Origin of the sequence: Clostridium sp. LS (genome assembly GCF_002760435.1) — a bacterium.
Lineage (GTDB): Bacteria > Bacillota > Clostridia > Clostridiales > Clostridiaceae > Clostridium.
In genome coordinates this window covers 1-57,671 of sequence record NZ_AUUU01000027.1, presented here as the reverse complement: position 1 = coordinate 57,671, position 57,671 = coordinate 1, and the positions used below count along the sequence as shown (strand labels likewise).

The window sequence follows — 57,671 nt, the reverse complement described above, 5'->3', positions numbered from 1 at the left end:
TGCAATCTTTATTCTATCTTTTTTTCCAGGAGAAAAATCTTTATTCTTCATTTATTTTTCCTCCTTTTCTTCTTAACATATTAGACATTTTTCTTTGTTCTTTTTTTCTCTTAGCTTCTATATCACTTGGAGTCATTCGTGTTCCCCAAGTTGATTTCCAAAACGTTACCCATGCTATAGGCATTTGCCAAAGTAATACAGCCTCATAGTAAATACAAAATAACATTCCAAAAATCCAGGTAGTGCTTCTTCTAAAAAACATCTGTGCAAAACTCATCAATAATGCCATCATCAATAACCCAATAAGAAACGTAGTAGGAAATATCCTATGTACAATTGGCACGTAGAATAAATTGTATGTTACTATCACCGGTGCAGCAATAGGTACAAGCACTCCCATATAAAAGAAGCCAGCCATAAAAGGTTCCTTTTTCCACATAAACTTTCCTGCAATAATTGATTCTCTTAGCCATGATCTCTTCCATCTCATTTGCTGTTTAAGGAATACCTTATAATTATTTGGTACGACAGTAGCACAAATTGCTGTATCTTGATAACTGGTCCTATAATTCCTTAATACAAAATTAGTCATAGCTCTATCATCACCAAAGGTTGCCTTTTGACCTAAAAATCTTTGATTTAACCACTCATCCATATGATCAATAACTATCTGCTTTTTATAGCACGATAATGGTCCAGATAAACAAGTAACTGCATCAAAATAAGCTTCTGCCGCTTTCATAATTCTAAAAGCAATATAATACCTAACAGACTGCATTTTAGTTAATGCATTTGTGTAAGTATTGGCAACATCCGTCCTGCCTGCTACTCCCCCCATTTTAGGATCTTTAAAAGGTTGGACCAAATTTCTTATTGCAAAAGGATCCAAAAAACTATCTGAATCAACAAATACAACTAAATCATGCTTTGCTTCCAAAACACCTCTGCAAAGTGCATCTCTTTTACCCGAGTTTTTTTCTTGAACAAAATATTTCACCCGTCTTGGAGCATCGAACCTCTCTGCTTCCTTATTTAATTTATCTATAGTACTTTTAATTTGCTCTACAGAATTATCATTAGAATAATCATCTACAACTATTACTTCCAACTTATCAATGGGATAATCTTGGTTAATACAACTTAAAATTGTGTTCTCTATCCATTCCTCTTCATTAAAACAAGGAATGATGACTGTTACACCTGGAGTATAATCAACGTCTATAGGTATAGGCTTGTATAAAACACCAAATAAATATCTACTTAATAAGAATACAGCTGCAATAATGCTATATGTATATATGGATTTATTAAATTTATAGTATATAACACTTTCGGCACGCATTAATATTACGACTATACTTATAAATAATAATAGTAGACTCGAAGCGGCTAATAAATATCTATCTTTTTTTCTATTAGAGTACTCAGCTAAGCTGTCAATAAACTCTATGCCACATGTTATTTCACCATTTTCAGCTATAGTCTCTCTAACTTTTTTACCACTAATGTTAACATTCATTTCATACCCTTCCGGCATAGAACCAGGCAGTACTCTAAATTTTAATTTAATGTTATCAGCCTTACTTATTATATCTAATTGTTCCTTATCCTTTAATCTTAAAAGGATTCCTGTAGTTGAAACATCAACTGATTCAACGGTAAATGTATCACTATCTTTTTTGTTTTTACATATTACTTTAACATCAGTTTGCATTACATATCTTATTCCGGCCTGTTTACTCTTTATAAATAAATTAGGATCCCCATCGTATTCACCTAATACTCGTTTACCTCTGCGATCAACCGTAGTTCTTATTGATTCTTTATCAGGAACATTTGCTAACAACCTTCTATCTTTACGAGGATTTAAAAGAACATCCTCAACTTTAACTTTATTATTTTTTAATATCCCTTGTTTTACATTCATATATCGCTCCCCTAATATATATCTTATTTTTCTAAGTAATCACTTAATTTCGCAATTTTATATTTTTCTCCATACAGGCCTTTTTCATTTTTAGTTAAGAATATATCTAGCGCTTCTGCAGTATAATAAGCTTGATCATTCATATGCATTACAACTATATTACCTGTATTCTTAACTAATCCATTCTCAATATAATTAACTATTTCCTGTGCAGAAGTCTTTTCATAATCATGAGTTGTTATATTTCCGCTAATAGAATATTTATAGCCGCTTTCAAAAACAGACTCTAACCCTTGCTTACTTAAATATAGGGTAGGTGGTCTAAAATATGGTTTTAAGGAATTTAAATCTCCCACTACACTTTCCATAACATTATAAGATTTAACTAAAGATTCTTGAAGCGCTTGTACATCAGTTCCTAAAAGCTCATGATTATAATTGTGACTTCCAATGTCATTGCCGTTTATAGCAATAGTTCTAAGTAGATTTGGATTTGCATTGGATATGCCACTATTAACATCTGCATATTTTGCTATTACAAAAAAGGTTGCATGCACATTATGTTTATTTAGTACATTAAGTATTTCATTTATTTCAGGATCTCCTCCCCAGTCGTCAAAAGTAAAAAATATAACATTTTCTCCATTTGTATTAATTGTTCCTTTTTTATCAAGATAGTTTTTTTCAGTTGTGTTAAAGTTACCTAAATCTACATCACTATTTCCTATATAATTCTTTTTCATTACTTCTATTGCATCGGCTTCAGTCCTTTTTTTCATAGGAACTAAATTATCTAAAATTTTGTATCTTCCTAACTGTGTTGGTGTTTCAATGGTATTTTGTAAATTATTTAATGTTACTACTGAATATCCTAATGGCTTTAGAGTTAAATTGTAGGATTTTGTTTCCGTATCAATTTTGTTAACATAACCATTTTTAACATAATTCTTAGTTAACAACTCTATTATATTTGCAATCACATCATTGCTCTCAAACAAATTAGAATCTAATCTAAAATAAACTATATCACCCATTCTAAGTGATAGATATGATTCTGTATTAAAGTAATCTGGAACGATCTCTTCAGCAGCCATTCCTTTATATTTATTAATAATAGGGTTCTTTGTATAAGTAAATAACTCATAATTTTTTAAAGATGGTATATTCGTTACCGCGGATAAAGCTTCCCTAATTTTAGGATTTGTATATCCATATCCTGGCATATATGCATTTGTAGTTATTCCTTTATCTTTTAGTAATTTATCTACATCATAAATTTCTTTGCAGATTTCTTCCGTTGATTTATTTAATATAGCTGAACTATTCGTTATTCCTCCATTACCGATTTCATGACCTTTACTTAAGATTTTATTTATTCGCTCTGGATATTTTAGTATTTCTTCCTTTGTTACAAAGAATGTTCCCTTTGCATTCATTTTATCAAGTTTTTCTAACACTTTATCTAAACACGCTTCATTACTTAATCCTCTAAACGTATATGTTAAGGCTTTTTGAGTAGTAAAAAATCGTGAAATAACTGGTGCTTGATTTCCATTATTTTTTTCTATTAACTCTTGAAAGTTTATAGAGTCTGTATTAGACTTATTTTTTTTATTTAATTCTTTATTTGAGGTTATATTATTTTCATTTAATTTACCATTAGAGCTATTTATTTTATTTCTTGTTTTAGTATTTATACTATCTCCATCATTGTTTAGGAAATATAATGATTTATCGTATCCCTCCTCATCACTCCCAAGATCGGATACTTTAACAACAATCCTATTTTGTTCATTTATTGATTTTAAAAGCCATTCTACAATTTGTGTAATATCAATTTTCTTTTCTCCATCAATATTAATATCATTTATACTTGCTTGTTTGTCTATTGCTGGCTTTTCCTCAACTCTTTTTTTCCCATACTCACTGCTATCAAGAACTCCTTCTAATTTTATAGAAATTATTGTTCCATTTTTTAAATTTTTTAAATACTGATATGCTTGATCATAATTTTTAAAACTTTGATAACTTATATAATGATCACTATTAACAACATATTTAGTCCCTGCAGCATATGCGGCTTCTAAAATATTATCATTATAAATAGTTGAATTGCATTTTAATAAGGTTGGATCTTTACCTGTTATTGATTTTAAAATGTTGTTAGTTCTGCAAAAATCAGTTACTAAATCTTCTGACGGCAAATCCTGCATATTCTTTTTCCAGTTTAGAGTCCCGTTCCCTATTTCATGTCCATTTTTTTGAAGCATCTCTACTGTATCAGAATCCTCTGCTGCTTTAATTCCTGGTATAAAAAACGTTGCCTTAATCCCATACTTGTCTAACATTTCGGTTATTTTCTGCATAGTATCACGATCACTAATACCCTCAAAAGACAATGATACTATATTAGATAATGTATTGACATTTGTAATAACCTTTGCCTTATTACTGCTATCAAATGAGTTTAATGCTGCTCCAATTTCTTTTGAGGCATCATATGCACTCTTTTCATTTAAAATTAATTTACCTGAATTTGTCTTTATACTATAGTTTTTATATAAATAACCTCCTGCTAATATGCTTGCAAGCAAAATTATAGTAGCGATAATTTTTCTCTTCATTATTCACCTCAAATTACAAATTTATAATAAAATTCATTTATTGCTTTAATTATCCACTAAGTATTATATATTTTAAGTTTTTAAAATCAAACTTTAATTTATTTAAATTATGGAAATTACCACATATGTAAAAGGTGCCTAAAGTAAAATACTTTGAAACCCTGTGCTATTTATTAAATATTTAAATCCATATTTAAGTCACTATCTTTTGTGGCTTTTACCCCATATTATACCTTATTTTTACTTTTTCTTCAAATAAATAATGAAAATTAAGGTTATTTTAATACTTCCTACCATATACTCTGAATATATAACAATATATTTTAATTACAATGACATAATCAAGATTTTTATAATATTCTTATCCTTTTAAATTAGAAATAAACTTAAATATTTTATATTTGTTTTTATTCATCAATCTTCTCTAATTTGCCATTATATAAAATATGAGGGCATAAACCTTTTGTTTATGCCCTCAACAGTTTCCTTTTCACTATTAAATTTAAACCTATTTGATTGATCTAACAAATAAACAATCTACAAGTGATTAACTTAATTATAAATTACTCACCTAAAAACTAATTATTTTGCCTGGCTTAAGGCACTGGCTACAGCACTTATAATCCCTTTTGAACTAAAAGTAGCTCCTGAAACTGTGTCTACTGATGTTGATTGCTTTGAGATTATACTTTTTGTTATAGTTCCTTCAACTCTTTGATAAAACTTTGGAGTATCTTCATTAGATATAGTTTCTATATTAGTTATTTTTCCATTAGCTATCGTAACAGAAACTTTAGTTGTTCCTCCCCTATAACCTGTTCCAGTACCTGTATATGTTCCATCTTTATAAGTTTGTGAAGGACTATTTTCTGAATTTACACTACTTGAAATTGTATTACTATTTGCTGCTATTCCAGACTTAGTTACTGCATTTCCACCAAAATTAGTAAGACCATATATACCTAAGAATGTAGCCATTGCAACTGATCCTGTTAATTTAGCATCTAGATCTCTGCCAAGAACATTTACATTAGCATTATTTCTATAACATACTTCAGTACATTTTAAGCAATTAATACAATCTCCACCTTTAACACTATCTACCTTATAAAGCTGTAATCCCATTGAACAGTTCATTGTGCAAGCTCTACACTTACCGCAATCTGCTTTAGGTTTATTAATTTTTACTATTCCAATTTTAGATATTATAGCAAATATGGCTCCTAAAGGACATAAGTATCTGCAGAAAAATCTTTCAATAAACGCTGCACCTATTGTAATTAAGACTAAAAGAATTAATCCTATTATTAAACTTGAGAAAATTGTAGATACATCAGTTATTTGTCCAAAAGCATCCCAAGGACTTGTACTTTCTAATATTTTACTTCCCATAGTCCAAGAAATAATTATTATAAATACAAGAATCACATATTTCACATACTTAAGTGCTGAATCAACTTTTTCATCTACTTTAAATTTAGATTTAAATATTTTTTTTGATATGAAATAAACAAAATCATTATAAGCTCCAAAAGCACATAACCAACCACAAAACCATCTACCCATTACTATTGTTAAAAGCATAATCGCTGTAAATTCCACTAAACTTGGAAATGCTGCAATAAAATTAAAATTTCCATTAATAATCATTTGATATACAGTTCTTAATTCACTGAAAACCATAGAATATAGGCCTGGCATTACAAAAAATAAAACTAATTGTACTCCATGTCTTAAAATCTGCGATTTCTTCATTTTCTTAGTCATATTCATTCTCCTTCTGTAAATCTCTATATTTAGCGATAATGAATTTTTTCTGATTAACTTTCAATAGAAAGCTTATTTTCATTTCATTATCTTCTATTTTTTAATTTCTTCATTAATTGAATTATAGCAAGGCAGCCTTAATACTCCCTTAATCTAAACTGAGAATTCGCTGAGAATATGGCCGTGAACGCAAGAATTACTATATCAAGGATATAACAACTTTATTATCCATATAAAGATGTACAAAAGTGGCTGTATCAAAATTGATACAGCCACTTTTCCTGCTTGTATTATGCTGAATTTTAAAAAAATTAATATTTTAATTTTCAAATTACGTTCTTATATTCTTCATAATATTTGTTGTCATATGGTTTACCAAAAACTATTCCATTTCTTTATCTCCAGCACCACCCCGAAACAAACTTACTGTCGCTATTTTCCCCCCTCTTTTAAGAGCAGATGGTTTTATCAAACTTAACATACCTTTGCCCCCTTTTTCAGTATCCCAAACCTTCTATATATATATATTCTTATATCTTAACTCTCCAAATAACTTTTTTTAGCTGTAGTCTCTTTCTAGTTTATTATTTTGCTTGGCTCAAAGCATTTCTTATTGCCTCAATTATACCGTTACTGCTATATGTTGCGCCAGACACGGTATCTACAGAAGCTGATTGCTTTGAAATTACACTGTTTGTTATTGTTCCTATAGCTCTGTTATAATATCTTGAAGTATCTTCATTTGATATAGTACTTATACTTACTATCTTCCCGTTAGATATAGTAACAGAAATTTTAGTTGTGCCTCCAAAGCCTGATCCGCTACCAGTATAAGTTCCATCTTTATATTGGCCCTTGCTAGTTCCACTTGAACTTGTACCTCCTTGACCTGCTGTTGAGCTAGAAGATGTCCCTTTTTGATTTACCACTGGAGGCGGTGTTGCACCTGTTTGTTCTGAAACTGGCGGTGGAGTACTTTTTGAGTTTGCCACTAGCGGTGGTGTTGTTGGTTCGCCCTTAGACGCATTATCACTAGAAGCTGTACTGCTAGCATTGCTGCCTGAATCTAAAACACCTGCTTGATTTAATGCATTTCTAACTGCCCCTATTATTCCCCTTGAACTAAAAGTAGCTCCCGAAACTGTATCCACAGCTGTTGATTGGGTTGAAAGCATTTCATTTATTAGAACACCTGACGCTTTTTGGTAAAACTCTGGAGTATCCCCATAAGATAAAGTTTTAATACTAGTCATTTTTCCATTAGCTATAGTAACAGACATTTTAGTTGTTCCACCTTCAAAGCCTGTTCCAGTGCCTGTATATGTTCCATCTTTAAATTTCGAAGCTGTTACCTTAACACTATCTCCTGCATCTGATGAAGTTTTATCTTTTGAACTTGCTTCTGGAGCTGAAGCTGCTACTTGATCTTTAGTTTCATTGCTATTGTTAGAAGTATCACTGTCTGAATCAGTGTTAGATGCTTGTCTTAATGCATCCTTCACTGCACTTATTATTCCTTTAGAACTATAAGTAGCTCCTGAAACTATATCAACATCGCTTGATTGCTTTGACAGTATTTCTTTAGTTATTATTCCACATGCTCTTTCAAAATATTGATGGTCATCTCCATTTGATAAAATATCTATCTTTGATATTTTTCCATCAGCTATTGTAATAGAAACTTTAGTTGTTCCTCCATTAAAACCTTGACCGCTTCCAGTATATGTTCCATCTTTATACTTTTGTGAAGCATTAGCTGCAGTTAAATCATTTGAAGCTTCACTACTAGAAACTGCACTATCATTAGAAATTATTCCAGCCTTAGTTAATGCGTCAACCCCAAAGTTTGTAAATCCATAAACACCTAACATTGCAGCCATTGCCACAGATCCAGTTAATGCAGCATTTAGATCTTGTCCAAGTATGTTTGCATTAGCATTATTTCTTGGGCAAACTTCTGTACACTTTAAGCAGTTTATACAATCTCCGCCTTTAACTTTATCAACCTTATAAAGTTGTAATCCCATTGAACAATTTATTGTACAAGCTCTGCATTTGCCACAATCAGCTTTTGGTTTATTAATTTTTGTTATTCCAATCTTAGAAATTATTGAAAATACAGCGCCTAAAGGGCATAAATATCTACAGAAAAATCTTTCAACAAAGAATGCTCCTATGGTAATTAAAGCTAATAATACAAGTCCAATAAGAAGATTAGAAATAACAGTCGATATATTAGTTATTTGCCCAAACACATCCCAAGGACTTGTGCTTTCTAAAATATTACTTCCTATTGTCCAGGAAATAATTATTATGAATATCAATACTACATATTTTGCATATTTGAGTATAGAATCAACTTTTTCATTTACTTTAAATTTACTCTTAAATATCTTTTTGGAGATAAAATAGATCAAATCATTATAGGCTCCAAAAGCACACATCCAGCCACAAAACCATCTTCCTGCTATTATGGTTAAAAACATTACTGCTACAAATTCTACTAAACTTGGCAGTGCTTGAAGAAAATTAAAGTTTCCTTTAATAATCATTTCATATACTGTTCTTAATTCACTAAAAGTCATTGCATATAAACCTGGCAATAATAAGAACATTATTACTTGCATGCAATGTCTTAAAATCTGAGACTTTTTTATTTTCTTAGCCATATTTATTACTCCTTTTCTTACGCTATATTCCTTCAAAAAATTCACTATCTGTTAATGTAAAAATACTTTCATTAATTCCTGATGTTTTATATATCTCTTTATCTTCTGTAATAAATATTGCATCAATACCATCTATAGCTTCTATAATCTTCATAGCTTTATCAATACCAATTATGTAAACACCAGTTGATAAGCCATCTCCATCAATTGAATTATCTGATATAATAGTTGCACTTATAATTTTACTTTGTGATGGATATCCTGTTTTAGGATCAATTATATGATGAAATCTCTTTCCATCTTTCATAAAATACCTTTCGTAATTACCTGAGGTTACTATTGATTTATCTTTTACACTTAATATTCCTATGAATTCTCCCCTAGGTTTAAATGGGTTTTGAATTCCAACCTTCCAAGAGGAACCATCTTCCTTACTTCCAAGAGCAAAAATATTTCCACCCAAATCAATTAATGCACTTTTTATACCATGTTGATAAAAAATATCCCTTACTTCATCAGCTGCAAATCCCTTTGCAATTCCTCCAACGTCTAAAGCCTGATTATTATGTTTTAGCATTATTGAATTATTTTCTTCACCCAAAATAACATCATTATAATTTACAAGTTTTAATACCTTCTCTATTTGAGATTTTTCTGGAACTTTTTCTTCTTTTGTACCTATACTCCATAACTTTACTAATGGTCTTATAGTTGGATCAAAAGTACCTTCTAAGATTTCACTGTATTCTATGGCTTTTTTAACTACAAAATAGGTGTCTCTATTTACTTTCTCCCCCTTATTTCCTGCACTTAAATTAATTTTTGATATATCACTACTTTCTTTAAAGGCTGACATTCTATCGTCAATTTCGTTTAACCTTTCTAGAGCTTTGTCTATTGCTATTTGAGCTTTATTTCCACTTGCTCTTAAATTAATCAAAGTTCCAAGAGCGTAGCTGCTCTTAGCCGCTTCATGTTTTTCATATTTACCAGTCACAAATATAAAAAATAAAATAGCTATTATTATTCCAATCATCACTATGAAAATACTTACTGTACTTATAACGCTCACCTACCTAAAATATTTATGAATTTCCTTATTGCTCAGATTATAGCAAAAAAGTCTTAACGTATCCTTAGTGCAAGCTTAGAATTTGCTGAGAATTATATAAGGTTCTTCACCCAGATTCTACTTAGCAATATCTTAAACTAAAGATGCGTTGATATTTTAATCACTGGAATAAAGAAATATACAAAAAAAGATGTTACAAAATAATATAATAAATCTATTTTGTAACATCCTTTTTTTATTTATTTTAATTTTAAATATATTGAGAATGTTGTCCCAACTCCAAGCTCGCTTTCTACACTAATTTCTCCATGATTGCTATCTATTATTGATTTTACTATAGAAAGCCCTAACCCATATCCTCCTTGATCTCTAGATCTATGATAATCACTTCTGAAAAACCTATCATATATTTTATCTAAATGCTCTTTAGGTATGCCAGTTCCATTATCAGATATCTTTAAAACTGCAAAAGCTTTATTTTTGTAATCTTCAATACTTGTAGAAATTGTTATAACACCTTTTTCTTTATCAGTATGAATCACAGCATTTTGAGTTATGTTGAATATTACTTGTTTAATTTGATTTTTATTTATATATACATATATATTATCCTTCAACTTTAAATTTAAAATTCTATTTTTAGAAAGTATCTGAAGTTGAGGGATTATTTCATTTATAACATCACTTAAATTCTCTTTTTTTATTTCAATGGTAGGCTGCTGATCTAACCTAGTTAATATTAAAAGATCATTTACCAATTTTGTAAGTCTTTCGCTTTCCATTAATATACTGTTTAAAGCTAAATCTAATTTTTCCTGATTTTTTGCCGCCCCTCTTAACAATACTTCAACAAAGCCATGAATTGAGGTTAGTGGTGTACGTAATTCATGAGATGCATCAGATACAAAGCGTCTCATTTTTTCCTTGATAAACTGTTCTTTTTCAAATGATGTCTCTATTCTTTCCAGCATAATATTAAAGGATTTTGATAACCTATCAATTTCTAACTGACCATTTTCTTCCTCAAGTCTTGTATGTAGATCATTTACACTTATTCCTTCCACAGTATCAGTTATCTTATATAACGGCTTCAAGGTTCGATTAAAAATAGCGATTCCAAGTATTGTTCCAATTATGAGAATCATAATTGAAAGACTAATATGTACGTACTCTTGCCTGTCTAAAATACTTGTAATATCATCTATAGGTGTGCTCAATTGTATTAATCCTGATGGTGAATTTAAATCCCCAACCTTTATCCATGCAACCATTTGACAATTATTATTTTCATCTCTTACAATTTCATAGGTATGTTCTAAATTCCCTTGTTCATTGCAAATACTCATATACTTCTCTTTAGAAAGTACTGGTACTGGTATTTCTTCTCTTTTTCGTTCATCTGGCTCCTTAGAATCATCATCTCCATCATCATCATCTTTAGGTGTATCTATATTACTTCTTTCACCTAACAGCTTTCCATTTTTATTTATTAGAGCTACACTCATATTTTTATCCCATAAATTCTTTAAGATTTCTTTAGTATCACTTTCAGTTATATCATCCATATTTTCTTCTGACATTTTTTTAAAATCTAAATTATGAAACCTTTCATGAAGTACTTGCACCTTTGTATTATATAAATAATTTTTCATACTTATATACTGAAAAAGCCCCATTATCCCCAATAATAAAATTAATATTATGAGAAAGCGAAATAACAATTGCCATTTCAAACTTTTTACTTTAAATTTATTTCTTAATTTTTTCATTGTGCCACCATTTTATACCCAACACCGCGGACAGTTCTTATTATACTATGGTCCTTATCATCAATTTTATCTCTTAAATACCTTATGTATACCTCAACAATGTTTTCTTCTCCATTAAAATCATATCCCCATACTTTTTCAAGTATTAGTGATTTACTTAAGGCTATTCCATTGTTCATGATTAAATATTTTAGTAAGTTATACTGGGTTGGCGGCAAATCTAATATTTTTCCACAATAGGTTATTTCGTGAGCTTTATCATCTATTGTAAACTCTCCAACATTTGTTATCTGACTTAATTCTGGGAAGCTATTTCTTATCCTTGCATTAATACGAGCTAAAAGTTCTTTAAAACTAAAAGGCTTTGCCATATAATCATCAGCTCCAAGCTCTAATCCCCTTACTTTGTCATCAACATCATCTCTTGCAGTAAGCATAATTATTGATGTCTTAATTGATTTTTTAAGTCTTGAGCACACTTCATATCCGTCCATTCCAGGCAGCATAATATCTAATATTACTATATTAGGATTTATTTTATAAGCTAGTTCAATTGCTTCATTTCCAGTAAAAGCTTCATATACTAAATACCCTTCTGCTTCTAATCCCATCTTAATAAAATCCACAATACTTTTTTCGTCATCGACTATAAGAATAGTAATTTGATCTCTTATTATTAAACTCATATTAACTCCTCTTCTAAAAATAATATATCTTAAAATATATTGTAATAAACTTAATTTTATTGTTATTATATACAACTTCATCTCTCTAAACAATAATTAATGATGTTATATATTTAGACAACGCCAATCACCATATGGATAATTTCACATATTCTGGTAGCAAAAATATTCTATGGATGATATAATTTTAATAAAAATATAAAAAGGGGAATTACTATGATAAAAATAGTAGCAAAAAATACAATTAAAATTGAAGAGAAAGAAACATATATTAAATTAGCAAAAGAATTAATAGAAAAAAGTAGACAAGAAGCTGGTTGCATTTCTTATAGCTTATTTGAAGATTTAAACGATGAATCTGTACTTACCTTTATAGAAGAGTGGCAAGATCAAAAAGCAATAGATTTACATAATAATAGTGATCATTTTAAATTACTATTCCCTTTATTAGTTAATCTAAGTGTTGGAAGTTTTGAAGTAAATCTGTACAAAGAAGTATAGGAAGCAGCAAGCATAATTTTATGCTTGCTGCTTTTTACTTTCCAAAAACTTGTTCCCTAAGTCTTAATCCCTCTTTAGTTACAGCTATTCCACCTAAAGCCGTTTCTCTAAGTGATTCTGGTAAGCTTTTTCCAACCTTATACATTGCACTTACGGTATCGTCAAATGGTATTTTAGATGCAACTCCTGCCATTACCATATCAGCCATGCATAAGGCAGTTATAGCACCTTGAGCATTTCTCTTTGCACAAGGTATTTCAACAAGACCTGCTACTGGATCACATACAAGTCCTAATACATTTTTAATTACTATGGCTGCTGCATTTAAACTCATTTCTGGAGTTCCTCCCATCATTTCAACAACAGCTGCTGCTCCCATTGCAGAAGCTGAACCACATTCTGCTTGACATCCACCTTCTGCTCCTGATAATGTTGCATTCAAGCCAATAATCAGCCCTACTGCTGCAGCTGCAAATAGCCCGTTTAAAAGTCCATTCTCATCTAGATTAAGCTTTTTTCCTGCACTTAAAATTACCGCTGGCAGTATTCCACAAGATCCAGCTGTTGGGCAGGCAACTATCTTTCCCATTGATGCATTAACTTCTGATGAGGAAAGCGCCATCGCCATCGCCATATTTGTTACATCTCCCGTTAAGCTATTCCCACTCTTAACATAATTATTTATTTTAAAAGCATCTCCACCTATTAGACCGCTCACTGAATAAACTTCCTTTTCCATTCCCTCATTGGCTGCTGAAATCATAACCTTTAAATTTTTCTTCATTTTATCTATTACTTCATCTCTAGTTAATCCCCTTTGTTCCATCTCGAACCTTATAGCATATTCACTCAATGAAATATTCTTCTTACTACATATCTCTAATAATTCAACTCCATTTTTTGCAATCATATATAATCACTCTGCCTTTCGTAACTGTTAACTGATTTTAGCTGGACTAATTGAAATCACTTTATGTACTAGTTCTATATTTTTTATCTTTTTAATTAAATTATCACTTACCTTATTATCCATTTCAAAAATCATCATAGCTTCCTCACCTCTTTGATGTCTAAAAACTCTCATAAAAGCTACATTTATATTTTCACTATAAAGCACACTTGTAACTTTATTAATTACTCCTGGAACATCTTTATGTGCTACAACTAACGTTTCGTACATTCCAGTAAAATCAACTTCATTGTCATTAACTTCTAAAATCTTAATATTTCCGCCGCCAATAGATGATCCCATGACCTCGCAATAATTATCACTTATAGTACGCATAATAAATTTTACTGTATTTGGGTGGACCTCTCCTAGGTCAGCTTCTTTAAATAAAAAATTAATTTTCTTTTTCTTTGCAATATCTAGAGAATCTTTAAGCCTTTCATCGCTCGGCTCCATTCCCAAAATCCCTGCAACCAAGGCTCTATCTGTACCATGTCCTTTATATGTTTTCGCAAAAGACCCATGTAGTAGAAATGTCACCTCTGCAATCTCCTCACCTGCTATACTTCTTGCAATTCTTCCAAGCCTTGCTGCACCTGCTGTATGTGAACTTGATGGACCTATCATAATAGGTCCTAAAATATCAAAAACTCCTATACCTTTCATTATAAGAAATCTCCTCTCTAGTTTTTAATATGCATATAATTAACTTTTTCAAAATATATTCACTATTAGTTCTTCTTCATAAATCATAACATAAATTTAATTGCAACTATAATTTATCCATATATTTAATAAAAAAAAACATCACCATTATAAAAACGATGATGCCTTTGATTAAGTTCTACTTTTGATGTATACTTCTTGTCGCAACTATGTCTACGCCTGTTCCAAGTATATTTTTTATTATAACCTGACCAATTTTTATTGGAGCACTTACTATGGCTTTATTTATTTCTTCCATGCATTTAAAATTTAATCCTTTAGATATTGGAGCATTTGTTTTCACAGGAACTACCGGCAATTCTCCATTTTCTACCTTAACAGTAGATGTTATTATTCTAACCGGGTTTGTAACCTCATTTATTCCATACTCTTCACCTCGACCACAGCCATTGCCTTGAACATTATTCATTTGAGCATCCACTTTCAAATGACACCCCTTAGGGCAGCATATACAAATCAATTCTTTTTCCATTTTACTCACCATCCTCTAATGATATTGTTATATCACCTTTAACCTTACCTAATAGAACTTTACCTAAAACCACTTTTTCCATTTCCGATGGTGCTAGATGAGCTCTTTTAAATTTAGCAATAATTTCATTATTACTTCTTACAACCAATACTTTATTTTCATATATATTATTTACTCTCATAAATATAGTTAATTTATCATCAACAGCATCTACATTTAGTCTTTGAGGAACTGTATAGTTAACATTTGAACCGTTTATTATATTTACATATTTATCTTTTTTAAGCTCCCCTTTAATATATTTAGCAGCTGAAAATCCTGTATGTTTTGATTCTTGAGTTACAAAATCAACTAAATCATGAACATGAACTACATTACCACAGGCAAATATTCCATCTACTGAAGTTTCCATGCTTTCTGTAACAATTAAACCATTGGTTCTTCTATCTCCATCAATTCCAGCATTAAAAGATAATTCATTTTCTGGAATCAATCCAACTGATAACAATAGAGTATCTACACTAAATTCCTTTTCAGTTCCTTTAATAGGTCTTTTGTTTTCATCTACCTCTGCTATTACTACCTTTTCTAGCCTTTCTTTTCCTATTATATCTACTACTGTGTGGGATAAGTATAATGGAATATCGTAGTCATTTAAACATTGAACTATATTTCTATTTAGGCCATTTGAATATGGACATAATTCAACAACAGCTTTAACTTTCGCTCCTTCAAGAGTCATTCTTCTTGCCATTATGAGCCCAATATCTCCTGACCCTAAAATAAGCACTTCTTTTCCAGGCATATATCCTTCTACATTAATATATCTTTGAGCAGCACCTGCGCTAAATACTCCTGCTGGTCTATCCCCAGGTATATTAATAGCACCTCTTGTTCTCTCCCTACATCCCATTGCTAAAATTATAGCTTTAGCTTTAAGCTCCATATATCCTTCTTCTGTATTTATTGCATAAACTGTCTTATCCTTTCCTATTTCTAAAACCATAGTATCAAGCTTAACTTCCACCTTTATATCCTTGATCATTTCAATAAATCTTCCAGCATATTCTGGGCCTGTAAGTTCTTCTTTAAAGGTATGAAGTCCAAAACCATTATGGATACATTGATTTAATATTCCTCCAAGTTCTTTATCTCTTTCTATAATTAGTATCTTTTTTATCCCATTATTATATGCTTCATATGCTGCGGCAAGGCCTGCTGGTCCTCCACCTACTACAATTAATTCATAACTCATAAATTTACCTCGCCTTTCTACTTTGTTTTCCCTACCAGGATATAGGAATTATCTTTTTCTAAAACAACACTTTCTAGTGGAATGTTGTATTCCCTAGCTATTATTTCTTGGACTCTTGGTCCGCAGAATCCACCTTGACATCTTCCCATTCCAGGCCTGCATCTCCTCTTAACTCCATCTAATGAAAGCACCCCAAAGCTCCTCTTTATTGCATCTACTATTTCACCTTCTGTTATACTTTCACATCTACATACTATTCTTCCATACAACGGATTCTCTTTTATTAGTTGAGCCTTTTCTTTAGATGATAACTCCATGAAACGAACTTGCTCTCTTCTTGCTATGAAATTCTCTTTCTTTTCTAATACACATCCTGCTTTACTTAATATGTCTACCACACCCAAGGCAATAGCAGGTGCTGCTGATAATCCTGGCGACTTCATTCCTGCTACATCAATGAAGCCCTTGATTTCATCATTTTCCTCTACGATAAAATCTCCTGAATCCGCATTAGCTCTAAGGCCTGCAAAATTCCTTATACTTTCTCTAAAATTAACTTTTTTAGTTGAATTCATTGAAGCTCCCCTTATAGCCTCTAACCCTTCTGCAATTGTTCCTAAATCTTCTTTATCATCTATATCTCTAGCATCAGGACCAATCATTAAATTCCCATGGACAGTTGGAGTTACTAAAACTCCTTTTCCAAGTTTAGATGGACATTGAAATATTGTATGGCTAACTACGTTCCCTTGACTTTTATCCATTATTAAATATTCACCACTTCTTGGAATTATCTTAAAGCTTTCTTTGCAGATTAAATTGTGAATTTTATCAGCATAAAGCCCTGCTGCATTTATAACAAATTTAGCTTCTATAGTTTCGCCATCATTGGTGGAAATTCTAAATATATCCTTCTTTTCTATTGAAATAACCTCTTTTTTTAGTCTAATCTCCCCACCATTTTGAACTGCATTTTCAGCTAGTGCAATGGTATATTCAAAAGGCCCTACTATACCCCCGGTTGGTGCATATAATGCCCCTTTAATATCCTTATTAAGATTAGGTTCCATTTCTAATACCTGCTCTTTATTTAATATTCTCAAGCCTTTTACACCTATTTTACATCCGTTTTCAAAAAGTTTTTTTACTGTGATCAAATCTTCTTCGTTCAGAGCTAGAATAAGTGATCCGTTTCTTTTAAAAGGAACGCTAAGTTCCCTACATAAATCCTCAAACATTTCATTTCCTAGCACATTATACTTTGCCATTAAGGTTCCCTCTTCAGGATCATATCCGGCGTGAACAATTGCTGAATTCGCCTTACTTGTCCCCATTGAAACATCCTTTTCTTTTTCTAAGGCAACCACTTTTAAATTATATTTAGTAAGTTCCCTAAAAATAGACGCTCCAATGACTCCTGCCCCAATTATTGCTACATCATACATAATATATCCTCCTTTAATTCAGTTAACAGTTAACAATTTACAGTTTTGGATTATATTCCTCCGAAATATCTTTAATTTTATTTTTTTCCATCAAAAAAAGCCAAGCTAAAAACAGGTGTAAAATCACCTTTGTTTTTATGCTTGACTCTAAATTCTCTCAGCATTAATTTTTAATTATATTTACATTATACCTTGCAATTACATGTTTGTCCAGTCCCAAACTCGTAACCTTAGCTTAATTAATCTTCTTCCCAGGCTTCTGCTCTTTTAACAGCTTTTTTCCACCCTTTATATAACTTTTCCTTTTTATCTTCAGATAGGTTTGGAAAATAAGATTGACTTACAGCCCATTTATTAGCAATTTCTTCCTTTGACTCCCAGAAGCCTACTGCTAACCCTGCTAAATATGCTGCACCAAGAGCTGTTGTTTCAGTTATGATAGGTCTTACAACTTCTGATCCTGTTATATCAGCTTGAAACTGCATTAACAAGTTATTTCTACTTGCCCCACCATCAACTTTAAGCCTTGTAAGTGTACATCCAGCATCTTCTTGCATTGCGTCTATAAGGTCTTTTGATTGATATGCAATAGACTCAAGAGCCGCTCTAATTATATGATTTCTATTAGCACCTCTTGTGAGACCGAATATGGCTCCTCTTGCATACATGTCCCAGTATGGAGCACCAAGTCCAGTAAATGCAGGAACAACATATACACCACCATTATCCTCAACCTTACTCGCAAAATATTCTGTATCTGCGGCATCATTGACTAATTTTAGCTCGTCTCTAATCCATTGAATAACAGCACCACCTACAAACACTGAGCCTTCTAGTGCATATTGAACCTTTCCATCTATACCTATAGCAATAGTTGTTACCAATCCATTTTTACTGAGAATCATTTTTTCTCCTGTATTCATAAGTAAAAAGCATCCTGTTCCATAAGTATTTTTAACGCTTCCTTCTTCAAAACAAGTTTGTCCAAATAATGCACATTGCTGATCTCCGGCCATACCTGCTATTGGAACTCTAACGCCCCCTGTACCTCCAAGATTTGTATATCCATAAACCTCTGATGAATTTTTAACTTCTGGCAGCATCAATTTTGGAATATTAAGTTTTTCTAAAATTCTTTCATCCCATTTTAATTCTTTAATATTATAGAGCATTGTTCTAGAAGCATTAGTGTAATCAGTTACATGAACTCTTCCATTAGTCAGCTTCCACACTAACCAAGTATCAACTGTACCAAATAATAATTCACCCTTCTCCGCTCTCTCTCGCGCACCCTCTACATTGTCAAGAATCCATTTAACCTTAGTTGCTGAAAAATATGCATCTAAAAGTAATCCTGTATTTTCTTTTACGTATTCTCCAAATTCCTTATCTTTCTTAAGTTCTTCTATTATAGATGCTGTTCTCCTGCACTGCCACACTATTGCATTGTATACAGGTTCCCCAGTATTTTTATCCCAAACTATTGTTGTTTCCCTTTGATTTGTAATTCCAATAGCTGCAACCTCTTCTTGGGTTATGTTTGTCTTTGCAATTACCTCCTGCAAAACTCCGTATTGGCTTGCCCATATTTCTAAAGGATTATGCTCAACCCATCCTTGATTAGGATAAATTTGAGTAAATTCTTTTTGGCTTACTCCGAATATATTTTGCTCCTTATCAAAAACTATAGCCCTTGAACTTGTAGTTCCTTGATCTAATGCTATTATATACTTTTTCATTTAATACACCTGCTTTCAAACATTAATATTTTTTGATGCATAAATCGATAATTATAGCCACATAAAACATTCACTTGTACTCCAGCATGATTCTTTTTATCGCCTCGTATAAGTTTAAAATCTACTTAGTAAAATTAATAACCCTAAGTAAATTTAGTTTTATGTGGCCTTATTCTCTAATTCTCTATAGCCTACATGTCCCAAATTTCTTTTTTTGTTGTAGATACGCATGTTGCTCCTGAATTTAATGCCTGCATTACATCTTCCTTGGTTTCAATTAACCCTCCTGCAACAACTGGCTTGTTAGAATACTTTGAAATAATTCCCAGAACTTTTGGAATTATTCCTGGTAACACCTCTACTGCGTCACACTCAGAGATCATATGATTTTTTACATTGTTTAATGAAAGTGTGTCAAAAATAAAGAATCTTTGAACTCCTATTAAATCATATTTTTTAGCTAGTTTTACTACTTGAGGTTTTGTGCTAATTATACCACTAAATTTCGTTTCATCTTTTATAAATCTTATAACAACTTCTTTGCTAGTAAAACCTTCAACTAAATCAATGTGGATTATTCCTATTTTATTCTTTGATGATATAATTTCACTAATATTTTTGATATTCATCACATCTCCAAATAAAACAAATATAATTTGAGCATCTGAATTTAATGCTAAATCTAATTGCTCTTCATTTTTTACTGCTGCTATGATTGGATTCTCTTCTAATAATTGTTTAATATTCATCTATACTCCCATGTAATTTTTTTCCTTTTATTCTAAGTATCACATAATTATACTTTGGTGTCAAATCTAGTTATAGCACAATAATAGAACGATTCTGTAAAGTATATAGATATTTTCTCTTGCACCTTTAATCTTTGTTACTAATATTATTTCAAACTATCTTAATGATATTTATTATATTTGTACTCAACAAACTAATCAATACGTTTACAAGAATTTAATTATTAATTATAAAAATATCGTGTAAAATAATGATCCTAAAATAGCTCCTATTATTGGAGCAATAACTGGAATCCAGGCATACTCCCAATCTGAATCTCCCTTGTTAGGTATAGGCAATACTGCATGAGCAATTCTTGGTGCTAAATCTCTAGCTGGATTTATTGCATACCCTGTTGTCCCACCCAAACTTAATCCAATTGCCCAAATTAAGAATCCGACAAATAAAGTTCCTATTCCATTTGTTAAATTTTGTGCTCCTATTCCCAAAATTCCGAAAACTAACACAAATGTTCCTATAACTTCACAGGTGAAATTTATGACATTATTTCTTACAGCTGGCCCTGTACAGAATACCGCAAGCTTGTCTGCCTTATTGTCACTCGATTTAAATTGATCATAATTATAAACAAATACCAAAACCGCTCCTAAGAAAGCACCAATAAATTGTCCTGCTAAATAAATTGGAACTTCCCCCCACGCCACTTTACCTATAGCTGCTAGAGCAATTGTTAATGCAGGATTAAAGTGCGCTCCGCTATAACTTCCAAAAATAAGTGCTGGAATTGCTACTGCAAATGCCCAGCCTGTTGTTATTACCATCCATCCAGATCCAAAACCTTTTGAATTCTTTAGTACAACATTCGCAACAACTCCATCGCCTAAAAGAATAAGTAACAATGTTCCTACCAATTCTGCTAAAAAAATAGTCATGATGTTCACTCCTTTTTAATTCACTTTTTAATAGCCTAATAATCTTTCAAGCTCACCCTCTCTCTAAATCAATACACAAATTCAAATTATCGGAAAACTATACATTAATATTTGGATTCTAAGAATTGCTTTAGTAAAGTAACTAAATATTTTTATGAGTAATTTTGCGCATAATTATAGCCACATAAAACACTATAACATTTTAATCATTAATGCTTTTGATAGCGATTAAAATATTAGTTTAAATTTACTAGCACTAATACTACAGTATTACTAGTAAATTTTGTTTTACGTGGCTCTACTCTCTAACTCTCTACAGCCTAAACTTTAAAGTTTTTAATTTCAATGTAATTATTTTCCTATTGACTTTAGTATCACATATTTATCTATAACTGTCAAGCCTAGTTAATAATATAACAATAATAAATGTTAAATTCTTTTGCGTAAATTACCATTCTCATATGATGTTTTTAAAGTATCTTCATCAACACTTAGCGAACCATCAGATAGGTACTAATTGTCTTAGAATCCATAGTTGAACTGGCTTAATACTCATAAAAAACTGATCCGCCTATAAATTCTCTTAAAAGCGAATTTTTTGGTACCTCATCAACATTAATTTCTTTAAAGAAACTTAAAAAGGATTTTAATCTTATTGCTTCAGAATACACTGGACTCTCTTCACCTATTTTATTTAATTCTTCTAATGCATAAGGTTTTAATACTCCAAGTTCATATACCAATGTTGAGTTAAATGCAACATCCGCTTTTTCCTGATAAACAAATATATTATTTTTCTCTCCTTTTTTTATAGATTTCCACATTTTCAAAGTATCCTCTGCCTTATATCCTCTTGATAAAGAATCTCTAACTATCCTTCTCACTTTCCTAACATCAGTAGTTGAAATTCTATTATGGTTATCTATATTTAACTGAGTTAATGCAGATATATATATTTTAAAAACATTACTATTTAAATTATTTGAAATTAAATTTGGATTTAATCCGTGAATTCCTTCTAGTATTAATACTCCATTTTCAGGTAGCTTAACATTATAATCATTCCATTCTTTTTCCCCAGTTTTAAAATTATAAATTGGAAGACTAACTTCTTCCCCCCTCATTAAACTTCCTAAATTTTCATTTAGTAATTTTAAATCTAAAGCATCAATTGATTCATAATCATAATCACCATTTTCATCCTTAGGTGTATCTACACGGTTAACAAAGTAATTGTCTAGAGATAACGGCATAGGTATTAATCCGTTTACCCTAAGTTGTATGCTAAGTCTATTAGCAAAAGTTGTTTTTCCAGAAGAAGATGGGCCTGCAATAAGTATAATTTTTACGTTTTTTCTATTTAAAATTTCATCAGCTATGTTAGCAATTTTCTTTTCATGAAGACCTTCAGAAACCATAATTATATTTGTTAATTCTTTATTTAGAACTTTTTCATTTAATGCTCCAACAGTTTCTATTCCTAATATATTTAACCACCTTTGTGTTTCTATAAAAATCTTACTTAAACTCTTTTCTTCTCTGAATTCAGCGAGCTCACTTAAATTCTTTTTTTCAGGCATTTGTAAAATAAATCCTGATTCATACTTAAATACATCAAATGTCTTTATTATTCCTGTTGAATAACCCATAGGTCCATAAAAGTAATCATACCTTCCTTCGAGTTCATAAAGATGAACATATTGAATGTCATGATACTTTAACAATTTAACTTTATCATCCATTTGATAGCGTTTAAAAATCTTAATAGCCTCTTCTTTTGAAGTTCTATAACTCTTTATTGGTACATCTTTATTTATAATGTCTTGCATTTTTACTTTAATTTTATCAATATCGCCTTTACTCAAAGGGATTTCTTTATGGACTTCTCCATACACAGCCTTGCTTATAGCATGATCAATAGTTATTTTTGATTCTGGGAACAAATCCAAGGCTACTTTTATAAAGATGAATTGTAATGTTCTAGTATAAATTTTCATTCCTAGTTCTGTATCAAATCCAATAAGTTCTACTTCACCATCATCTTCTATTATTTCAGTTAATTCATGATATTTACCGTTAAGCTTGCATATAGCTATACCTTTAACCATATCTTTGCATTTATCAATAATCAACTCATAAAATGTTAATCCCTTTTTTGCTTCAATAGTCTTATTTTTCAACTCAATCCCTTTATCAATCATATCGTCTAAACCTTTCCTTTCAACAAATTAATTTTATGAGTACCTAATTAATTTAGTTTTTCTCCTTAAAAATACCTATTACGCTAATTCAATTTACTAATTTTAGAACTTTTTATAAATTTTGCACACCAAATTAAAGGTTCAAATATATTATATACACTTTTTATAAAAAGGATAAATTATTTTATTAAGCCAATGAAATAAAATTCAAATTTAACATGAGGCATTTTTATTTGTAGCATGGCTGCTCTTTTTATAGGTGGAATGATCTTAATTGCAGCATAGCTGCTTTTTTCTAAGGTGTATATATTTTTATTTTTTGCAGATATTATTTTTGAGGTGATTTTTTAATGTTTGTAGTATCAATGAGAACAGCTATTTTATATTTACTAGTTGTAGTAACAATGCGTTTAATGGGAAAGAGACAAATAGGAGAGCTTCAACCTTATGAATTTGTAATTACAATTATGATTTCAGACTTAGCATCTTTGCCTATGCAGGATACAAGGCTTCCATTATTACTAGGAATTATACCTATTATAACTTTATTATTCCTAAAAACTATTTTAACCCAATTAGGATTAAAATTTCAATGTACAAGAAAACTTGTTGATGGGGAACCATGTATATTGGTAAACAAGGGAAAAATAAATTATCAAACTTTAAAGAAGCAGCAATTAAACGTAGATGAGTTATTAGAAGAGTTGCGTCTTTTAGACTATTTTAATCTTGATGAAATTCAATATGCAATATTGGAGAACGATGGGCAAATATCGATACTTCCTATGGATTATAATTCTTCTAAAAAATCTAACTCAAACTCCGGAAACAACTCTCAAAATTCTGAAGCTAAATTACCTAAGATATTAATTTCTGATGGGAAGATACATAAAAATTCCATTACTTCGATGAATAAGGATGAAAAATGGATAAATGATTTACTAAAAAAACATAATATTTCTTCGATTAAACAGGTACTTATTGCCTTATATGATACTGAAGGGAATTTTAAATATCAACTTTTTGACGAATATGAGAAGGGGGCTAAAAAATGAGAAATGCATTATTATCAGTACTTATATTTATCATAACTATGATATGTGTATTTTTTTTAAATAATTCTATTCTTAAATTATGTGATAATATTACCTCTCAAACTGAAGATATAGAAGATAAAATTAATAGTGGTCAAATGGAAGAGGCTTATTCAAAATCTCTAGATTTACTAAATTGTATTGAAGAAAATAACGTTTTAACTTCCGTCTATCTTAGCCATCAAGAATTTGATACCGTATTAAACGAAGCTATAAAATTATCTACATATTTAGTCCACGATGACGCAACAGAAGCCCATACATCTTTACATTTAGTTAAACATAATACACAGCATGTTAAAAAATTACAAATGCCAAGTGTAGAAAATGTATTATAATAACGAAATATATATTTTTTTGATAAGCTGAAAGTTTTTTTCCTAAACTTAATCATTTATATCTATATAGCCTTTTGTTAAATTAACAATTTTGGCTTATAAATTATTTTAATAAATATACAACACATATATACTTATACACAATATAATTTTATGCATAAAAATTGATTTTTTATGCATAAAATTTGTATTTTTATAAGTTTATTATATTTTATTATGTATATTTTTAATATTTTTATGAATATTTTTTCTTTTTATACTTGATTATTTTTTTATTGAATTGTATAATTATAAATAGTACAAAAAGATTAGAAAATTATATTAATTTTTTTTATATTTTCCATGATATTAAAGGAGGGCTTTTAAATGACAAAATATAACAAAGTAGTTTTAGCTTATTCAGGGGGCTTAGATACATCAATTATTATTCCATGGCTTAAAGAGAATTACGGATGCGAAGTTATAGCAGTATGCGCTAATGTTGGTCAAAAAGATGAACTAGATGGTTTAGAAGAGAAGGCAATAAAAACAGGTGCTTCAAAATTATATATAGAAGATTTAACTCAAGAGTTCGTTGATGATTATATCTTCCCTACTATTCAAGCAGGAGCTATATATGAAGGAAAATACTTACTTGGAACTTCATTTGCTAGACCAATAATCGGAAAAAGATTAGTTGAAATTGCTAAGGCTGAAGGAGCAGATGCAATTTGTCACGGATGTACAGGTAAAGGAAATGACCAAGTAAGATTTGAAATGGCTGTTAAAGCATTTGCACCAGAAATGCCAATAATCGCTCCTTGGAGAATTTGGGACATTAAATCAAGAGAAGATGAAATAGATTATGCAGAAGCTAAAAATGTTCCATTAAAAATCAACCGCGAGACAAACTACAGTAAAGATAAAAATATTTGGCATTTAAGCCATGAAGGTTTAGATTTAGAATTCCCTGAAAATGAACCTCAATATGATAAAATCTTAGAACTTTGTAAAACATTAGAAGCAGCTCCAAATGAAGCAACTTATATTACATTATCTTTCGAAAAAGGAATTGCAGTTGCCTTAAATGGTAAGAAAATGAATAGTGTTGAATTATTAGATGAATTAAACAAGATTGGTGGAGAAAATGCTATTGGTATTACTGACATGGTTGAAAACAGACTTGTTGGTATGAAATCAAGAGGTGTTTATGAAACACCAGGTGGAACTATTCTATACAAAGCTCACAAAGATTTAGAAGAACTTTGCTTGGATAGAGAAACAGCTCATTATAAAGAACAAATCGCTTTAAAATTTGCTGATATAGTTTATAACGGACAATGGTTTACTCCACTTAGAGAAGCTTTATATGAATTCGTTAAGAAAACTCAAGAAACAGTTACAGGAGAAGTTAAATATAAATTATACAAAGGAAATATTGTCAATGCCGGAATGACTAGTCCATACTCATTATATAGTGAAGAATATGCAACTTTTGGAGAAGATGGAGTATATGATCAAAAGGATTCAGCAGGATTTATAAATCTATTTGGTCTTCCAACAGTTGTAAAAGCTAAAATGAACGAAAAAATTAAGAAAGAGGAAATGTAATGAAGCTTTGGGGCGGACGATTCAAAAAAGGCACTGACAAATTAGTTAATGATTTTAATTCTTCTATAAATGTTGATAGCAGGATGTATAAAGAAGATATTGAAGGAAGTCTTGCTCATGCTTCTATGCTTGGACACCAAAATATAATCTCCAAAGAAGCTAGTGATAGGATTACTTCTGGTCTTCTAGAAATATTAAAAAGAATGGATAATGGAGTTATAGAAGTTGATGAAACTTCTGAAGATATTCACAGTTTTGTTGAAGGAACTTTAACATATTATATTGGTGAATACGGAAAAATGCTTCACACTGGAAGAAGCAGAAATGACCAAGTAACTTTAGATTTAAGATTATACTTAAAGAAAGCAATAACTTCATTAAAACAATATATTATAGCTTTAGAAGAAGTTCTTTTAGAAAAAGCTAATGAAAACATAGATACAATAATGCCTGGGTATACTCATATGCAAAAAGCTCAACCAATTACCTTTGCCCATCATATTTTAGCCTACGCTGAAATGTTTAAAAGAGATATTGGAAGACTTTCGGATTGTTATAAACGAGTTGATGAAATGCCTCTTGGCTCAGGTGCTTTAGCTACTTCTACTTATCCTATAGATAGAGAAGCTGTTGCACGCGACCTTGGGTTCTCAAAGGTTACCTTAAACAGTTTAGATTCTGTATCTGATAGAGATTATGCAATTGAAACACTTTCCTGTCTTTCAATGATCATGATGCATTTATCAAGATTTTCAGAAGAAATAATTCTTTGGTGCACAAATGAATTCAGCTTTATTGAACTTGATGACGGCTACAGTACTGGAAGCAGTATTATGCCTCAAAAGAAAAATCCTGATGTTGCAGAGTTAGTTAGAGGCAAAACAGGAAGAGTTTATGGGGATTTAATGACATTACTTACTGTAATGAAAGGAATTCCTCTTGCTTATAATAAAGATATGCAGGAAGATAAAGAAGCTCTTTTCGATGGCTTAGATACAGTTGTACTTTCACTTAAAACTTTCTGCGGAATGATTAAGACGATGAAAGTAAAAAAAGATAACATGAGAAAAGGCGCTGCTCTCGGATTTACTAATGCTACTGATGTAGCTGATTACTTAGTTAAAAAAGGCATGGCATTCAGAAACGCTCATGAAGTAGTTGGAGAAATAGTTTTACAATGTATTAAAGATAATAAAATGATTGAAGAACTAACTCTTGAAGAATTTAAAAACTTCTCCCCTATTTTTGAAGAAGATATTTATCATGCTATAGATTTATTAACTTGCGTTGAAGAACGTAAAGTAATTGGCGGTCCTTCTACAGAATCAGTTAAAATGCAAATAAAAGCATTAGAAAATTTTATAGCAGAATATAAAGAAATATAATCAATATAAAATTTTAAAGAAGAAATTTTTTAAATTTCTTCTTTAAAATTTAAACTTTAAATTTTCAATTGTCTATGAAATTTATACAATGAAATTTTATAGACAATTGAAACTAGTATAAAAAAATATAACAATTCATTACTTATCACTAAGTAAGCAAGGAGGCAATTGAAGTGACTAAAGTTGGAATAATTGGTGCTACAGGATATGTTGGTGCTGAACTTTTAAGACTATTACTATCTCACCCAAAAGTTGAAGTTGTTGCATTAAGCTCAGTTTCTTTTGAAGGTCAAGAGATTAGCAATATATACAAAAATTTTCTAAGTAAAACAAATTTAATTTGTCAAACTGCAGATGATGTTATTGAGAAATCTGATGTAATATTCACTGCCCTACCTCATGGATTAAGTGAGGACATTGCTAAAAAAGCAATTGATAATAAAAAAATCTGTATTGACATGGGTGCTGATTTCAGATTATCTAATGAAGAAGAATATGAACAATGGTACGGCAAAAAATTTGCTCAACCTGAAATACACTCAAAAAGTGTTTATGGGCTTCCAGAATTAAATAGAGAAAAAATAAAAGAATGTTCCTTAATAGCTAATCCTGGCTGTTACCCAACAACTATTGAACTCGGTTTAATGCCATTACTTAAAAATTCTTTGATTAAATTAGATAACATAATTTGCGATTCAAAATCTGGAACTACAGGTGCAGGAAGAGGTTTAACATTAAATACTCATTTCCCTGAAGAAAATGAAACCTTTGCACCTTACAAAGTAGGTGCTCATAGGCATACACCTGAAATTGAAGAAACATTATCTACTATGGCAGAAGAGAAAGTATATGTAACTTTTACACCTCATTTACTTCCTATTAACAGAGGTATAGTTTCAACAATTTACTGTACTCCAAAAACTAAAATAAATCTTGAGGAAATCCATAAATTATATACCGATTTATATAAGGATGAACCTTTTGTTAATGTTTTACCACTTGGAGATACAGCTTCAATTAAAAATGTAAGATTTACAAATGATTGTCATATTTCCTTACATTTAAATCATAGAGAAGATCAAATTATTGTTGTTAGTACAATAGACAACATGGTTAAAGGTGCTTCCGGACAAGCAATTCAAAATATGAATATAATTTTAGGTTTTGATGAAGCAGAAGGGTTAAATTTAATTGCACCAGCATTTTAATCAGTTAACAGTTAAAAGTTAACAATTAACAGTTTGTTATGAAGTTATTAATTAACATTTATTAATATGTTTTCATTGCATTTTGAATATTGTATGAGTATTTTGTCCATTAATTATTTTATAAGAACAATTAATGGAGTGATGTTACTTTGTCAAATAGTATAATAAAAGATAAATCTTTTGAATTTTCACTTGAGGTCATTAAACTATATGTTTACCTCAACTCAATTAAAAATGAGTTTGTTTTGTCAAAACAATTACTGCGTTCTGGAACAAGTATTGGTGCTAATGTTAGGGAGGGCCTAAAAGGACAATCCAGACGAGACTTTCTTTCAAAAATGAGTATCGCTCTAAAAGAAGCAGAAGAAACAGAGTATTGGTTAGAGCTACTAATTTTAAGCAATTATTTGGAACATGAACAAGAAAAGCAGTTATTGGAAAACTGTAGAGAATTATGTAAAATCCTAAGCTCTATAGTAAAAACAACAAAAAGCAATAAACTATCGCAGTAACTAATTTATAGTTAACATCTTAATTTCAAATAAATACTTCGGAATTTGTTACCTAAACTGTTAACTGTTCATTGTTAACTGCCAACTGAATTAAAGGGGGTTATAAATTTGAATATAAAATATATTGACGGTGGAGTTACAGCTCCTAATGGTTTCTTAGCTTCTGGCGTACACTGCGGATTAAAGCCAGGAAGTTTAAAAAAAGATTTAGCTTTAATTTATTCAGAGGTACCTGCTGCTGCTGCTGGTATGTACACTAAGAATAAGGTTAAAGGTGCTCCAATTTATGTTACAAAGGAGCATTTAGCTAATAAGAAAGCACAAGCAATAATAATAAATAGTGGTAATGCAAATACTTGTAATGGTGATGACGGATTACATAAAGCTGAAAAAATGACTTCATTACAAGCTAAAGAATTAAATTTAAAAGCAGATGATGTTTTAGTTGCATCTACAGGAGTAATTGGGGTTCCTTTAAATATAGATGCTATAAAAGATGGCATTCCACTCCTTACTGAAAAGCTATCAAAGGATGGTGCAAATGATGCATCTTTAGCTATTATGACAACTGATACATTCCAAAAGCAATTGGCACTTGAGTTTTATATCGATGATAAGAAAGTTACTATTGGCTCAATGGCAAAAGGTTCTGGTATGATTGAACCAAATATGGGAACAATGCTTTCTTTCATTACAACTGATATTTCTATTTCTCCAGAATTGCTTCACGAAGCCTTACAAGCAAGCGTCAGCTTAACTTATAATAGAGTTAGTGTTGATGGTGATACAAGTACTAATGATATGGTATTAATATTAGCTAACGGTTTGGCTGAGAACCCTACTATAACTAAAAAAGATGAAAATTATAATATATTCCTTAAAGCTCTTACTGATTTAAATACTATTATGGCTAAAAATATTGCTAAAGATGGAGAAGGCGCAACTAAATTATTAGAATGCCAAATAATCGGTGCTAAAAGCGAAAAGGATGCTGTTATTTTAGGGAAAAGTGTTATAAATTCTAGCCTAGTGAAAACAGCTATGTTTGGTAGCGATGCGAACTGGGGAAGAATTTTATGTGCACTTGGATACGCAAATATCGATTTTGATCCTGAAAAAGTTGATGTTATCTTTGAAAGCTCCGCTGGTTCTCTAAAAGTATGTGAAGCTGGTAGTTCTTTGCCTTTTGATGAAGATATAGCTAAAAAGGTTCTAAGTGAAAATGAAATTATAATTAAAGTTAATTTATTATTAGGTGATTACAGCGCTTACGTTTGGGGCTGCGATCTAAGTTATGAATATGTAAAAATAAATGGTGATTACAGAAGCTAGAATTCAGTTAAGAGTTAACAATGAACAGTTAATAGTTTAGGATGAAAGCTCCAAGGAGAAAGTTCGAGAAACCAAATACAAGATTTGGACTCTCACTTTTTCAACGAAATTTCTAAAATAAATTTTTTTCAAACTCCTATGGAGTTTGTTCCTTAACTCTTAACTCTTAACTCTTAACTGTTAACTGAATTAAAGGGGGATTTAAATTGGATCATACTGAAAGAGCCGAGGTATTGGTTCACGCGCTGCCTTACATACAACGCTACCGTGGAAAAATAATCGTAGTAAAATACGGTGGAAATGCAATGATAAGCGAAGAACTGCGTGAAACAGTAATAAATGATATTATCTTAATGAAATGTGTTGGAATTGAGCCTATTGTTGTACATGGTGGCGGACCTGATATTTCAGATTTATTAAATAGATTAAATCACAAAAGTGAATTTATTAATGGCTTAAGATATACTGATGATATTACCATTGAAGTAGTTCAAATGGTTTTAGGCGGAAAGGTAAATAAAAACTTAGTTTCTTTAATAGAGAAGTTTGGTGGCAAAGCTATTGGCCTATGCGGAATGGATGGCTCTCTTTTAAAAGCTAAAAAAATAGAATCTGATAATGATTTAGGTTATGTAGGTGAAATAACTAAAGTCAATACAGAAATACTAAAAACTACTATAAGTTCAGGATATATCCCTGTTGTTGGTAGTGTAGCTTTAGGAGAAGATGATAATAAAGCATATAATATAAACGCTGATACTTGCGCAGCAAAAATTGCATCTGCGTTAAAAGCTGAAAGATTGATACTGCTTACTGATGTACCAGGAGTTATGAAAGATCCAAAAGATATTTCCACATTAATTAGTACATTACGATTACATCAAATACCTAAATTATGCCTTGAAGGTGTAATCACAGGTGGAATGATTCCTAAAATTGATTGTTGTGTTGAAGCCATTAGAATGGGTGTTGAAAAAGCAACCATCCTTGATGGCCGTGTACCTCATTCTATTCTTTTAGAGCTATTCTCTAATGAAGGAATAGGAACAATGATCTATTAAATTCAATTAATTTTGAATTTAATAATATATTTATTATAATTTATAATAAACAGTTAACTGTAAACTGTGCACTGTTAACTGTAAACTGAATAAAGGGGTGGTTTTATGTCATATGATTTTAACGAAGCAAAAGAACACGTTGTAAACAGTTATGGTCGATTAGATCTTATACTTACTCATGGAGAAGGTGTTTATCTTTATGACCAAGATGAAAATAAGTATTTAGATTTTACAAGTGGTATTGGTGTTAGCAGCCTAGGATATGGACATGAAAAATGGGTCAAAGCTACTAGTAAGCAATTAAAAACAATTGCTCATGCCTCAAACATATTTCATACTGAACCAAGCTTAAAATTAGCTAAGGAATTAACTGAAAAAGCAAACATGAGTAAAGTATTCTTTGCTAATTCAGGTGCTGAAGCTAATGAGGGTTCAATTAAGCTAGCAAGAAAATATAGTTACGATAAATATGGTGCTGATAGAAATAAAATTCTTACATTAATAGATTCTTTTCACGGAAGAACTATTACTACTTTAAAAGCAACTGGGCAGGAAAAATTTCATAAATACTTCTTCCCTTTTACTGAAGGTTTTGATTATGTTAAAGCAAATAATTTAGAAGATTTTAAGGCAAAACTTACTGATGATGTTTGTGCTATTATGCTTGAAGCAATCCAAGGTGAAGGTGGAGTTATTCCTTTAAATAAAGAATTTGTTCAAGAAGTAGTTAAAATATGTAATGAAAAAGATGTACTTGTAATCTTTGATGAAGTTCAATGTGGAATAGGTCGAACTGGAAAAATGTTTGGATATAACAATTTTGATGTAGAAGCTGATATAGTTTCTGTAGCCAAGGGACTTGGTGCTGGACTTCCAATAGGCGGAATACTTTGTTCATCAAAAGTTGCAGATGTATTTCAGCCTGGTGATCATGGTTCAACTTTTGGAGCAAATCCTGTTTCATGTTCTGGCGCTTTAGTTGTTCTTGAAGAAATTTGTACTGAAAAATATTTTGAAAAGATAGCCAAAAGAGGTGCTTATGTAAAAGAACTTATTGATGAAGCGAAAAACCCTCAAGTCGTAGATGTACGTGGAATTGGATTAATGATTGGAATAAAAGTAAAATGCAGTCCAGCATTAGTTCAAAAAGAAGCTATCAAGAAAGGATTATTAGTATTAACAGCTGGTAAAGATGTTGTAAGGCTTCTCCCACCACTTGTAATAACTAAGAAAGAATTGAAAGTTGGTATAGATATTATCCTTGATATTTTATCTAATATTGAGGAATAGATTTTATTTATGAACAATGAGCACTTATTGAGTGAATATTTAGGTACTATCAAATGTTTCTTTTTAATCATCTCCTTATTTGCCATTGTTTATTTTTATTGTTTGGAGGCATATATATGAAAAAAGATTTATTGAAAATGGATGATCTTTCTAAAGAAGAAATTTTAGATATCTTAAATTTAGCAGATCAATTGAAATATGAGCAAAAACACGGCATAGAACATCCTCACTTAAAAGGAAAGAGTTTAGGAATGATATTTGAAAAATCATCAACTAGAACTAGAGTATCTTTTGAAACTGGTATGTATCAATTAGGTGGAAATTCATTATTTTTAACTGATAGGGATTTGCAAATTGGTCGTGGTGAACCAGTTGAAGATACCGCAAGAGTCCTTTCTAGATTTATACAAGGAATTATGATAAGAACCTTCTCTCAAGAAGAAGCTGAAAAACTAGCTAAATATGCATCAATTCCAGTTATAAATGGTTTAACAGATGATGAACATCCATGCCAAGTATTAGCCGATTTGATGACAATAAGGGAAAATAAAAATATACTTGAAGGATTAAAAGTTGCTTTCATTGGCGATGGTCATAATATGGCTAATTCATTAATGATTGGCTGCTTGAAAGTTGGAATGAACTTTGCAATAGCATCTCCAGAAAAATATACAGCCTCTGAAAAATATTTAAACAGAGCAAGAGAAATTGCAGAAAAAGAAGGAGTTCAATTTACAGTAACTACTTCTCCATTTGAAGCCGCAAAAGATGCTGATGTAGTAATCACTGATGTTTGGGCTAGCATGGGACGTGAAGATGAAGCTGATGAAAGAATTAAAGCTTTTGAAGGCTTCCAAGTAAATAAAGAATTAATGGCAGCTGCTGATAAAAATGCAATGGTACTTCACTGCCTTCCAGCTCATAGAGGTGAAGAGATCTCAGCTGAAGTTTTAGAGGAACATGCAGATTCAATTTTCGATGAATCTGAAAATAGATTACATGCACAAAAAGCTGTATTAGTTAAGCTTATGAAATAGAAACTTATATGTATAATTATCAAAACCCGAATAATGTTTTATTCGGGTTTTTAAAAATTTTATTTGACAGTTCCAAAATCCTTTATTGGCGAAAATCTAAATTGTATTTTCCCTTCAATATCTGAACCATCTATATATGGGTTTTTCCAGCGTCTTGAATCAGCAGAATCTGGTCTATTATCTCCTAGAAAAAAGTATTTTCCCTGAGGCACCTCATATGTACCATTAAAGTCATCTTTATTTTTCACATAATCTTCATTAATCTTTTGCCCATTTCGAAAAACAACTCCATTTTTTATCTCTATCTTATCTCCAGGAAGGCCTATTAATCTCTTTACTAATCTTTCATTATATTCTTCTGAAAAAAATACTACAATATCGCCTTCTTTAAGATTTTCCTTATTATATACTCTTGTAACCACCAATTTATCATTTATATTTAAAGTTGGAATCATTGAACCGGATGGTATATATACGTTAAAATATATAAATTTATTTATTAATAATGCTAGCGCTAATGCCGAAACTATTGGTATTATCCACTCTTTAAAGAAATTACTATTCTTATTATTGATTTCTTTATATTTTTTTTCTTTTTTCGAATTATTGATTGCTAATTGACTAAAACTTGTTGATTTATTATTCATATTCATTTTAATAACTCTCACTCCTATACATTAATGATATCTTATTAGACGCACAATTAAAAATAAAATAATTCTTCAAATTTTTTATCTAATGCTATGCAAAGCAATAACGCTAACTTAGCACTGGGACAAAATTGTCCTGTTTCTATGGAGCTTATTGTCTGTCTAGACACATTTACCATTTCAGCCAACTCTCCTTGAGATAAATTTTTTTCAGCTCTAGCTACCTTTAACCTATTTTGCAATATTAATTTTTCACTCATAAGTACACGCTTCCTATCTGTAAGTTGAAATAATAAATGTAATCAAAGCGCTTATAGAGCCAATGCTAAAAAGAATTCCCGATAATAATAATTTTTTATATCTCAAATAATAATATTTATAAATTGACTCAGTTGCTGCATATGCCATAAATATTCCCCAAACATCTCCTGTTGAAATTCCCTTGTAATGCTTAAATAACACTACAGCTATAATTACTAAGCTAAAAACAATTTTAGCATTTATTCCTGCTTTTCCACTAATATATTGTTCCATTTCATCTTCTTCATCTTTATTAGATATCTTATTTTTTTCTAGTATTTCATCCCTATTCACTACTCTAAACTCCTTATACCAATATTATATTTATATTCTATTTTATTCCATGATAATTGTCAAGTTTACTTGGCAATATTATAACAATACTTGTCATATGGATAAACTTACTTTTCTATCAATACATTACATTGACTAAAGTCAGCTCATCCGTTACCTTTATTGGAATTTTAAGTTATTTGAAGTTTTAACTATTGGCGTGATAATATAAAATAGTATGATAAAATTAACTACTGATGTTCTTTGGAGGAGATTATGTGGAACTAAAAGAAAAAGTTAAAAATTTACCTTCTTGTCCAGGTGTATATCTTATGAAAGATTCTCTAAATAGTATAATTTATGTTGGTAAATCAAAAAATCTTAAAAGTAGAATAGGATCGTATTTTCAAAACTCAAAATCCCATCCCCCTAAAGTCGTAAAACTAGTAAAAAATCTTAAAGACTTTGAATATTTAACTACCGATACGGAATTTGAAGCTTTCTTATTAGAATGTAAATTAATTAAACAAATAAAACCCATATATAATAAGCTAATGAAGAGTCCAAAATCTTACACTTACATTAAAGTTAATCTTAATATAAGCTATCCTAGTATTGAAATATCTAATGCTGTCGACAAAAATGATGCAAATCTATATTTTGGACCTTACACACAAAAAAATACAGTACAAAGGGCTTTAGACGGAATAAAAGAATCCTGCAAGATACTATGTAATAGCAACTTCCAAAAAACTTCATCGTGTCTAAATTATTCTTTAGGCCTATGTATTGGTATGTGTTTTGATATTTCTGGAAGAGAGCAGTACCTTGCAATATTTGATAAAATAATTAAACTCCTAAACGGAACAGATAAAAGTATTTTAGATGAAATAGAATACAAAATGGTTATTTCATCACAGAATTTTGATTTTGAAAATGCTGCTAAATACAGAGATTACTTAAAAGCTGTAAATTATTTACTTGATAAGAACAATGTTGTTAAATTTACAAAGGAAAATAAAAATATTATTTTGATAGAATACCTAGATAAGGATGCTTTCAAAGTTTTTCTTATTAAAGGTTATAAAATACTTTTTAAAGAAAAGTATTCTTTAAATAACTTAAGTATAAGCGAAGTGAAAGGTATTCTAAAAAATAAAGTTACTCTTTGCTTTGATAATACAATTAATTATTCGATAGATATAGGAAATGAAGAAATAGATGAATCTCAAATAATTTATGCATATTTAAATAATAAATCTAATAATTGTAAGTATATTATAATTCCAGACCAATGTGTAAATTCTTTAAATAACACAAACATTGATAATATTCTTAATGAATTATTACCCTGAATCTTCCATACACATTAAGTTCATTAAAATTAATTTATATTTTGTATGTATCTTTCTAATTATTAACTATTAATTTATATATTAACTTACCTTTTGGTAAGTTCTATATTTTTTCATCACATTATTGTATATTAATAATAATGATTAATATATATTAAATAAAATGAGGTGTTAAAATGAAGGTATTACTTATCAATGGCAGCCCAAAGGCTAAAGGTTGTACTTATACTGCTTTATGTGAAGTAGCTAAGGAATTAGAGAAGGAAAATATTGAAACAGAAATATTCCACGTTGGAAATAAACCTATTAGTGGATGCATTGGTTGTGGCGGCTGTCACAAAAGTGGAGCAGGAAAATGTGTCTATAGTGATGACATTGTAAATGTTGCTTTAGAAAAAGCTAAAGAAGCTGATGGTTTTATAATTGGTTCGCCAGTGCATTATGCTGCTCCATCTGGCTCAATTACATCTTTTTTAGATAGATTATTCTATTCTGGTGGGAGTAATTTCGCATATAAGCCTGGTGCTGCAATTGTAAGTTGTCGTCGTGGTGGTTCAACAGCTGCTTTTGACCAATTAAATAAATATTTTACTATTGCAAATATGCCTGTTGTATCTTCTCAATATTGGAATATGGTCCATGGAAATACTCCTGAAGAAGTAATTCAAGATTTAGAAGGAATGCAAACAATGAGGACACTTGGAAAGAATATGGCATGGCTTTTAAAATCTATACAAGCTGGAAAAGAAGCAGGAATATCATTACCAGAAAAAGAACCTAGAATAGCTACTAATTTTATACGTTAGCATTATATAAACAACATGTAGACTAGGTTTAAGTGTATATGAACAACCAAAATGAGATACATGTTTGTTTCTCAGGACTATGAAAATATCGCTGAAAGCACTAAAAGGAAGGTTGCATCCAATTTAGCTTGCTCCAACTTCAGTTTGACAAGCTAAATTGTAACAACCTTCCTTTAAGTGCTTTTAGCAGCTCATTTTCAAATGCCTGCTACAACAGACATGTATCTCATTTCTTTGTTTGCATATGCACTTAAACCTAGTGAATTTTGTATATATATTTTCAACTTAAATAATAGTTAAAACAATGTAGGAGTAAAGTAAAAATTAGTGATTTTTCTTCTAACCTCATTATTATATTTGTTAGTTTATAGTTTATAATCTATCTCCATTTGTAGCAATTACGTTTTTGAACCAATTAAAACTCTTTTTCTTGTATCTTTTTAAATCTCTTAAATCTGTTTCATCACGGTTTACGAAAATGAAGCCGTATCTTTTCTTCATTTCACCTTGGGAACTTAGAATATCAGTGCAGCCCCAGGTTAGGTAACCTATAACATCTACGCCTTCTGTCATGGCTAATTTCATTTGATCTATATGTGATTTTAAATATTCTATTCTGTAATCATCTTCTACAGTATTATCTTCATTTAATTCTTCCCTTACACCAATTCCATTTTCAGTTACAAAAATAGGCATTCTATATCTAGCATATATTTCTTTTAGCGCAATTCTAAAACCTATTGGATCAATAGCCCATCCCCATTCATTTTTCTTTAACAGTGGATTTGGTTTAATTCCTTTTATAATATCAGAACCTTCTTCTTCTGAAGAGTCTTTTACTGTTAAGCTTTGATAATAACTAAATGTAAGATAATCAACTGTATTTTCTTTTAATAGTTCTTCATCCCCGGGCTCAAATACAGGTTTTGTATCACTGTTTCTCCACTTGCTCGTTATATATGTTGGATACTCTCCCCTCGCAAATACATCAAAATATAAATCATTAAAAAGTTCTTTTACCTTCAAATTTGCTAAAGCATCTTCCGGTTTACATGTCATTGGATAAGCAGTCATGTATGTAACCATACCACCCATTTTTCCATCTGGAATTATTTCATGTAATAATTTTGTAGCCTTTGCATGAGCAATAAAAACATTATGGCATACCTGGTATGCTAAAACTTCTTTATTAATATTATTATCAGCCGTTACTCCCCATAGCTGCATGTGAGGAAGAACTAAATTTTGTTCATTAAATGTTATCCAATACTTCACCTTATCTTTAAATCTTTCAAGTACTATTTTGGCATACCTTTCGAATAAATCAACAACTTTTCTTGAAGCAAATCCATTATATTTTTCCGCCAGCACTTGTGGTAAATCAAAGTGATACAATGTAATAACTGGTTCTATTCCATTTGCTAATAATTCATCAAATAAGTCATTATAGAATTTCATCCCTTCTTCATTGACTTCACCTTCACCATCTGGAATGATTCTAGTCCATGAAATACTTGTACGATAACTATTTATTCCTAACTCTTTAAAAAGAGCTATATCATCCTTGTATCTATGATAAAAATCAACAGCCGTTTCCCAATTGGAAAAGCCTTCTTTTATTTCTCTTTTGTCTACTATAGATATCCCCTTTCCACCTTCATTCCAAGCACCCTCACTTTGAAATGATGTAACTGCACTTCCCCATAAAAACCCCTCTGGAATTATGTTTATATTTTTTTCTTCCATATATTATCCTCTCCCCATAATTTTAATTTAAAATTCCTACGTCCTTAATTAAATTTTACATTTGCTAAGCGCTAGTTTCATCACCTGTCTATACAACAATTTTTTTACCATGTTATAATATATTTAACTAATTTATAAGCAGTATGAGGTGAGTTAATTTGAAAAGCGATTACATTATAAATGATTTAATTGAAAAAATTACTTCTGGAGAATTTGAAATATCATCTCGTATTCCATCTGATGCTCAGTTAGCAATTAAATATCAATGTAATAGACATACTATAAGAAAGGCAATAGCCCATTTAATTGAAAGATCATATCTAATTAAGTCCCTTGACGGCTCAACTTATGTTAACGATATTAACCATTATAATAACAGCATTCTTTTTGTATCCTCTTTATCGGACTATTATAATTCAGAAAATATAAAATCAGACGTTAATGAGTTTAAACTTATTAATGCATCTGAAAAACTTTGTAAATTACTAAAAATAGAAATCCATTCTCAGGTTTGGCTTATAAAAAGAGTCCGTTACATAGATTCACGTCCTAATCATACAGAAGAAATTTATATGCCTCATTCTTTATTCCCTAATCTTACAATGAGAGATTGTAAATCTAGTCTGCTTTCATATATAGAATCCCAGTATGATTATAAAATAAGTCACGGAATTAGAACTGTGAGTCCAATTAAATTAAATGAGTATGAAATCAATCTGTTAAACTTGCCTAATGAATCTGTTGTTATGCAAATTGAAAATATAGGTTATTTGACTAATGGTAGAATTTATGAATATTCTATAAGTAAATCTCGTGGAAGTAAGTTTCAATATTATTGTAGACGATGAATATTAATACATTTTAATAAAGATATCTAGAAAAGCTTATTTAGATAATTAAGTATTTCTAGATATCTTTATTTGGGAAACCATATATAAGAATAAAATTTAAGTTTTATTATTTTTTATTGCATTTATCACATTCTTTATTACATGCTTGATTATTACCCTGTTTCGGATTTTCATCAGTTAATTCATTTGAAAATTCAGTTAATAGCTTAGATTTATACGGTTTGTTATTTACTCTTATAGGCCTGTTTTTTTCTACACTGCTAAAAGCTTTCATTCCTACGTAGATTAGTGAAAATACTCCTACCATTATTAATCCTACTATAAGCCCTGGCGCTTGGTCTGAAATAAGAGGCATACTTAATATAACAACAATCATACCTATCAATCCAATCCAAGATGTATATGGAAATCCAGGCATTTGACATTTTCCATCTGGAGGGCATCCATTTCTTTTGCGAAAACGTATATGAGTAGCCATAATTACTGCATATGTAAAAAGTAATGAAAATCCACTGGCAGTTACTAAAAATAAATAAATTCTAGGAAATAATAGCCCAAAGCCTAATCCTAAAAGCATAGAAATTCCTGAGAATACTATTGCCTTGTGGGGTACATCTTTTTTATCCTTTAGCCACTTAGGAGCATAACCATCATCTACAAGAGATCGTAACATTCTTGCTATTCCAAACATAGATGCAAGAGATGCTGAAAGTATAGCTGTAATAAGTACCAGATTTATAATACTTCCTGCCCATGTAATTCCCCATCTGTTAAGAGAGGCTACCATTGGACTTACCTGTTCGCTAAGTTCAGCTGTAGGAATTAGTGGAAGAATAGCTACAACAGAAAGTATATAGAAGCCCACAAGGCTTATAACTGTATACGTAATTGCTTTAGGAATTGTTTCTGTAGGATTATCTGCCTCTGAAGCTGCTAATCCAATTATCTCAAAACCAGCGTAGGCAAATACCACTAACAGCATACTTCCTGCAATTCCACCTATTCCAGTAGGTATAAAAGGTTCCCTTGCTAACTCCCCAATCCCAATCGCTGCTCTGCCAGGAATTATCCCGGTAACTAATAAGAATGATATAATTATAAATGAAAGTATGGCTAGTAATTTTATTGCAGAAAGGCCACTTGCAAGATTACTTAATTTATCAGCTCCTAAAAGATTAAGCAAAGTTACGCCAGTTATAATTATACTTCCACCTATGGCTATTGATACATTCGGAAACCATTCATGCAATAAGATTGAGACTGCCGTAGCTTCACTAGACATTGAGAGAATCATTCCAACCCAGTAGACCCACCCCACAACAAATCCAGTTCCCGGACCAAATGATTGTGATGCAAATGTCATAAAAGATCCAGAACTTGGATTTGCTACCGTCATTTCTGATAAAGCATAAAGTATGAAATATACCAAAACTCCTCCTAATATATAAGATATTAAGATACCAGGTCCAGCGGCATTAATAGCTACTCCCGAACCTAGAAAAAATGATCCTCCTATTACGCTTCCTAGAGCCATCATCGCAAGATGCCAAGCAGATAATCCTTTGTTTTTTTTCTTCATAATATTCTCCTCCGTTTTTTACACATCTAAAATGAAACATTTACTAGTACTTTTTCAAAGATGCTTTCGATAACTTCTAGAATATTATTCCTCAAAATTTAAAATCCATTCCTTTGCCTTGCAAAATACAAAAAATATGGCTTTCAGCACTTCACAATGGGCATTTATTAAAAACTAAATAAGCCACTCATTGTAATAATTTCGTTATAAAACGATACACTACAAAGAATGACTTTAAAAATTACTAAATGTTGTTACCTATACATATACTCTCTGGTCCAGTGTAATTCATTATTTACACCTTTGCTAAATATGAATTGATGAATATTAACATTTCCACAATTGAAAGATGCTGCACAAGAATTCAAATATAATCTCCACATTCTTATAAAAGTTTCATCTTTTGTCTTCCTTATCTCTGGCAAGGCATTTTCAAAATTTCTTGCCCAATGCTCTAATGTTCGTCCATAATGCATTCTAAGGTTTTCTACATCAATTACAGCAAATTTTTTGTCTGACATACAGCTAATCAATTCAGTAATTGTTGGGATATATCCACCCGGGAAAATATATTTATCGATCCAAGTGTTATTTCCTCCAACTTCAACAGCTGTTATACAATGAAGTAAAGATAATCCTTTTTCGCTTAAAAGGCTATCAACAGTAGAAAAATACTCTGAAATATGGTCTTTTCCTACATGCTCCAACATGCCAACACTAACTATTTTATCAAATTTCTTATTTCTTATTTCCCTGTAATCAATAAGTTCAACCTCAACTAACTCTTCTAATTTTTCAGCTTTTATTCTTTCCTTTACCTTAGTTAACTGTTCTGAACTTAAGGTTATTCCCATTGCTTTTACTTTATATTCTTTTGCTGCTGCAATTATTAATTCACCCCATCCACAACCTATATCTAATAAAGTTTCACCTTCTCTCAAATCTAGCTTTTTAAGAATATGTTCTACTTTATTTTTTTGTGCCTGTGTTAATGAATCATTTGGAGACTTAAAGTAAGCACAGGAATAAGTCATTGTATCATCTAGCCATAATTTATAAAAATCATTTCCAATATCATAGTGAAATTCAATATTATCTTTGCTGTTCTTAATATTATTTGAAATCTTCTTAAGGAATTTAGAATATTTGTCACTATTACTTAAAAAACTTTCTTTGTTGTTATATAAAGATTCAATGACCTTTTGAACACTTCCATCTATTTCTATTTTCTTAGTCATATAAGCTTCGCCAAAAACGAGTGAAGGATTTTTAATTATATTATTCTTTGGAAGTGGTTCATTAAAAATTATTTTAAATGTTGGTTCATCATCTACATAGTTTGCAGTTTGGTTTTGCACATATTTTTCTGAAGTCCCATCCCAAAATACTAACTCAAATGGATCTGAAAATAGATTCTTTAGTAATGATTTATAAAACATTTTATCTATATCCATATTATGCCCCCTATCAAATATAAAATTAAACAAAAAACTCTCTTCTATAAATAATTATTTATTTAATTTATATTGATTGGCATATTTTTTTATTCTTTAAAGATTATAATTTTATCACCTTTACTGGTTTACTTTTTATATAAATTTAGGCACATGAAAAAAATGACTATACAAAAAATAAGTATTCCTTACTTCTTATATAGCCATTTGTATTAATTAATTTAGGGAACCTACTTCCCTTAAGGAAAGTGACCAGCACCAAATCATAGATTTGGGCTATCTACTTGCCCACAGGGAAAGTGATCTTCACCAAATCACAGATTTGGGAAGCCTACTTTTGCTGTGCGGAAGTGATCTTCACCGAATCATAGATTCGGGAAGCCTACTTCTCTATATAATTTATTACGTTTTTTACTACTAGATTTATTGTTCCATCACCATTTCTTTGTATTTCAAATTTACTTGAATCATGATAAGTATCTTCATTAATATATAAATCAATTTGCTTGTCTATATTAAGTCTAACTCTTTTCATTTTCTTCTCAACCCACGTTTTATCAACTGCTACTTCCGCATCTAGACCTTGTTGCTTTATATAATTTGAAAACTCTTCCTTAACTTGAGGCTGCTCTGTAAATAATTCTGATGAAAAATCATCAATATTTATTGTGTCTTCTTCCTTTAGTTTTGTCTTAATGGCAGTTCTAATTTCTTCTGCCTTTCCAGCATCTTCTGTAATATTTTTTCTAGTCCAATTTTCAGCAGCTTTTACAAAAGTTCTAGTCATATCCCTTTCATTAGTCACTATACTTGCCCCTAAAAAAGTACTAATAAAATAGTTTGCCCCATACTCATCTTCCTTGCTGCTTTTTTGTTTGTCTAAAATCATTAGATTATATTTTTCATTATCCTTAATTGGCTTAATAAATGCAGCTTTTTGGATTTTCTGCCCGCTGCCTGGAAGACCTGCTACCTGTGGCACTATTCCTATTCCAATCTTATCATCTCTAAATTGAACTTCATGGGTAAAATTCTTAACATAATCCATTTTAAGTATCCCAATCATAGGACCTTGATCAGTTGTAACTGAGATTATAATTAAGTCTCCTGATGGTATATTCACATTGCTCTTCATTATTATAAATAGCTGTCTAGCAAGTTCCTTCGATAAACTTACTAAATCTTTATCAACTCCATTCAAGTAATCTTGTGCTATTTCCTTAACTATATTCCTTTCTGCATTAAACTTTCCATACTTTAGCTCATCATCTTTTAGACATTTTTCAAGGTGCTTATATAAAAAAATGTATATGTCTTCATCTAATTCTAAACTATATTCATTTAAAATAGGTTCTTCACCGTTACTATCTAATATATGAATTACTGCTTCATTTATATTAATCTCATTTATGTATTCCATATGTTTTCACCATCCATCTATATTTGTACATTAGATATTATAAACTTTAATTAATGTAAAAAAAAGCCTTAAGACTTGAAAACTAGGGTATATTTTAGTTAGCTGGAAGTGAAGAACTACTTGTACAAGATCTATTTTATTTTTTTCATTGACACCAATAAATTAAGATAATATAATTAATTCATAAATGTGTCACTGTTAAATCAGGCATAAGTTTGCGATATTCGGAAAACTTATGCCTTTTTCTTTTGCAAAAATAAAAATGAAAGGAAAGAAATAGCTATGTTTAATTTTTTTAAAAAGAATAAAATTACAGAAACAAAACTTCTTGCCCCTATAACTGGTAAGACAATAGACTTATCTGACGTACCTGACAAAGTATTTGCTGAAAAATTAGCTGGTGATGGAATTGCTATAGATCCAGTTGGTGATATTGTAGTTGCACCAGCTGACGGAGAATTAACACTAGTCTTTAATACAAAACATGCATTTGCAATAACACTAAATAATGGCGCAGAGTTATTAGTTCACATAGGAATAGATACTGTTTCTTTGGACGGAGAGGGATTTGAGCAGCTAATTGAAGCTGGAACAAGTGTCAAAGCCGGGACACCGATAATAAAGATAAATAGAGAATTCATTCTAAACAAAGGTTTTTCACTAATTACTCCAGTTCTAGTTACTAATATGGATTTAGTAAAAGAACTAAATCCTTCTGTTGGAAAGGAAGTCACTGCAGGACAAGATCAAGTAATAAGTTTTACCTTATAAGAAATGCTTACTAATTGCATTTCAGTATTATAATCATATATTCAATAGTATAATAAAACCATATATACATGGATTTATGTTTCCATGATTATATATGGTTTTAATTATCACCAAAAATATTAGCATTTTTATGCTTCGGTAGCAGCCTTTCTAAGTCTCTCTATATGCATTGCTAAATATGCTATTTCATCATCAGCAATATCTTTTTCTAGCTTCCCACCTAATATTTTTGATACACCTTTAGCTATCTTATAGGAGAGTTTATATTTAGATTTTATTTCCTTAATAAAATCATTTTGTATAGATATATCCGTTGATATTCTCTTTATTGCAAATTTCAAATGCGTTAAGAATCTGGCATAATCTAAAGATGTTTTATCTATATTTAATGACATCTTTTCCTCTATATACTCAATTACCAAATTTATTATATATGTATTCTTTATAGAGTCAGATATTATTCCAGAGTTTCTAGCTGAGTGAATATGTAGAGCTATAAATCCAATTTCTCCTGCTGGTATCTCTATATTTATTTTATTTTGAAGCTTTTTTGCGACTTTTTCAGCTAATAAATATTCTGTTGAATATAAAGCCTTAATCTCAATAAGAAATGGATTTTCTATCTCTTCATTATCAGCAAGCCTCTTAACCGCAAAGTTCAAGTGATCCACTAATGCAATGTGAATCCTCTCATTTAATTTTTCTTGTAGTTGATCTGCAATAAAGGATATCATTCTTTCACATAACTCAAAAAATTCCTCATCAACATTTTCAATAACTTGTTCAAAATTCCTTAGATTATCTTCATTTTCAATAACAAATACCTTTTCAACCTCAGTGCCTTTTTCAATCTTATCTCCAGTTTTCTTTCCAAATCCAATACCTTTTGCAAAAAGTATTCTTTCCCGACCATTCATTTCTACAGAAACTATATTATTATTATAAGACTTTATTACGACTGCTGAATCCATGATTATACTCATATTATCACCTTTTACTCTCATTTAAAATTATATCTCCAAAAGGAACTTCTACTCACTATTTATGAGTCACTTTATCTTATTTGTAGTACATTAATATACTTTATTTGTATTATCCCAATTTATTATATTAATTTTAACTTAATGCATTATTTATTGTAAAGTCTAGATTAAAATAAAAAATAAATCATAACCCATGTAAAAAATGGTAACTTAATATCTCAATAGTTTTTTATAAAAACAAAGAGCGGATTCCTAAGAATCTGCCCCTTTGCATATATTCTTTATATTTATTAATCATTTGATATTTGCTTACCTGCAATAGCTACAAACGGAAGATATATTATTACACTTACAATTAAACATATAAGGGCCGTTACTCCACCCATAATTGAGTTTGTAGATATAATTGCACCCAAGATTGGTGGTGTTGTCCACGCTGCAAGTATTGATACTTTTGGCACAAAGCCTATAACAGTTAATGTATATGCTATTAGCAATGATGCTATTGGTGCTAGTATGAATGGAATGAAATAAATTGGGTTTAAAACTATTGGCATACCAAATATTACTGGTTCATTTATATTAAAGCATCCTGGTGCTATTCCTAAGTTCGCAATTGCCTTTTGCTGAGCACCTGATTTTTTACCTAAAATAAATATTGCAATTAATAAAGCAATTGTAGTTCCTGATCCTCCCATATTTACATATGAATCTAAGAATTGGCTGTTTAAAATATATTCTGGTGCTAGTCCATTTTTTACCGCATCTGTATTAGCTAAAAGTAATGGAAGTAATAATGCATTTATTACTGGTGCTAATATATTTGAACCATGCAAGCCAAAGAACCATAATATTTGTACTAAAAATACTATTACAAGTACTCCTCCTAAACTTCCTGCAATACCTTGTAGTGGTTTTTGTAGTGTAAAGAATAATGCTTGATGTATATCAGGTACGCTTATAAACATAAATAATTCCTTAATGCCAGCTGCTAATGCTAGAACTATAATTGATGGTGCTAAAGCCGCAAAAGATTTTGAAACTGCTGGTGGTACTCCATTAGGCATTTTTATTACAAGCTTAGGATTACCTATTAACTTAACAAAAATTTCTGTAGCTACTAAAGCTACTATTAATGCAATAAATAACCCTTGAGCTCCTAAAAATGTAAATGGTAATGCTCCATCTGGAGTTGTTGAATATAATATCATTGATGCTGCAACTGATACTATACCCGCTGCTAATCCATCCTTGTCATAGGACCTTGCTAAATGATATGAGATTGTAAAAACAACTAATATTGACATAATTGCAAAAGACCCAGTCCAAACAGCGCCACCCCAGCTTTTCCAAGATGCTGGAAGCAGCCAATTCATAAAATTTTGATACCACTCAAAACCTAGATTGTTAAATAAAACTGCAAATGCTCCCGCCATAATAATAGGCATAATTGTAGCAAACCCATCACGAATTGCTACCAAATGTCTTTGTGAACCAATCCTCGATGCGATCGGTACAAAGTGTTCTTCCATCCATTCAAAAAATTTATTCATAGTTAAAATTTCCCCCTTTATTAAAATTTATTAGAATTAAAACCAAAACTCATCCATGGCTCTATATAGTCCAGTAAAAATATTTCTTCATCGACTATCTTGCCTACTACATTTGTTTTACCAGTGTTCTTCATATCTTTTAACGCAACTTGAAGCTCGCCTGCATATCTAGTGTATAAATCTGAATCTATTAAGATATCACCTCTTTTAATATCTGGAGTATTAACTGCTGGAAAACTTTCACCTTTATATTTGACTCTGCTTTGCGTTGACCTAAGCATATACTCTGAAACATCGCCTCTATTGAAGTGAAATTCTTCAAGAATAATTTTCTTATCTAATTCAGTTGCGCTTTCAGCCAATTCCACCTTAAAGGTTATTTTTTCTTTATTCAATTCACTTAATATTTTAAGTTCATTCTCTGATGCAAATTGATTTGCTATTATTATATCGTCAATTAATCCTGTCACTAATAAGTGTTTAGCCTGCACATCTACTGGAAGATTTCTATGCATTTCTAATGTACATAACCCTTCTGAAACTGGCCAAGGACCATATTCTGCACTTTGTGAATTTATAAATGCTGCTGTATTTAATCCAAGTTCCCTAAATTGATTTGAACATTTCATAAAATGATCAAGAGATAAACCTGTATATATATGAGGATAGAAATTGTGACAGCCATATAAATTTTTAATATTGGCTTTATAAGATAAAATATTATTGATGTATTTAGTTCCACTACTCATATTTAACTCTACTTTTAATCCATATTCATTAAAACTCATAACAGCCTCTTCCATGCCACTAAACCCCATATCAAGCCTTATACCATCGAGTCCAATTTCTTTAAATATCTTCAAATCATATATTGATGCATTGAGTTTTTTAAATACTGCAGGGTCTAAATCCGCAATAACTTCCATATTTTCTTCTTTTGCTGCTTCCGTAACTTTTTTAAATTCACGCAATATATTTTCAAGACTTCTATCTCCAGCTGAAATAAGGCATGTGAATATTCTTTTAAATCCATATTGTCCCGCCAAATGTATATATTCAATTACTTCGTTTATATTATTTTCATTTGGATAAACTGAAATCCCTAATCTTTTCATCTTCCTACACCTCATTTTCATCTTTAAATTTGCTGATATAATAGGCTCCCATTGTTGGTGAAATTTCTTCATCGACAATCTCTTTAATAATTATTTTATCTCTGAGATAATCTTCAAACGCCTTTCTAACTATTTTTGCTCTTTTGATTACACTGCCAACTAATGCTATTGAACAGCTTTTAAATCCTAATTTTCTATACACATTACTAACTGTCTTCGCCAACTCTATGCCTTCATCAATCAATATTCTATACGCTACTTCATTGCCTGCTTCCCCTAGTTTTGCAACTATTTCTGCTAAAGATGCAATTTCATCTTTAGTGGATGAGTATACAAATTTTGTTACTTCATTAACTGAATTAATCTGCAATTTATCCATAATTTTTTTGCTTAATTCAGATTGATTTAAGTCATTTTCTTCTTCAAATATCATTCTCCTAATAGCATCTATTGCAATTTTATAACCACTACCTTCATCTCCTAATAGGCTTCCCCAGCCCCCACATCTTGCAGTTAAATTATTATTAACTCCAAAAGCTACTGAACCAGTGCCAGCTATAACTAATATTCCATCCTTTCCTTTAAGCATAGCCTTAAGAGCTATTTCAGAATCATGCATAACTACACTGCTGATTCCCAACCTATTCTTTAGTGTTTCTTTTATTATTTCTGCATTATCTCCAACTTCTGATCCTGCAATTCCAAGGTATGCACCATAAAGTTCATGATTTTCCAATTCATCTATTATCTCTTTTATAGCAGTTACTATATTTTCTAAAGCATTTTCTTTATTATTAAGCAAATTCGCAAAGCCTTTTATTGAAGTCTTTATAACCTTTCCGTCAGAATCATAGGCTGTTGCTTCTGTTTTCGTTCCTCCTCCATCAACACCTATAATGTATTTCATATGCTCACCACCTTCTCCCTAAAATAAGAAATACATAAACTCTACCTTTTACGTAATTCTTCATGTATCTCTATAATTTCAGATGCAAGATATTTTAATGTCATACTAGTCATCAAATGGTCTTGTGCATGTACCATAAGCAATGAAACTTCCGTTTTTTCTCCAGATGCTTCTTTTTGAATTAAAGTTGTTTGGACATTATGTGCTTGTGAAAGTTCTTCTGAAGCTTTTTCTATTAGTTCTTTCGCTTCATCAATTTCTCCTTTTTTAGCACATTGAATTGCCTCCATGGAATAGCTCCTAACTTCCCCACTATGCACTATAAGATTCATTATTATTTCTTCCATTATGTTTTGCTCCTTTTAACTACTTATTTTCCATTAGCTCTAAAGCTCTTTCTAAAACTTTTTCTCCATTCATTGTTCCATAGTGAACTGTATTTATAACTTCTACTTCTATGTTTTTATCTGCTAAGCTCTTTTTAAACTTTGAAAGTAAAAATCTAACTTGTGGCCCTAATAACAGAACATCAGCACTATCTATATAATCTTTTACCTCTGACTCTCCAACAGCCTGTATATTGCACTCTATGCCTTTCTCATCTGCCGCCTGCTGCATCTTTGAAACAAGTAAACTTGTAGACATTCCGGCTGAGCAAACTAATAATACATTTTTCATAAAAAGCCTCCTCTAACATCTTATTTATTTTCTTTACACAAATATTAAAAGCAATTATCATGCCAACATTTATCCATTAAGTAAATAAATTCAACGGCTTTATTTCTACATTTCAAATATATTTTATTGTGCAATTTTATAAAAAAAGTGTGCAAATCATACTGCACACTTTTTTATAATTACACACTAAGATAATATATTCTCTTTAACCATTCTAACTATATATGCTACCTCATCATCTCCAATTCTAATATCATAAGTTTCTTCAAAAGTTATCAATGTTTTTTTTATTTCAATAAACTCTTTATTATGCTCCTGCTTATAACCATTAAGGTTTTTAAATAAGATTTCTTTTCCTCCGTTTTTGAGTCTATCTACAAGAAAACTAACATGAATTAATATTCCTACCTGCGCATCATGTTGAACTTTAATCTCCAAACTTTTTTCGATTTTTTCTATTACATTTCTAATGCACGATACTAATTTTATGCAATTCAAATCTTTTATCTCATTTATGAGTGCTTTCTGTACTTTTAGAAAATCATCTTCATAGTTAATTAACTGTTCTAAATAATCTACACCTCTATTCAAAAATATATCCTGTGCTGATATAAACGGTACTCCTTCAATAAATATATTTACCGTTCCTACAACCGCTAATATTATATACTTTTCTTTTAATTTGCTTACTTTTCCTAGAAAGTCTTCCTTATCCAAGATATCCAGCGGTACAATTTTTACTTTCTCAATATTCTTTAAATTATAGTTTAATCTTGCCTTTATTCTTTCAGCTGCACCTTCTCCTGTAAAGCATGTAGTAATTATAATAAGTTCTTTATCCTCTTGGTAATCTTCTTCAGGAATTTGTATGGATGATCTACCTACATCTCTACATGAGTTATATATTGAATCTAAACTTCTTCCGTTAAGTGCTTTGCTTCCTGCTTCAATAACAGTTAATGTAGTTATCATGTCAATAGTTTTAATTTTAATTCCAACTTCATCGCCAATGATATTTCCAAAATTAATTAATGAGCCCATATCTACTAATAGCAAAATACCTTTTTCATTATTCATCTCTTTAATCTTTTCCTTAGCCTTCTCTAACATATGCTCTGCCTTCATTGTTAAAGGCATGTTCAACGCTTGTACATATTCTTCCCCTATAAGAGAATTAGCTACTTCCGCCATACTTGTAGCTGTACTAGTTCCATGCATCATCACTAATACGCCGACTTTTTCCTCCAATTGCTCATTATTATCATCATCACATGCTGATAGAAACATAGTTATATAACCTATTTCATCTAATGGAACATCTAAATTAAATTCTTTCTCAACCAGCTTAACTACATCCATGGCCACAACAAATTCCTCTCTGAACTTAACCCTTATAACATTAAGCTTTGGATGATATATTTTTTTTCCTACAGTGATTCTTTCAATACTGCCTTGTAAATGAAGAGATAACCCAAAGAAAACTTTTTGATCAAATTCTCTGTGTAATTTATCAGATGCTATAGCTAACATATTTTCAACAACAGTTGCAACTTTAAGGTCAACGACTTTAGAAATCTCATCTTTCTTAAAATTTTTTGATATTGTTTTAATATATTTTCTAAAATATTTTTCTAAATCTATGTTTAAAATGTCATTAATTTTAGCTTGGTCGATTCCCTGATTTTTTAAATCTTCCATTTTATTTTCTATAAGAGAATAGAAACTTTTACTTCTGACAGTATCTTCTTGATTGACTTCAAATTCAAATTTTTTTAATAAGTTATCCTCATTTGAAAATCTTAAAATATCCGTCATTCTTCTAGATAAACTATCTATTTCTTTTCTATAATCACGAATTTTCATTAATCCTTTTTGAACTCTAGGCTGTAAATCACCTTGATCAACTAGAATAAAACTTCCCTTGTTCACTTTGTAATTTAGAAATGCTTTTGCGCAAGAAAGCTGAATATCACTTTTCAATTGACCTATATTATTAGGACAATCATATAGAAGAAAGGATATTAATGCATTTTTACTTACATATATACTCTGACCAAGTCTTAATGATTCTGCTATTATAAATTCATTTAAAAGATAATATCGTTCCTCTAATTTCCTTTCCCGCAAAGGTGGCAAAACTATTGTCATTGGTATTCTTCTTGTGAATGTTTTCAATAAAAACGATTGGGGTTGTTCTGTAGTTGCAGCTATAATTTGTACATCAGCTTTTATTTTCTTTTCAGTATCTCCAAGCAGCCTAAAATACCCTTTATCAATAAAAGTAAATAACATTTCTTGTCCTTGTGGGGATAATCTATGTATTTCATCTAAGAAAAAAATCCCACCATCAGCTTTCTTTAATAATCCTTCTTTATCACTATCTGCTCCAGTAAATGCACCTTTTTTTACACCAAATATCTGTGCTACAACCAATTGCGGATTATCCGCATAATCAGCACAATTAAATCTGACAAAGGGAGCATTATGAGATATCATGTTTGATTCTTTTGCGAAACGATGCATAGCCTCAGCAAATAATGATTTTCCTACACCAGTCTCTCCTAGTATAAGAGTATGTAACCCTCTTGGAGGATAAAGTATAGCAGCTTTTGCTTGTTGTATTGGCAGCTTTAAAGATTGTTCTGAACCTACAAGAATTTCTAAACTATCAGAATTTCTTGTGGTTTCTAGCTCGTTTTCATTTAGATTTCTCTCTTTTTTTTCATCTCCAATACTGCTAAATATAACTGGTCTTCCTTCTTTTCTATTTACCCTATTTTCTTTATACAACTTATTCAAATACCTACTTACATTAGTGCGGTCTAATCCCATAAACGAACCCAATTCTGCAGCTGTTATACCTCTTCTATTTTTCATTTCTAGTTCAATTAGACATTTTATAACTTCCTCTTCCCTCATTGATCCTTCCATAAAATTTTTCCCCCAATCATAAAATGATCTTTATTAAAATTCCTTAAGATCATGAACTCAAGTTACTTTGTAAAGCTTTTCTTCTAACTTTGTACGGAACCGTAACTGGATATTACCAGTTTCTTTTCATTATATACTAATATTATTAATTTCCGCAAGTACATTTCCCTTTCTTTCCATTCCCAAACATAATTTATCTAGCATAACCTTAATTCACTATATTATAATATTATATGAATCTATAGACAGTATTAATGAATACTATCTATAGGTAACTAAAAAAGTGTCATATAATATTAAATACAATTTATAAAAAGGAGATAAGAGTTATGCAAGAATTAGAAACTAGAATTGTTGATATTGATGTTGAAAATATAAGAAAAATTTTACTATTAAACGGTGCACAAAAAGTTAAAGTTGAAGATCAAATAAATGATATATATGATTTTCAAGATGGAAGTCTTTTAGCAAAAAAAGGTTATGCTCGTATAAGAACTGTAAATGATATGCTTAATAATAAAGTAGTTTATTTTATGACTACAAAAAAAATGCTTTCTCAAGAAAGGTTTAAGGTTATGGAGGAAAATGAAGTTATCATTGATAACAAGGAAATGGGTGAAGGCATATTTAAATCCCTTGGTTTAATCCTTAAAGAATCTAATAAAAAATATAGGGAAAGCTATAGACTACATGATTGTTTAATAGAAATAGATATTAATGATAAAAATTTTTGTCCATTTCCTTATCTGGAAATAGAAACTTCATCAGAAGAAAAGCTAAAAGAAATAGTTGAATTACTTGGCTATACTCTAGATGATACTACTTCTCAAACCATTTATGATATTTTATCCGAAAGAGGATTATTAAATAATACTCCTAAAGGAATATAACATACACTTTTATGTTTCATTAATCACATTATTTGTAAAACTTTGATTATAATATAGTATTCTTAATAAATATAATGTAGAATATATATAGAGATAGGATATACTTTTAAAAACAAGAATGTTTAGTTTTTTAAGCTAAACATTTTTATTTATAAAAGGAGGACCTTATGGAGAATTATGAGGAGAATATAAAATATTTAAAATTACTTTCTAGACAATACCCGACGATAGCTGCTGCATCTACTGAAATAATTAATTTAGAAGCAATTTTAAATTTGCCTAAAGGAACAGAACATTTCTTAGCTGACCTTCATGGCGAATACGAACCATTTGTTCATGTACTAAAGAATGGTTCAGGTGCAGTAAAAATAAAAATTCAAGAAGTCTTTGGCAATTCATTAATGGATTGTGAGAAAAAAAGTTTAGCTACCTTAGTATATTATCCGGAACAGAAATTAGAAATTGTTCAGAGGGAAGAAAAAGATATAAATGATTGGTACAAAATCAATTTATATAGATTAATTGAATTATGCAGGCATGCATCTTCTAAATATACGAGATCAAAGGTGAGAAAAGCTCTTCCTAAAGATTTTAGTTATATTATAGAAGAATTATTACACGAAGAACCTGAAAATAATGATAAACAAGGTTATTATGATGGAATAATAAATACTATAATAGAAATTGAAAGAGCACCGGAATTTATAATTGCTTTATCAAATTTGATTCAAAGATTAGTTATAGACAGGCTTCACATAATAGGTGATATATATGATAGGGGGCCAAGACCTGATATTATAATCGATACACTTATTGATTATCACTCTGTAGATATACAATGGGGTAATCATGATATCTTATGGATGGGGGCTGCTGCCGGTAATACCACATGTATAGCAAATGTTTTAAGAATTGCAGCTAGATATTCAAATTTAGATGTAATTGAGGATATTTATGGTATAAACTTATTACCTCTTGCAACTTTTGCTCTAAAGTATTACAAAGATGACAGTTGTAAAGGCTTCATTCCTAAAAGTAATGATGAAACAGGATATGGAACTTCTGAAATAGAATTAATTTCTAAGATGCATAAGGCTATAACCATTATACAATTTAAACTTGAATATGAAATTATAAAAAGACGTCCTGAATTTAAAATGGAACATAGGTTACTTTTAAATAAAATAAATTATGCCGATGGCACAATAACTTTAAATAATATTACTTATGAGCTAAATGATAAAAATTTCCCAACCATAAATGCAAAGAAACCTTTTGACCTTACAAACGATGAGAAAAAATTAATAGATAAACTCCAAAGTTCTTTTATTAATAGTGATAAATTGCAAAAGCATGTTTTATTCTTATTTAATAAAGGAAGAATATATTTGACATATAATTCTAATCTTTTATTTCATGGATGCATTCCTTTAAATAAAGATAAGAGCTTTAAAAGCATGGTTATTCATGGAGAGGAATATAAAGGTAAGAAACTTCTAGATAAGTTTGATTCCTTAGCTAGAGAAGGATATTTTAGCAATCGAGGCAGTAAAGAAAAACTATATGGAATGGATATAATGTGGTATTTATGGACAGGCTCATGTTCTTCCCTTTTTGGAAAAGAAGATATGGCTACCTTTGAACGATATTTTATAAATGATAAGAGTACGCATAAAGAAAAGAAAAACCCATACTATGATTTTAGAGACTCTGAAGAAATGTGTAATATAGTTCTAGAAGAATTCGGCCTCGACCCACTAGAATCAAAAATAATAAATGGACACGTTCCAGTGAAAAACAAACTTGGTGAAAACCCAATAAAATGTAATGGAAAACTAATAGTTATAGATGGTGGTTTTGCAAAAGCCTATAGGATTGAGACTGGACTGGCTGGGTACACCTTAACCTACAATTCTTATGGATTACAGCTTATATCTCATCAACCTTTCAAGTCAATTGAAGATGCATTTAGCAAGGAAACAGATATATTATCTTCAAGACAAATAGTAGAAAAAACAGATAGAAAAAAAGTTGGAGATACTGATATAGGAAAGGAGCTTAAAAATCAAATTAGAGATTTAAAGTTATTACTTAGAGCCTATAGAAAAGGTTTGATAAATGAAGCTCAATAAACATTTTTCTATTTAAATCTTTACAATTTAATCATAAAATTTATTATTGTAATAAATTCTCACAGAATTTATTACAATAATTTTTTATGTAAATTTTATTCTGGCAAAATATCTCTGGTCTAATTTATTCTTAATAACGTTACTTAATACTTACAGTTCTAAATTCCATAGTATCACTTCTATGATGGGCTTTTGAATATTCAAAAGGTTGACCATTATCTAGAAAGCCTACTTGTTCAACTTCTAGTATTGGAAAATTATCTGCAATCTCCAAATATTCTTGTTCCAATTCATTTGGTAGAATTGCACGTACTATTCTATGTCCGCTTTTTATTTTCAAATTAAGCTTCTTTTCAATATAAGTATAAATTGAATTTAACAAAATATCATTTTTGATTCCTGGTATAAGACTTATAGGCATATATGTATATTCAATTACATATGGTGCATCATTTGCATATCTGACTCTTATTATATAATAAACAAAATCGTCACAGGTAATCTTTAGCTTTGTTGCTATCTCCTCACTTGGATGAATAACTTCGAAATTTATAATTTTTGAAGTCACTTTTTTTTCTCTATGTGTTTGAGTAAATCCTTCAAATTGTCTTGCTAAACTTAGTTCTTGAACATCCTCATCATCAAGTGCCTTCACAAAAGTTCCAGAACCTCTTCTCTTTATTACTAATCCTTGAACTACGAGTTCATCAACAGCTTTTTTTATTGTAATTCTACTTACTCCATAGTGCTCACACATTTCCTTTTCTAAAGGCAATTGTTCATTTGAGCTGTACTTTCCATTTAATATTCCATTCCTTATATCTTCAGCAATTTCTTCATATTTTGCCATTATATTGTCTTCCTCCCAATAATATATTTCATCATTCTACTTATTATATCATTTTATTATTTATTATATCATTTTATTATTTATTATATCATTTTA

Annotated in this window: 49 protein-coding genes (1 of these 49 running past the window's edge); 17 read left to right on the top strand and 32 right to left on the bottom strand. The window is 30.4% G+C overall.

All coding sequences use genetic code 11. The features are described from left to right. The 8 genes from COL3_RS06930 to COL3_RS06895 all read right to left on the bottom strand — a co-directional run. Positions 1–51, bottom strand: partial view of a hypothetical protein gene (locus tag COL3_RS06930; protein ID WP_008421898.1) — the beginning only. Its footprint begins 1,641 nt before the window's first position; the window shows 51 of its 1,692 coding nt (coding positions 1–51); the start codon lies at positions 49–51; its stop codon lies beyond the left edge, outside the window. Further along, positions 41–1,927, bottom strand: coding sequence for a glycosyltransferase (locus COL3_RS06925; protein ID WP_008421897.1), 1,887 nt, complete (start codon positions 1,925–1,927; stop codon positions 41–43). Before COL3_RS06925 ends, COL3_RS06930 begins: the two co-directional genes overlap by 11 nt. Positions 1,928–1,950: 23 nt before the next feature. Further along, on the bottom strand, positions 1,951–4,551 hold the full coding sequence (locus tag COL3_RS06920; protein WP_008421896.1) for a polysaccharide deacetylase family protein: 2,601 nt from the start codon (positions 4,549–4,551) through the stop codon (positions 1,951–1,953). Between the two features lie 582 nt (positions 4,552–5,133). Further along, positions 5,134–6,318, bottom strand: coding sequence for a 4Fe-4S binding protein (locus tag COL3_RS06915; protein ID WP_008421895.1), 1,185 nt, complete (start codon positions 6,316–6,318; stop codon positions 5,134–5,136). 584 nt (positions 6,319–6,902) lie between these two features. Beyond that, a complete protein-coding gene (locus COL3_RS06910; RefSeq protein ID WP_008421891.1) occupies positions 6,903–8,987 on the bottom strand; it encodes an FMN-binding protein in 2,085 nt (694 codons plus the stop codon). A 22-nt stretch (positions 8,988–9,009) separates the two neighbouring features. Beyond that, positions 9,010–10,023: an FAD:protein FMN transferase gene (locus COL3_RS06905; protein WP_008421889.1), complete on the bottom strand. Its 1,014-nt coding sequence runs from the start codon at positions 10,021–10,023 to the stop codon at positions 9,010–9,012. A gap of 275 nt (positions 10,024–10,298) precedes the next feature. Next, positions 10,299–11,828, bottom strand: coding sequence for a HAMP domain-containing sensor histidine kinase (locus COL3_RS06900; RefSeq protein WP_008421888.1), 1,530 nt, complete (start codon positions 11,826–11,828; stop codon positions 10,299–10,301). Further along, positions 11,825–12,514, bottom strand: coding sequence for a response regulator transcription factor (locus COL3_RS06895; RefSeq protein ID WP_008421887.1), 690 nt, complete (start codon positions 12,512–12,514; stop codon positions 11,825–11,827). Before COL3_RS06895 ends, COL3_RS06900 begins: the two co-directional genes overlap by 4 nt. Before the next feature lie 216 nt (positions 12,515–12,730). Between COL3_RS06895 and COL3_RS06890 the strand changes: the two genes are divergently transcribed. Next, entirely contained in the window at positions 12,731–13,015 is a 285-nt protein-coding gene (locus tag COL3_RS06890) for a putative quinol monooxygenase (protein ID WP_008421886.1), read from the top strand. Positions 13,016–13,049: 34 nt separating this feature from the next. Here COL3_RS06890 and sdaAA read toward each other — a convergent pair whose 3' ends face one another. The 9 genes from sdaAA to COL3_RS06845 all read right to left on the bottom strand — a co-directional run bounded on the left by sdaAA (position 13,050) and on the right by COL3_RS06845 (position 23,484). After that, positions 13,050–13,925, bottom strand: coding sequence for an L-serine ammonia-lyase, iron-sulfur-dependent, subunit alpha (gene sdaAA / locus COL3_RS06885; protein WP_008421885.1), 876 nt, complete (start codon positions 13,923–13,925; stop codon positions 13,050–13,052). A 27-nt stretch (positions 13,926–13,952) separates the two neighbouring features. After that, the gene (gene sdaAB / locus COL3_RS06880; protein WP_008421883.1) at positions 13,953–14,630 is read right to left on the bottom strand and encodes an L-serine ammonia-lyase, iron-sulfur-dependent subunit beta; all 678 of its coding nucleotides are present in this window, start codon (positions 14,628–14,630) and stop codon (positions 13,953–13,955) included. A 178-nt stretch (positions 14,631–14,808) separates the two neighbouring features. Beyond that, entirely contained in the window at positions 14,809–15,162 is a 354-nt protein-coding gene (locus COL3_RS06875) for a DUF1667 domain-containing protein (protein ID WP_008421881.1), read from the bottom strand. A gap of 1 nt (position 15,163) precedes the next feature. Then, positions 15,164–16,417 carry an FAD-dependent oxidoreductase gene (locus COL3_RS06870; RefSeq protein WP_008421879.1) on the bottom strand — a complete coding sequence of 418 codons (1,254 nt, stop codon included), beginning with the start codon at positions 16,415–16,417 and terminating at the stop codon, positions 15,164–15,166. A gap of 17 nt (positions 16,418–16,434) precedes the next feature. Further along, a complete protein-coding gene (locus COL3_RS06865) occupies positions 16,435–17,862 on the bottom strand; it encodes an NAD(P)/FAD-dependent oxidoreductase (protein WP_008421877.1) in 1,428 nt (475 codons plus the stop codon). Positions 17,863–18,101: 239 nt separating this feature from the next. Then, positions 18,102–19,601 (bottom strand): glycerol kinase GlpK, encoded by a 1,500-nt coding sequence (glpK, locus tag COL3_RS06860; RefSeq protein WP_008421875.1) that lies wholly within the window; start codon positions 19,599–19,601, stop codon positions 18,102–18,104. A 191-nt stretch (positions 19,602–19,792) separates the two neighbouring features. Then, positions 19,793–20,350 carry a glycerol-3-phosphate responsive antiterminator gene (locus tag COL3_RS06855; protein WP_008421873.1) on the bottom strand — a complete coding sequence of 186 codons (558 nt, stop codon included), beginning with the start codon at positions 20,348–20,350 and terminating at the stop codon, positions 19,793–19,795. A gap of 228 nt (positions 20,351–20,578) precedes the next feature. Further along, positions 20,579–21,283: an MIP/aquaporin family protein gene (locus tag COL3_RS06850; RefSeq protein WP_008421872.1), complete on the bottom strand. Its 705-nt coding sequence runs from the start codon at positions 21,281–21,283 to the stop codon at positions 20,579–20,581. 545 nt (positions 21,284–21,828) lie between these two features. Beyond that, positions 21,829–23,484, bottom strand: a complete 1,656-nt coding sequence (locus tag COL3_RS06845; RefSeq protein WP_008421870.1) for a nucleoside kinase — start codon at positions 23,482–23,484, stop codon at positions 21,829–21,831. Between the two features lie 350 nt (positions 23,485–23,834). On the opposite strand from COL3_RS06845, the gene COL3_RS06840 reads away from it, so the two are divergent. The 10 genes from COL3_RS06840 (at position 23,835) to argF (ending at position 34,331) form a co-directional block, all read left to right on the top strand. Beyond that, positions 23,835–24,539 carry a DUF421 domain-containing protein gene (locus COL3_RS06840; protein WP_008421868.1) on the top strand — a complete coding sequence of 235 codons (705 nt, stop codon included), beginning with the start codon at positions 23,835–23,837 and terminating at the stop codon, positions 24,537–24,539. Continuing rightward, the gene (locus tag COL3_RS06835) at positions 24,536–24,916 is read left to right on the top strand and encodes a DUF4363 family protein (protein ID WP_008421866.1); all 381 of its coding nucleotides are present in this window, start codon (positions 24,536–24,538) and stop codon (positions 24,914–24,916) included. Before COL3_RS06840 ends, COL3_RS06835 begins: the two co-directional genes overlap by 4 nt. A gap of 366 nt (positions 24,917–25,282) precedes the next feature. Beyond that, positions 25,283–26,506, top strand: coding sequence for an argininosuccinate synthase (locus COL3_RS06830; protein WP_008421864.1), 1,224 nt, complete (start codon positions 25,283–25,285; stop codon positions 26,504–26,506). Next, a complete protein-coding gene (gene argH, locus COL3_RS06825; protein ID WP_008421862.1) occupies positions 26,506–27,891 on the top strand; it encodes an argininosuccinate lyase in 1,386 nt (461 codons plus the stop codon). Before COL3_RS06830 ends, argH begins: the two co-directional genes overlap by 1 nt. 173 nt (positions 27,892–28,064) lie before the next feature. Next, a complete protein-coding gene (gene argC, locus COL3_RS06820) occupies positions 28,065–29,099 on the top strand; it encodes an N-acetyl-gamma-glutamyl-phosphate reductase (protein ID WP_008421861.1) in 1,035 nt (344 codons plus the stop codon). 149 nt (positions 29,100–29,248) lie between these two features. Next, on the top strand, positions 29,249–29,611 hold the full coding sequence (locus COL3_RS06815; RefSeq protein ID WP_008421860.1) for a four helix bundle protein: 363 nt from the start codon (positions 29,249–29,251) through the stop codon (positions 29,609–29,611). Positions 29,612–29,719: 108 nt separating this feature from the next. Further along, positions 29,720–30,943: a bifunctional glutamate N-acetyltransferase/amino-acid acetyltransferase ArgJ gene (gene argJ / locus COL3_RS06810; protein WP_008421859.1), complete on the top strand. Its 1,224-nt coding sequence runs from the start codon at positions 29,720–29,722 to the stop codon at positions 30,941–30,943. A gap of 206 nt (positions 30,944–31,149) precedes the next feature. Continuing rightward, positions 31,150–32,004 carry an acetylglutamate kinase gene (gene argB / locus COL3_RS06805; RefSeq protein ID WP_008421858.1) on the top strand — a complete coding sequence of 285 codons (855 nt, stop codon included), beginning with the start codon at positions 31,150–31,152 and terminating at the stop codon, positions 32,002–32,004. 105 nt (positions 32,005–32,109) lie between these two features. Further along, positions 32,110–33,294: an aspartate aminotransferase family protein gene (locus tag COL3_RS06800; protein ID WP_008421857.1), complete on the top strand. Its 1,185-nt coding sequence runs from the start codon at positions 32,110–32,112 to the stop codon at positions 33,292–33,294. A 116-nt stretch (positions 33,295–33,410) separates the two neighbouring features. Continuing rightward, positions 33,411–34,331, top strand: coding sequence for an ornithine carbamoyltransferase (gene argF, locus COL3_RS06795; protein ID WP_008421855.1), 921 nt, complete (start codon positions 33,411–33,413; stop codon positions 34,329–34,331). Positions 34,332–34,390: 59 nt separating this feature from the next. Here argF and lepB read toward each other — a convergent pair whose 3' ends face one another. The 3 genes from lepB to COL3_RS06780 are packed head-to-tail and all read right to left on the bottom strand — an operon-like array spanning position 34,391 to position 35,575. Beyond that, positions 34,391–34,984, bottom strand: a complete 594-nt coding sequence (gene lepB, locus COL3_RS06790; RefSeq protein ID WP_008421853.1) for a signal peptidase I — start codon at positions 34,982–34,984, stop codon at positions 34,391–34,393. A 50-nt stretch (positions 34,985–35,034) separates the two neighbouring features. Beyond that, positions 35,035–35,241: a helix-turn-helix transcriptional regulator gene (locus COL3_RS06785; protein ID WP_008421852.1), complete on the bottom strand. Its 207-nt coding sequence runs from the start codon at positions 35,239–35,241 to the stop codon at positions 35,035–35,037. A gap of 13 nt (positions 35,242–35,254) precedes the next feature. After that, positions 35,255–35,575: a DUF6442 family protein gene (locus tag COL3_RS06780; RefSeq protein ID WP_008421851.1), complete on the bottom strand. Its 321-nt coding sequence runs from the start codon at positions 35,573–35,575 to the stop codon at positions 35,255–35,257. 257 nt (positions 35,576–35,832) lie between these two features. Here COL3_RS06780 and COL3_RS06775 point away from each other — a divergent pair, with 257 nt between their 5' ends. Then, a complete protein-coding gene (locus tag COL3_RS06775; RefSeq protein ID WP_008421850.1) occupies positions 35,833–36,909 on the top strand; it encodes a GIY-YIG nuclease family protein in 1,077 nt (358 codons plus the stop codon). A 176-nt stretch (positions 36,910–37,085) separates the two neighbouring features. Then, entirely contained in the window at positions 37,086–37,715 is a 630-nt protein-coding gene (locus tag COL3_RS06770; protein ID WP_008421848.1) for a flavodoxin family protein, read from the top strand. A gap of 372 nt (positions 37,716–38,087) precedes the next feature. On the opposite strand, the gene COL3_RS06765 is transcribed toward COL3_RS06770, so the two are convergent. Then, positions 38,088–39,461 carry a glycoside hydrolase family 1 protein gene (locus COL3_RS06765; RefSeq protein ID WP_008421846.1) on the bottom strand — a complete coding sequence of 458 codons (1,374 nt, stop codon included), beginning with the start codon at positions 39,459–39,461 and terminating at the stop codon, positions 38,088–38,090. Positions 39,462–39,619: 158 nt separating this feature from the next. Between COL3_RS06765 and COL3_RS06760 the strand changes: the two genes are divergently transcribed. Further along, positions 39,620–40,309 (top strand): GntR family transcriptional regulator, encoded by a 690-nt coding sequence (locus tag COL3_RS06760; RefSeq protein WP_008421844.1) that lies wholly within the window; start codon positions 39,620–39,622, stop codon positions 40,307–40,309. 109 nt (positions 40,310–40,418) lie between these two features. Here the strand turns inward: COL3_RS06760 and COL3_RS06755 are convergent, their stop codons facing one another. The 3 genes from COL3_RS06755 to COL3_RS06745 all read right to left on the bottom strand — a co-directional run bounded on the left by COL3_RS06755 (position 40,419) and on the right by COL3_RS06745 (position 44,765). Further along, positions 40,419–41,891 carry an amino acid permease gene (locus COL3_RS06755; protein WP_008421842.1) on the bottom strand — a complete coding sequence of 491 codons (1,473 nt, stop codon included), beginning with the start codon at positions 41,889–41,891 and terminating at the stop codon, positions 40,419–40,421. Between the two features lie 254 nt (positions 41,892–42,145). Then, positions 42,146–43,345, bottom strand: a complete 1,200-nt coding sequence (locus COL3_RS06750; protein ID WP_008421840.1) for a cyclopropane-fatty-acyl-phospholipid synthase family protein — start codon at positions 43,343–43,345, stop codon at positions 42,146–42,148. Positions 43,346–43,727: 382 nt separating this feature from the next. After that, positions 43,728–44,765, bottom strand: a complete 1,038-nt coding sequence (locus tag COL3_RS06745) for a nucleoid-associated protein (RefSeq protein ID WP_008421837.1) — start codon at positions 44,763–44,765, stop codon at positions 43,728–43,730. Positions 44,766–45,047: 282 nt separating this feature from the next. Here COL3_RS06745 and COL3_RS06740 point away from each other — a divergent pair, with 282 nt between their 5' ends. After that, a complete protein-coding gene (locus tag COL3_RS06740; protein WP_008421835.1) occupies positions 45,048–45,536 on the top strand; it encodes a PTS glucose transporter subunit IIA in 489 nt (162 codons plus the stop codon). Positions 45,537–45,664: 128 nt separating this feature from the next. Here COL3_RS06740 and COL3_RS06735 read toward each other — a convergent pair whose 3' ends face one another. The 7 genes from COL3_RS06735 to COL3_RS06705 all read right to left on the bottom strand — a co-directional run bounded on the left by COL3_RS06735 (position 45,665) and on the right by COL3_RS06705 (position 53,703). Next, positions 45,665–46,519: a PRD domain-containing protein gene (locus tag COL3_RS06735; RefSeq protein WP_035283069.1), complete on the bottom strand. Its 855-nt coding sequence runs from the start codon at positions 46,517–46,519 to the stop codon at positions 45,665–45,667. A gap of 290 nt (positions 46,520–46,809) precedes the next feature. After that, on the bottom strand, positions 46,810–48,072 hold the full coding sequence (locus COL3_RS06730; protein ID WP_008421831.1) for a PTS sugar transporter subunit IIC: 1,263 nt from the start codon (positions 48,070–48,072) through the stop codon (positions 46,810–46,812). Between the two features lie 20 nt (positions 48,073–48,092). After that, the gene (locus COL3_RS06725) at positions 48,093–49,187 is read right to left on the bottom strand and encodes a MupG family TIM beta-alpha barrel fold protein (RefSeq protein ID WP_008421829.1); all 1,095 of its coding nucleotides are present in this window, start codon (positions 49,185–49,187) and stop codon (positions 48,093–48,095) included. Between the two features lie 4 nt (positions 49,188–49,191). Further along, positions 49,192–50,094, bottom strand: coding sequence for a BadF/BadG/BcrA/BcrD ATPase family protein (locus COL3_RS06720; protein WP_008421827.1), 903 nt, complete (start codon positions 50,092–50,094; stop codon positions 49,192–49,194). A gap of 41 nt (positions 50,095–50,135) precedes the next feature. Then, positions 50,136–50,441 (bottom strand): PTS lactose/cellobiose transporter subunit IIA, encoded by a 306-nt coding sequence (locus COL3_RS06715; RefSeq protein WP_008421824.1) that lies wholly within the window; start codon positions 50,439–50,441, stop codon positions 50,136–50,138. Positions 50,442–50,460: 19 nt separating this feature from the next. Beyond that, positions 50,461–50,772 carry a PTS sugar transporter subunit IIB gene (locus COL3_RS06710; protein ID WP_008421822.1) on the bottom strand — a complete coding sequence of 104 codons (312 nt, stop codon included), beginning with the start codon at positions 50,770–50,772 and terminating at the stop codon, positions 50,461–50,463. Between the two features lie 186 nt (positions 50,773–50,958). Then, the gene (locus COL3_RS06705; protein ID WP_008421821.1) at positions 50,959–53,703 is read right to left on the bottom strand and encodes a sigma-54-dependent transcriptional regulator; all 2,745 of its coding nucleotides are present in this window, start codon (positions 53,701–53,703) and stop codon (positions 50,959–50,961) included. 329 nt (positions 53,704–54,032) lie between these two features. Between COL3_RS06705 and COL3_RS06700 the strand changes: the two genes are divergently transcribed. Both COL3_RS06700 and COL3_RS06695 read left to right on the top strand, forming a co-directional pair. Then, positions 54,033–54,593, top strand: coding sequence for a CYTH domain-containing protein (locus COL3_RS06700; protein WP_008421819.1), 561 nt, complete (start codon positions 54,033–54,035; stop codon positions 54,591–54,593). Between the two features lie 167 nt (positions 54,594–54,760). Continuing rightward, a complete protein-coding gene (locus tag COL3_RS06695) occupies positions 54,761–56,725 on the top strand; it encodes a fructose-bisphosphatase class III (protein ID WP_008421818.1) in 1,965 nt (654 codons plus the stop codon). A 139-nt stretch (positions 56,726–56,864) separates the two neighbouring features. Here the strand turns inward: COL3_RS06695 and COL3_RS06690 are convergent, their stop codons facing one another. Beyond that, positions 56,865–57,575 carry a GntR family transcriptional regulator gene (locus COL3_RS06690; RefSeq protein ID WP_008421817.1) on the bottom strand — a complete coding sequence of 237 codons (711 nt, stop codon included), beginning with the start codon at positions 57,573–57,575 and terminating at the stop codon, positions 56,865–56,867. Between the last annotated feature and the right edge of the window lie 96 nt (positions 57,576–57,671).

Bases quoted from the DNA above. Each gene is read 5' to 3' on its own strand.
- COL3_RS06925 (WP_008421897.1), bottom strand. From the start codon at position 1,927: ATGAATGTAAAACAAGGGATATTAAAAAATAATAAAGTTAAAGTTGAG.
- COL3_RS06920 (WP_008421896.1), bottom strand. From the start codon at position 4,551: ATGAAGAGAAAAATTATCGCTACTATAATTTTGCTTGCAAGCATATTA.
- COL3_RS06915 (WP_008421895.1), bottom strand. From the start codon at position 6,318: ATGACTAAGAAAATGAAGAAATCGCAGATTTTAAGACATGGAGTACAA.
- COL3_RS06910 (WP_008421891.1), bottom strand. From the start codon at position 8,987: ATGGCTAAGAAAATAAAAAAGTCTCAGATTTTAAGACATTGCATGCAA.
- COL3_RS06905 (WP_008421889.1), bottom strand. From the start codon at position 10,023: ATGATTGGAATAATAATAGCTATTTTATTTTTTATATTTGTGACTGGT.
- COL3_RS06900 (WP_008421888.1), bottom strand. From the start codon at position 11,828: ATGAAAAAATTAAGAAATAAATTTAAAGTAAAAAGTTTGAAATGGCAA.
- COL3_RS06895 (WP_008421887.1), bottom strand. From the start codon at position 12,514: ATGAGTTTAATAATAAGAGATCAAATTACTATTCTTATAGTCGATGAC.
- COL3_RS06890 (WP_008421886.1), top strand. From the start codon at position 12,731: ATGATAAAAATAGTAGCAAAAAATACAATTAAAATTGAAGAGAAAGAA.
- sdaAA (WP_008421885.1), bottom strand. From the start codon at position 13,925: ATGATTGCAAAAAATGGAGTTGAATTATTAGAGATATGTAGTAAGAAG.
- sdaAB (WP_008421883.1), bottom strand. From the start codon at position 14,630: ATGAAAGGTATAGGAGTTTTTGATATTTTAGGACCTATTATGATAGGT.
- COL3_RS06875 (WP_008421881.1), bottom strand. From the start codon at position 15,162: ATGGAAAAAGAATTGATTTGTATATGCTGCCCTAAGGGGTGTCATTTG.
- COL3_RS06870 (WP_008421879.1), bottom strand. From the start codon at position 16,417: ATGAGTTATGAATTAATTGTAGTAGGTGGAGGACCAGCAGGCCTTGCC.
- COL3_RS06865 (WP_008421877.1), bottom strand. From the start codon at position 17,862: ATGTATGATGTAGCAATAATTGGGGCAGGAGTCATTGGAGCGTCTATT.
- glpK (WP_008421875.1), bottom strand. From the start codon at position 19,601: ATGAAAAAGTATATAATAGCATTAGATCAAGGAACTACAAGTTCAAGG.
- COL3_RS06855 (WP_008421873.1), bottom strand. From the start codon at position 20,350: ATGAATATTAAACAATTATTAGAAGAGAATCCAATCATAGCAGCAGTA.
- COL3_RS06850 (WP_008421872.1), bottom strand. From the start codon at position 21,283: ATGACTATTTTTTTAGCAGAATTGGTAGGAACATTGTTACTTATTCTT.
- COL3_RS06845 (WP_008421870.1), bottom strand. From the start codon at position 23,484: ATGATTGATAAAGGGATTGAGTTGAAAAATAAGACTATTGAAGCAAAA.
- COL3_RS06840 (WP_008421868.1), top strand. From the start codon at position 23,835: ATGTTTGTAGTATCAATGAGAACAGCTATTTTATATTTACTAGTTGTA.
- COL3_RS06835 (WP_008421866.1), top strand. From the start codon at position 24,536: ATGAGAAATGCATTATTATCAGTACTTATATTTATCATAACTATGATA.
- COL3_RS06830 (WP_008421864.1), top strand. From the start codon at position 25,283: ATGACAAAATATAACAAAGTAGTTTTAGCTTATTCAGGGGGCTTAGAT.
- argH (WP_008421862.1), top strand. From the start codon at position 26,506: ATGAAGCTTTGGGGCGGACGATTCAAAAAAGGCACTGACAAATTAGTT.
- COL3_RS06800 (WP_008421857.1), top strand. From the start codon at position 32,110: ATGTCATATGATTTTAACGAAGCAAAAGAACACGTTGTAAACAGTTAT.
- argF (WP_008421855.1), top strand. From the start codon at position 33,411: ATGAAAAAAGATTTATTGAAAATGGATGATCTTTCTAAAGAAGAAATT.
- lepB (WP_008421853.1), bottom strand. From the start codon at position 34,984: ATGAATATGAATAATAAATCAACAAGTTTTAGTCAATTAGCAATCAAT.
- COL3_RS06785 (WP_008421852.1), bottom strand. From the start codon at position 35,241: ATGAGTGAAAAATTAATATTGCAAAATAGGTTAAAGGTAGCTAGAGCT.
- COL3_RS06770 (WP_008421848.1), top strand. From the start codon at position 37,086: ATGAAGGTATTACTTATCAATGGCAGCCCAAAGGCTAAAGGTTGTACT.
- COL3_RS06765 (WP_008421846.1), bottom strand. From the start codon at position 39,461: ATGGAAGAAAAAAATATAAACATAATTCCAGAGGGGTTTTTATGGGGA.
- COL3_RS06755 (WP_008421842.1), bottom strand. From the start codon at position 41,891: ATGAAGAAAAAAAACAAAGGATTATCTGCTTGGCATCTTGCGATGATG.
- COL3_RS06750 (WP_008421840.1), bottom strand. From the start codon at position 43,345: ATGGATATAGATAAAATGTTTTATAAATCATTACTAAAGAATCTATTT.
- COL3_RS06745 (WP_008421837.1), bottom strand. From the start codon at position 44,765: ATGGAATACATAAATGAGATTAATATAAATGAAGCAGTAATTCATATA.
- COL3_RS06740 (WP_008421835.1), top strand. From the start codon at position 45,048: ATGTTTAATTTTTTTAAAAAGAATAAAATTACAGAAACAAAACTTCTT.
- COL3_RS06735 (WP_035283069.1), bottom strand. From the start codon at position 46,519: ATGAGTATAATCATGGATTCAGCAGTCGTAATAAAGTCTTATAATAAT.
- COL3_RS06730 (WP_008421831.1), bottom strand. From the start codon at position 48,072: ATGAATAAATTTTTTGAATGGATGGAAGAACACTTTGTACCGATCGCA.
- COL3_RS06725 (WP_008421829.1), bottom strand. From the start codon at position 49,187: ATGAAAAGATTAGGGATTTCAGTTTATCCAAATGAAAATAATATAAAC.
- COL3_RS06720 (WP_008421827.1), bottom strand. From the start codon at position 50,094: ATGAAATACATTATAGGTGTTGATGGAGGAGGAACGAAAACAGAAGCA.
- COL3_RS06715 (WP_008421824.1), bottom strand. From the start codon at position 50,441: ATGGAAGAAATAATAATGAATCTTATAGTGCATAGTGGGGAAGTTAGG.
- COL3_RS06710 (WP_008421822.1), bottom strand. From the start codon at position 50,772: ATGAAAAATGTATTATTAGTTTGCTCAGCCGGAATGTCTACAAGTTTA.
- COL3_RS06705 (WP_008421821.1), bottom strand. From the start codon at position 53,703: ATGGAAGGATCAATGAGGGAAGAGGAAGTTATAAAATGTCTAATTGAA.
- COL3_RS06700 (WP_008421819.1), top strand. From the start codon at position 54,033: ATGCAAGAATTAGAAACTAGAATTGTTGATATTGATGTTGAAAATATA.
- COL3_RS06695 (WP_008421818.1), top strand. From the start codon at position 54,761: ATGGAGAATTATGAGGAGAATATAAAATATTTAAAATTACTTTCTAGA.
- COL3_RS06690 (WP_008421817.1), bottom strand. From the start codon at position 57,575: ATGGCAAAATATGAAGAAATTGCTGAAGATATAAGGAATGGAATATTA.